The following is a 54,333-nucleotide window of genomic DNA, read 5'->3' as shown; positions in this document are numbered from 1 at the left end:
GGGCTCGTCGTCGCGATCGAGCCGTGGTTCCTGCACACGACCGACAAGCTGAAGACCGACGAGGACGACGGCTGGACGCTGCGCAGCGCGGACGGATCCCGCGGCGCGCACAGCGAGCACACGATCGCCATCACCCCCGACGGGCCCCTGATCCTGACGGACCGCTCGGAACTCTGAGTCTTCTCACGGGGGCCGCGCGCGGCCTGTGAGGGTTTCGTTCGTCCGGGGAAACCCCCCGGGCGCCCGGGCCGAAACACCCGCTCCCTAGCGTGAACGCACGACGTGTTCACCCGAGGAGCCCCCATGAGGAACGAGATTCAGCCCGGTCACCGCATCGTCGTGGTGGGCGCCGGCATGGTCGCCCACCGTTTCGTCGAGAGCCTGCTCGCGCGGTCGTCCGACGCGCGGATCACCGTCATCGGCGAGGAGGGGCGCGCCCCGTACGACCGCGTCGGCCTGACGTCCTTCTTCGCGGGGGCGACCGAGGCGGACCTCGCCCTGGACGACGCGGCGCTGTCGGATCCGCGGGTCCGCTTCGTCGCGGGCGACCCCGTCGCGAGCATCGATCGGACCGCCCGCACCGTCCGCACCGCGTCGCGGGACGTCGTGCCGTACGACACGCTCGTGCTCGCGACGGGGTCGTTCGCCGCGCGGCCTGCCGTGGACGGCGCCGAGCTGCCGGGGTGCTTCGTCTATCGCACGATCGACGACCTGGTCGCGCTGCGCGAGTTCGTCGCCGCGCGTCGCGCGGACCTGGGCCGCCCCCTCGCCGGACGCGTCGTCGGCGGCGGGCTCCTCGGCCTCGAGGCCGCGGGCGCCCTCGACGGACTCGGGGTCGAGAGCACCGTCATCCACTCGGGCACGCACCTCATGTCCGCGCAGCTCGATCGCTCGGGCGGCGAGGTCCTGGGCCGCCTCATCGCGGACAAGGGGATCCGGGTGCGCACCGAGTCCCGCACAACCCGGCTCGACCCGGACCGATCCGGCAACGTGGCCGGGCTCGAGTTCGCGGACGGGTCGTACGAGCCGGCCGACGTCGTCGTGTTCACCGTGGGCGTGCGCCCGCGCGACGTGCTGGCGCGCGAGGCGCAGCTCGCCTGCGATCCGCGCGGGGGCGTCGTGATCGACGAGGCGTGCGCGACGTCGGATCCGGCCATCCTCGCCGTCGGGGAGGTCGCGAGCTTCGGCGGGCGGTGCGTCGGGCTCGTCGCGCCGGGATACGCCATGGCCGAGGTCGCGGTGGATCGCCTGGTCGGCGGCGACGCGACCTTCGACGGCTTCGACGATTCCACCAAGCTCAAGCTCTCCGGGGTCGACGTCGCCACCTTCGGCGACGCGTTCGCCCAGACTCCGGGCGCGCTCGACGTCGTGTACACGGACCCCGTCGGCGGCGTCTACAAGAAGCTCGTGCTGAGCGACGACGCGTCGACGCTTCTCGGCGGGATCCTCGTCGGCGACGCCTCCGCCTACGGCGCGCTCCGGCCGCTCGTCGGACGCGCGCTTGGGGCGGATCCGGCCGCGTATGTCTTGCCCGCCGGCGGCGCGGAGATGCCCGACACGCAACTCCCGGACGACGCGATCGTGTGCTCCTGCTCCTCCGTGACGGCGGGGCGGATCCGCCGGGCCGTCCACGAGGAGGGGTGCGCGGACGCGGGCGCCGTCAAGGCGTGCACGAAGGCGGGCGCCACCTGCGGCTCGTGCGTCGTGGCGGTGGGGAAAATCGTGTCGACGGAGCTGACGTCGCTCGGCCGCACCGTGAGCACGGCGATGTGCGAGCACTTCGACTTCTCGCGCCGGCAGCTGTGGGACGCGGTCGCCGTGTCGGGGCTCACCACGTTCTCGGCGATCCTCGAGCGGTTCGGCCGGGGGCGCGGGTGCGACGTGTGCAAGCCGACCGTGGCGAGCATCCTCGCGAGCTTCGTCAGCCGCCACGTCCTGGACGGCGAGAACGCGACGCTGCAGGACACGAACGATCACGTCATGGCGAACATGCAGAAGGACGGCTCCTACTCGGTCGTCCCGCGGATGCCCGGCGGCGAGGTGACCCCGGAGGGGCTCATCGTCATCGGGGAGGTCGCGCGAGAGTTCGGGCTCTACACCAAGCTGACGGGCGGTCAGCGCATCGACATGTTCGGCGCGCGGCTCGAGCAGCTCCCGCTCATCTGGGGCCGCCTCGTCGACGCCGGATTCGAGTCCGGGCAGGCCTACGGGAAGTCGCTGCGCACGGTGAAGTCGTGCGTCGGATCCACCTGGTGCCGGTACGGGGTGCAGGACGCCGTCGGGATGGCCGTCCGCCTCGAGCTGCGCTACCGCGGCCTGCGTTCGCCCCACAAGCTCAAGCTCGGGGTGTCCGGCTGCGCCCGCGAGTGCGCCGAGGCGCGGGGCAAGGACGTCGGGGTCATCGCCACCGAGAACGGGTGGAACATGTACGTCGGCGGCAACGGCGGCTTCACGCCGCGGCACGCCGAGCTGCTCGCCGAGGGGCTCGACGACGACGGGCTGATCCGCGCGATCGACCGGTTCTTCATGTACTACATCCGCACCGCCGACCGCCTGCAGCGCACGGCGCCGTGGTTCGCGGATCTGGACGGCGGGATCGCGGGCCTACGCGAGGTGATCTTCGACGACGCGCTGGGGATATGCGACGATCTCGACCGGGCCATGGCGCGCCACGTCGAGGACTACGAGGACGAGTGGGCCGCCACGCTGAAGGACCCGGACAAGCTGCGACGCTTCCACTCCTTCGTCAACGCCCCGGACACCCCGGATCCGTCCCTCGCCTACGTCTCGGAGCGGGGCCAGGCGCGACCCGCCTCGCGCGCCGAGCGCGACGCCGGATCCGTCCTCATCGCCGGCACGACCCTGGAGGTGCGGCGATGACCGCCACATCGACGGCGCGCTGGGTGCGCGTGTGCCGCCTCGCCGACCTCGACGTCGAGCGCGGGCGGGCCGCGCTCCTCGGCGGCGTCCAGGTGGCGCTGTTCCGACTCGCCGACGGCACGGTGCGGGCTGTGTCGAACTATGACCCCTACGGCGACGCGCACGTGCTGTCGCGGGGTATCGTCGGCTCCAAGCTGCTCGTCGACGGCAGCGAGGCGCCCACGATCGCATCGCCCCTGCACAAACAGGCCTGGGATCTGCGCACGGGAGCCGTCGTCGAGGCGCAGGGCAAGGACGATCGGCCGATCCCCGCCTACCCCGTCGCGGTCGACGACGGCGAGGTCATGATCCGCTGGAAGGACGACTGACATGACGACGATGCTCGGGATTTCCCTCGAGGGCCGCCCGGTCGTGCTCGTCGGGGGCGGATCCGTGACCGCCCGGCGTCTGCGCCGCCTTCACGCCGACGGCGCCGTCGTGCGCGTCGTCGCGCCCGCCCTCGCGCCCGAGACGGCGCAGCTCGTGGCCGACCACGGGCTCGAGTGGCGCGCGCGGCCGGTCCGCCCCTCCGACCTCGAGGCCGCCTGGCTCGTGCATACCGCGACGGGCGACGACCGGGTCGACCGCGAGGTGTCCGCGTGGTGCGAGGCCCGCCGCATCCTCTGCGTCAACGCCTCCGACGGCGCGCACGGGTCCGCGCGCATGACCGCCGAGGTGCGAGCCGGGGACGTCGTCGTCGGCGTCACGAGCGACGCGGGCGTCGACCCGCGGCGTACGGCCCGGGTCGCGGCCGCCATCCGCGGGCTCCTGGACGAGGGAGCCGCGCCGCTGCGCCGCGTGCGCGAGACGGCCGCGGGCCAGGTCGCCCTCGTCGGCGGCGGCCCCGGGCCCGTCGACCTGCTGACGCTGCGCGGGCGACGGCTGCTCGCCGAGGCGGACGTCGTCGTCGCCGACCGGCTGGGCGCGACGGCGGTGCTCGACGAGCTCGATCCCGACGTCGAGATCGTGCACGTCGGCAAGGCGCCGGGACATCATCCCGTCCCGCAGGATGAGATCAACGCGATCCTCGTCCGGCACGCCCGCGCGGGCCGACGCGTCGTGCGGCTCAAGGGTGGCGACCCCTTCGTGTACGGGCGCGGGGGCGAGGAGGTCACGGCGTGCCTCGCCGCCGGCGTCCCCGTCGAGGTCGTGCCGGGCGTCACGAGCGCCGTCGCGGTTCCGCAGGCCGCCGGGATCCCCGTCACGCACCGCGGCGTCGCCGGGAGCGTGCACCTCGTCAACGGCCCCGCCGGCGCGACCGCCACGACGCTCGCCGCGCTCGCGGATACGTCCGTGACGACCGTCATCCTCATGGGCGTGGCGGCGTTCGGCGAGTTCGCGGAGGCCGCCCTCGCGGCGGGCATCCGCGAGGACCTCCCCGTCGCCTTCGTCGAGAGCGGCCACACGCCCGCCCAGCGCACGACACGCGCCACCCTCGCGACGGCGCGGCGGGCCGCCGCCGAGGCCGACGTGCATAACCCCGCGGTCATCGTCGTCGGGGAGGTCGCGCGCGAGGGCCTCCTCCTCCCCGCGCCCGCCGTGGGCGCGGCCACCGGGCGCGAGGCCGAATGAGCGGCGACCGCCCCCCGCTGTCCGCCGCGCTGGACGGGTGCACGATCGTCATCGCCGTCGATCGGCGCGCGGCCGAGCTCCGCGCCGCGCTCGAACGCCACGGCGCGACCGTGCGCCAGGCTCCCGCGCTGACGATCGTTCCGCACGTGGACGACGAGGCGCTCCTCTCGGTAACCCGCGACCTTATCGCCCACCCACCCGACATCGTCGTCGCGACGACGGGCGTCGGCTTCCGCGGCTGGATCGAGGCCGCGCACGAGGCCGGCATCGCCGACGAGCTCGAGGAGGCCTTTCGCGGGGCGCAGATCGTCGCGCGCGGCCCCAAGGCCCGCGGCGCGATTCAGCAGGCAGGCTTCGAGGCGGACTGGGTCGCCGACTCCGAGACCGCGCGCGAGCTCGGCGAGTACCTCGTCGCCGAGGGGCTCGCCGGTCGCCGCGTCGCGGTGCAACACCACGGATCCGGCGCGGACGGGCTCGACGACATGTTCCGGGCCCACGGGGCGGACGTCGCGAGCGTGACGGTGTACCGCTGGGGCCCGCCCGCGGATCCGGCCGTCGTGCGCCAGTCTGTCCTCCAGACCGCGGCGGGCGAGGTCGACGCCGTCCTGTTCACCTCGGCGCCCGGCGCGAGCGAGTGGCTGCGCGACGCCGAGCGCGCCGGCGTCCTCGATGACCTGCGCACGCTGGCCGACCGAGGACGCGTCGTCATGGCGGCCGTCGGCCCCGTGACCGTGCAGCCCCTGGTGGCGCGCGGGATCCCCGCGATCGTCGCCGATCGCGGGCGCCTCGGCTCGCTCGTGCGCGGGGTCGTGACCCACTTCGGCGGCGGCAGCGCGCCCGGCCACGACACGCCGCGCGGGCGCCTTGAGATGCGCAGCGCGGGCGCGGTCCTCGCGGGGCGGTTCCTCCCCCTGTCCCCCACGAGCGTGGCGGTCCTCGGCGCGCTCTTCGACGCGGGCGGCGCCGTGGTCTCGCGGGAGCAGCTCCTCGCGCATTTGCCGCGATCCAGCCGCAGCACGCACGCCGTCGAGATGGCCATCGCGCGTCTCCGGGAGGGACTGGAGTTCGCCGACCTCGTCCGCACGGTGGTCAAGCGCGGATACCGCCTCGAGGTCGAGGATCTCGCATGAGCGCCCCCGCCCTGATCTGCTGCTCGCACGGCACGGACTCCCCCGAGGGCCGGAGCACGATCTCGCGCCTCGTCGCCGCCGCCGCGCGCGCGATCGGGGACGTCCCGGTGCGCGAGACCTACGTGGACGTGCAGCACCCGCAGGTCGACGAGGTGGTCGCGGCGACGCCGGGCGACGCCGTCGTCGTGCCACTGCTCCTCTCGCCCGGCTTCCACACCTCCGTCGACATCGGCCGGGCCGCGCGCTCCCGGCCCGGCGTCGTCGCGACCGACACGCTCGGCCCCCACCCGCTGCTCGCCGACATCCTCGCCGAGCGCGTCGCGGCGCTCCGCCCCGCGCCGGGCGACGCGGTCGTCCTCGCGGCGTCCGGCTCGTCGCGGCCCGAGGCCGCCGAGAGCGTCGAGCGCGTGCGCGACGCGCTGACCGAACGCCTCGGGCGGCCCGTCGGGGTCGGCTACGCCTACGGCGCGACCCCGAAGGTCGCCGAGGCCGTCGCCGACGCGCGCCGCGCGGGCGCGGGCCGCGTTATCGTCGCGAGCTACGTCCTCGCGCCCGGCCACTTCGCGCGCCTCGTGGCGGGCGCGGGCGCCGACGCCACCACCGCCCCGCTGGGCGACGACCCGCGCGTCGCGGAGATCGTCGCGGAGCGCTACCGCGCGGGCTGCCTCCTGCTCTGACGCCCGCTCAGCCGCCGATCGCGTTCATGCCCCGGCCCGGCTGCAGGAAGCCCGGGTCGTTGATCGCGTGCCCGGGCAGCTTCTTCCAGATGCACGCGCGCAGGACGCGCTCGATGTCGGCGTCGCTGCCGCCGCCGCGCAGCACCGGTACGAGGTCGAACTCGCGGTGCGAGAAGAGGCAGTTGCGCAGCTGCCCGTCGGCCGTGAGCCGGAGGCGATCGCAGTCCCCGCAGAACGGCGCGGTCACGGAGGCGATCACGCCGACCGTGCGACCGGATCCGTCGAGCCGCCAGGATTCCGCGGGAGCCCCGCCGCGCCCCGGTACGGGGGTCAGCGACCAGCGCTCCGAGAGCGCGGCGAGGATCTCCTCGCGCGTGACCATCTGCGAGCGATCCCAGGTGTGGCTGGCGTCGAGGGGCATCTGCTCGATGAAGCGCATCTCGGCATCGTGGTCCAGCGCGAACTGCACGAGGTCGACGAGCTCGTCGTCGTTGACCCCGCGCATCGCGACCGCGTTGAGCTTGAGGGGGCGCAGCGGCGACGCCGCCGCCGCGCGGATGCCCGCGAACACGTCGTCCAGGCGGTCGCGGCGGGTGAGGTCGCGGAAGCGGTCGGCGCGGATCGTGTCGATCGAGATGTTGAGGCGCGTAAGCCCCGCGTCGACGAGCGCGGGCAGGACGCGGTCCAGCCCGATGCCGTTCGTCGTCATCGCCACTCGCACGGGGCCCTCCGGCCCCTCGATGCGCGCGATCTCCTCGACGACGGCGACGATGTCGCGGCGCAGCAGCGGCTCGCCGCCGGTCAACCGGAACGTCGTGATGCCGTGGTCGGCGGCGATGCGCGCGATCCGCACGATCTCGTCCCGATCGAGGATGCTCTGCTTCGCGAGCCACTCGTTCCCCTGCTCCGGCATGCAGTACGTGCACCGAAGGGAGCAGCGGTCGGTGAGCGACACCCGCAGGTCGCGGTGCACGCGTCCGAACCGGTCGACGAGGGGGCCCGACGTCGGGGCCTCTCCGGTCTCCCGGGGCGGCGCGCCCGCGAGGCGCACGGGGACGGCGCTCATGAGGTTCGCCTCGCGACCGGCACGAGCCGCACGTGTTCCGACGGGACCGACACCCGCACCGGATCCCCGGGAGCAAGGCGCATGGCCGCGACGAGCGCGGACGACACGTCGATCGTCATCTCGGGCTCCGCGACGTGCACGCGGGCGCCGCCGGGCGCCGGGTCCAGGCGCCGAACGCGGGCGAGCCACGGCCCGCCAGGATCCGGAAGGCCGCGCGCGACGCGGAGCGCGCCCGTCCACGTCTCCTCCGGGGCCGGGGCCACCTGCGCGTCCGCCGGCCGGAACACGGCGTCGATCTCGTCCCCGTCGGCGAGCGCCGCGCCGCGGGCGTCGCCGGCGATCCGGAGGGGTTCGCCGAAGGCCGTGCCCTCCCAGGCGCCCGCGCGCGCGGTGCCCCGCAAGCGGTTCAGCCCGGCCGCCGCCGCCACGAAGCGCGTCGCGGGGCTCGCGAGCACCTCGCGCACCGCGCCGCGCTGGGTCACCTCGCCGTTCTCGATAACGATCAGCCGGTCCGCGAGCGCGGCGGCGTCGAACGCGTCGTGCGTGACGAGGAGCGTCGTCGTGAGCGTGGCGGCGAGCTGCTCGCGCAGGAGCGCGCGGATGTCGCTCGCGGTCTCGGGATCGAGCGAGGTGAGCGGCTCGTCGAGGAGGAGCAGGCGCGGCGAGGTCGCGAGGGCGCGGGCGAGGGCCACGCGCTGCTGCTGGCCGCCCGACAGCTCGCGCGGTCGGTGATCCCCGGATCCGGAGAGCCCGACGCGCCAGAGCCACTCGTCGGCCTCGGCCAGCGCGCGGGTGCGCGGCGCGCCGTGCGCCCTGAGGCCGAACGCGACGTTCTCCCGCACGGACAGGTGCGGGAAGAGCAGCGGATTCTGTCGGAGCAGCACCACGCCGCCCCGGCGGGGATCCGCCGCGCGGCGGCGGGTGATGCGGTGCGCGCCGATCGTCACCTGACCGTCCGTCAGGCGCTGGTCGCCCGACAGGGCCGCGAGCAGCGTCGACTTGCCGGCCCCGCTGGGGCCCATCACGGCGACGACCTCGCCGCTCGGCACCTCGAGCGATACGTCGAGCCGGAACCCGCGGCCCCGGTCGACGACCACCCGCCCGGACAGCGCCGTCGCGCCCGATCTCCGCGTCATCGCGCACCCCCGGGGCGCCAGGCCCGTACGAGGAGGAGGACGACGAGGACGGTCGCGAGCAGCACAAGCGCGAGGGCGACCGCCGGGCCCTGGCCCACGCCGGATCCGTTGAAGGCCGTGTAGATCGCGAGCGGCATCGTCTGTGTCACGCCCGGTGCGTTGCCGGCGAACAGCGCGGTCGCACCGAACTCGCCGATCGCTCGGGCGAAGCAGAGGATCGTTCCCGCGACGATCCCGTCCGCGGCCAGAGGGAGGGTCACCCGGCGCAGCGTCGTGAATCGCCCGGCGCCGAGCGCCGCCGCCGTGCGCTCGAAATCGGTGCCGGCGGTGCGCAGGGCCCCCTCGACGGAGAGCACGAGGAACGGCAGGGCGACGAAGATCTGGGCGAGGACGACGGCCACGGTGGTGAACGGAAGACCGAGCCCGCGGGCGTCGAGCCAGGCGCCCACGGGGCTCGACGCGCCGAACAGAAACAGGAGGGCGACGCCGCCGACCATGGGCGGCAACACGAGGGGAACCGTCACCACGACGCGCAGCACCGCGGCGAGCGCGCGGGGCGCGCGGGCGATGCCGAGGGCGAGCGGCACGCCCACGATCACGCAGATCCCCGTCGCGACGACCGCCGTGCCGAGCGAGAGGGCGAGCGCGTCGACGGCGGCCGGCGTGGTCACGTCGGGCACGAACGTCGCCCAGTTCGCCCGCGCGACGAGAGCGACCAGCGGCAGAACGAGGAACACGAGGGCGACCGCCGCGGGGACGTAGACGAACCGCGGCACAAACGCCCGCGCGGGCGCGGGGCGGGCGGCGTGCGCGGGGGCCGGGAACGTCACTGGGGCACCCCGAATCCCGCCTCGGTGAGGATCGCGCGCCCCTCGTCCGACGTGACGAAGTCGACGAACGCGGCGGCCGCGTCCGGGGCGTCCGTGGCGCGCGTCACCGCGAGCGGATACGAGTTCACGACGGCGTCGAGGCGCGCGTCGCTGACGGCGTCGAGGCCGGCGATCGCCGCCGCATCGGTGCGATAGACGAGGCCCGCGTCGGCGGCGCCCTCCGCCACCTTCGTGGCGACGGCCGTGACGTTCTGCTCGAGGCTCGCGGCGTCGACGACGAGCCCGGCGCCGTCGAGCGCCGTGCGCGCCGCCGCGCCGCACGGCACCTCGGGCGCGCAGAGCACGACGTCCAGACCCGGATCCGTGAGGTCCTCGAGCGTCTCGACCACCCCCTCGCCCTCCGGGACCGCGATCACCAGCGAGTTGGTCGCGAAGATCTCGGGGGCCTCCGTCTGATCCGCGATGCGTGCCATCGTCGCCTCGTCGGCGAAGGCTGCGACGTCGACGGGCGCGCCCTCCGCGATCTGCGTCGCCAGGGTCGACGACCCGTCGTACGTGATCGGCGCGAGCTCGATCTCGGGGTGGGCCGCGCGGAACGCCGTGGCGATCTCCTCGAACGCGCCCTGCAGCGAGGCCGCCGCCGCGACGCGCAGCTGCGGCGCGGAGGCCTCGGCGCCGGCGGAGCACGCCGGCGCGCCGAACGCCGCGGCGAGCAGGAGAACGGCGGCGAGTCGGCGCATACCCCCTATCTCAACACACCGGCGCCTGGCGGGCTCCCGCTCGGTACGCTTTCGGGCATGCCCCTCCCCCCGCGCGTCGCCCCCGTGTCCTCCCTCTCCGCGGAGGAGGAGCGCCGCACCGCCCGGCATCTCGCGCTGGCGGACCTCGGCGCCGTGGGACAGCGGCGCTTCGCCGCCGCCCACGTGGCCGTCGTCGGCGCGGGCGGGCTCGGCTCGCCCGTCGTCCAGGCGCTCGCCGCGGCCGGGATCGGCCGGCTCAGCGTCATCGACGACGACGACGTCGAGCTGACCAACCTGCAGCGCCAGGGGCTGCACCGCATCGCCGACATCGGCCACGCGAAGGTCGACAGCGCCGTGCGGGTCGCGGCCGACATCGCGCCCGAATGCCGCGTCGACGCCGTCCGCGAGCGGCTGGACGCGGACAACGCGGCCCGCCTCCTCGCGGGGACGGACATCGTCGTCGACGGCACCGACACGATGGCGACCCGCCAGATCGTCGGATCCTGGTGCGCCGCGAGCGGCGTCCCGCTCGTGTGGGGCGTCGTGCAGGAGACGGCGGGACAGGTCACGGTGTTCTGGTCGGATCCTCCGGCCGGGCACGCCCCGACGCGGCTCACGGACCTGTTCCCGGGCGAGCCCGCGGGCGGCGTCCCCACCTGCGCCGAGGTCGGCGTGCTCACGCCCGTCGTCCACCAGGTCGGCGCGATCATGGCGACACAGGTCCTCCTGCTCGTGGCGGGGATCGGGGAGCCGCTCCTCGGCCGCGTCGCGGTCGTCGACGCGCTCCGTTCCACGACGCGCGAGGTGCCCCTCGCCCCGGCGACGCTGTCGGGCAGCCCGTTGCCGGAGCGGACGGGCGAGGCGGATCCGCTCGCCGGCGCCGGCCTCGTGATCGACGTGCGCGAGCCCGAGGAGCACCGGACCGGCGTCATCCCCGGCGCCCTCCTGCTCCCGCTCGGACGGCTCCTCGCCGACCCCGCGGCGGTCGCGCGCGCGGCGGACGGGCGCGATGTGGCCGTCGTGTGCCAGGCCGGTCCGCGCGCCGAGCGCGCCGCGGCCGCGCTCGGTCGGGTGGGCGTGCGTGCCCGGTCCGTCGCGGGGGGCATGGCCGGATGGACGGGCGCGATCGAGCGACCGGGCGGGCGCGCGTGAGCGGCGTGATCTCCGTCGAGGAGCACGCCGCCGACATCATGGCCCGGGTCCGGCCGCAGGAGCCGGAGGAGATCCGCACCGTCGACGCCTCGGGGCGCACGCTGGCCGCGTCGGCGCGCGCGGGCCTCGACGTCCCGGCCTTCGACAACTCCGCCATGGACGGGTTCGCGGTCCGCGCGGGGGACGTCGCGGGCGCCCGCGCCGACGCGCCGCGGGTACTCCCGGTCGCCGCCGACATTCCCGCGGGCCCAGGCTCTCCCGACCCGCTGCCGCCCGGCGCCGCGGCCCGCATCATGACGGGCGCGCCTCTGCCCGTCGGCGCCGACGCGATCGTGCCGTTCGAGGCGACGCGCGCCGGGCTGGCGGATTCGCTCGAGCGCGCGATCGTCGAGCGCCCGTCGGCGATCGGGGCGCACGTGCGGCGCCGCGCGGAGGACGTCGGTGTCGGGGACGAGGTGCTCCCCGCCGGGACCGCGCTCGGCCCGCTCCAGGTCGCGGCGCTCGTCGCGGCGGGCGTCGCGCGGGTCCGCGTCGCGCCCCGGCCGCGCGTCGTCGTCGTCTCGACGGGCGCCGAGCTCGTCGCGCCGGGCGCCGCTCCGCGGCCCGGCGAGATTCCCGACTCGAACTCGACCCTCCTCGCGCTGCTGGCCCGCGAGTGCGGCGCCGAGGTGACCGCGTTCCGCGTCGGCGACGACCCGGAGGAGCTCGCGCGCCTCGTCGAAGCCCACGCGGGCGCCGACGCGATCGTCACCTCGGGCGGGGTGAGCCAGGGCGCCTACGAGCCGGTGCGCCTCGCGCTGGCGGATCGGGTCGACTTCCGCCGCGTGGCGATGCAGCCCGGCAAGCCGCAGGCGTTCGGCGCGCTGGACGGCGGCGCGCTGTTCTTCGGCCTCCCCGGCAACCCCGTCAGCGTCGCGGTGTCCTTCGAGCTGTTCGTGCGGCCCGCGCTATTCGCGCTGCAGGGGCGGGCGGCGACGGAGCGGCCGCGCCTGCGCCTCGCGGCCGCGACCGGATGGCGCACGCCCCCCGCGCGCCGGCAGTACCTGCCCGTGCGGGTCCTCCGCGAGGCCTGGCCCTGGCGCGTCGTCCCGGCGACGGGCGGCGGATCCGGCTCCCACCTCGCGGGCGGCCTCGGCCGCGCCGAGGGATACGCGATCGTCCCCGAGGACGTCGCCGCGGTCGCGCCGGGCGACGTCCTCGATGTCATGCTGGTGTCATGACCTCCCCCGTTTTCACGCACCTCGACGACGCGGGCCACGCCCGCATGGTCGACGTCACCGACAAGCAGCCGACCGTCCGCTCGGCGACCGCGCGGGCGTTCGTGCGCGCGGCGCCCGCCACTGTCGCCGCCCTCCGCGACGGCTCCGTGCCGAAGGGGGACGTCCTCGCGGTCGCGCGGATCGCCGGAATCGGCGCCGCCAAGCGCACCCCGGAGCTCCTCCCGCTCGCGCACGCGATCGGCGTGCACGGCGCGCGCGTCGACCTCGAGGTGACGGGCGACGGCGTCGCGATCGAGGCGACCGTGCGCACGGCCGACCGGACCGGGGTCGAGATGGAGGCCATCACGGCCGCGACGGTGGCGGCGCTCAGCGTGCTCGACATGGTGAAGGGCATTGACCGTTCCGCGCTCATCGAGAACGCGCGCGTCGTCGCGAAGACGGGCGGGCGCAGCGGATCCTGGACGCGCGAGGGCGAGGGCATCGCGTGAGCGCGCACCTGCCGCCCGAGGCGCTCGAGGCCTGGACGCGCGCGGCCTGCGATCGGCTCGGCCTCGACCCCGCCGAGGTGGACGTCTCCGCGGTTCTGGATCTCGCCCGCGACGTCGCGCACGGCGTCGCCCGGCCCGCCGCGCCCCTCACGGCCTTCCTCGCAGGGCTCGCCGCGGGCCGCAACGCCGATCCGGGGGCCGCCGAGCGCGCGATCGCGGCGGCGTCCGAGCTCGCCACGAACTGGCGCGCGTGATGGTCCGTGTCCGGTTCTTCGCCGCCGCCGAGGACGCGGCGGGCACGCCCGAGGAGGGGCGGCACGAGACGAGCCTCGCCGCGCTCCGCGCGGCCCTGGTCGCCGATCACCCCGCGCTCGCCGGCGTCATCGACCGCTGCTCGATCCTCGTGGACGGGTCCCGTCACGACGGCGACGCGGACCTCGCGGGCGCCCGCACGGTCGACATCCTGCCGCCCTTCGCGGGCGGCTAAGCCCCGAGCGGGCTCAGCCGCCGAGGCCCTTCCAGGCCGTCCGGCCGTCGTCCTCGATCTGGCGCTTCCACACGGGAAGCTCCCGCTTGATGTCCTCGATGATCGCCCGGCACGCCTCGAACGCCTCGGCCCGGTGCGGCGCGCTCACGGCGATCGCCACCGCAACGTCGCCGACCGCGAGGCGCCCCACCCGGTGGCTCACCGCGACGAGCGCGCCCGTGCGCGCCGCGTGGCGCTCGGCCAGTTCGCCGAGGATCCGCTCGGCATCGGGGTGCGCAGAGTACTCGAGCGCGGCGACGACGCCCGCGGCGTCCGGGTCGTGGTCGCGCACGCGGCCGACAAAGCTCGTCTCGGCGCCCATGCGCGGGTCGTCCACCACCGCGGAGTGCTCCGAGACCGAGATCGGATCCGCCGAGATCGCCGCGATCCGCACCTCACCCATGGTCGGCCCCGCCGAGCTGGCCGAGGGCGTGACCGGCGACCGCGAGCACGACGGGCATGCCGCTGGCGACCGCCTTCGGGCTCCCGGGCAGGTTGACCACGAGCGCGTCGCCCGCCACGCCCGCGATGCCGCGCGAGAGGAGCCCGCCCGGGGCCTCCGCCGCGCCGCGCCGGCGCAGCTCCTCGCCGATCCCGGGCACCTCCCGATCGATCACCCGCGCCGTGCCCTCCGGGGTCCGATCGCGCGGCGCGATCCCCGTGCCTCCGGTCGTAACGACGAGGCGAGCCCCCGCGGCGAGCGCGGCGCGAAGGGCGCCCTCGACGCTCTCCGCACCGTCGGGGACGACGATGGCATCGGCGGCGGCGTAGCCCGCCTCGCGCAGGGCGGACACGGCCGCGGGGCCCGCGAGGTCGCCGCGCGTTCCCGCGGCGGAGCGATCGCTCACGGTGATGACGACGGCCCTCACCGCTCGTCCTCCGCGAGCAGGTCGGGGCGGCGCTGCCGCGTGCGTTCGAGCGCCTGCTCGCGCCGCCACTCGGCGACGCGGCCGTGGTGGCCGCTGAGGAGCACCTCCGGGACGGCGAGCCCGCGCCACTCGGCGGGCTTGGTGTAGATCGGGTACTCCAGCATGCCGAGCTCGTGCGATTCCTCGACGAGGCTCTCGGGGTTGCCCACGACGCCGGGGACGAGCCGCCCGATCGCCTCGATCATCGCCATCGCCGCGACCTCGCCGCCGTTCAGGACGTAGTCGCCGATGCTCACGAGCCGGACCCGCCCACGCGCCGCGTAGTGGTCGAGGACGCGCTGGTCGATGCCCTCGTACCGCCCGCACGCGAACACGAGGCGCTCCTCGCCGGCGAGCTCGCGCGCCGTCTTCTGCGTGAAGACCTCGCCCGACGGCGTCGGCACGACGAGCACGGCGTCGTCCTCGAGCAGCGGGTCGAGGCTCTCGCCCCACGGTTCGGGCTTCATGACCATGCCGGCGCCCCCACCGTAGGGGGTGTCGTCGACCGTGCGGTGGCGGTCGTGCGCGCCGTCGCGGAGGTCGTGCACGCGCAGGTCCAGGATCCCGGATCCGCGCGCCTTCCCGATCAGCGAGACGTCGAGCACATCGAAGAACCCGGGGAAGATCGTCACGATGTCGATGCGCATCCTGCGATTCTACGGTCGCGGGCCCTGTTTCCGGCGCGTTACGCCGCGCTCCCGGCGCGAGGGGTCCGCCCGTGATCGAAAGGTGACGCACGCGTCACGTGGCCGCCACGGGGCGGGAAACACGCCGCGCCTAGCCTCGGGGGCGAACCGTCGACGCACCCCTCGGAGGACACATGAGCGCTCCTATCGGCACGACACGCACGCGGCCCGCACACGCTCCGTCGGCGAGCGGGCTCGCCACGCGCCCCGGGCGCTGGATCGACGGATGGAATCCCGAGGGTCCGGAGCAGTGGGCCGGTGAGGGTCGGCGGATCGCGCGGCGGAACCTGGGCTGGTCGGTCTTCGCGGAGTTCCTCGGCTTCGTCGTGTGGCAGCTGTGGAGCATCGTCGTCGTGATGCTCCCGGCGGCCGGATTCGCGCTGACGTCGGGGCAGCAGTTCTGGCTCATCTCCGTCGCGAGCCTCGTCGGCGCGACGCTGCGCTTCCCCTACACGTTCATGGTCGCCCGCTTCGGCGGACGCAATTGGACGATCGTGTCCGCGGGGCTCCTGCTCGTCCCCGCGGTCCTCCTGGGTGTCGTCGTGCAGCACCCGGAGACGCCCTATCCCGTGCTGCTGCTCGTGGCCGCGCTCGGGGGCGTCGGCGGCGGCAACTTCGCCAGCTCGATGGCGAACATCACCTTCTTCTTCCCGCAGCGCGAGAAGGGCTGGGCGCTCGGGCTGAACGCGGCCGGCGGCAACATCGGGGCGGCCGTGGCGCAGCTGCTCGTCCCGATCGCCGTCACCCTCGGCGCCGCCGGGACCCTCAACCTCTCGCTCGCGGGGTTCATGTGGGTCCCGCTCATCCTCGTCGCGATGTGGGGCGCGTGGCGCTTCATGGACAACCTCTCGGCCGCCCGCAGCGACGTCGCCGGCGCCGCCGCCGCCCTGCGCGAGCCGCATCTGTGGATCATGGCGCTGCTGTACATCGGCACCTTCGGCTCGTTCATCGGCTTCGCCGGGGTATTCCCGAAGCTCATCGCGGACCAGTTCCCGGCGTTTTCCACCTTCTCCGTCGGCGCGGCCTCGCTCTCGCTCGCCTTCCTGGGCGCCCTCGTCGGCTCGCTCGCCCGGCCCTACGGCGGCCGCCTCGCGGACCGGCTCGGCGGCGCCCGCATGACGATCGTCGCGCTGGGCGTCATGATCGCGGCCACCCTGGCCCTCATCGCCACCCTCCCGCTCGGGAGCTTCTGGCTGTTCCTCGGGTGCTTCCTCGTGTTGTTCTGCGCGACGGGCGTCGGCAACGGCGCGACCTACCGCATGATCCCGTCGATCTTCGCGGCGCGCGGCGCCGCGACGGCCGGCGAGGAACACGCGGTGTCGACGCAGCGCCAGGGCGCCGCTGCGCTCGGCCTCATCTCCGCGCTCGGCGCCTACGGCGGCTTCCTGATTCCGCAGGTGCTCAACGCGTCCCAGGCCGCGAGCGGCTCCTACGTCCCCGCGTTCTGGGGCTTCGTGGCCTTCTACCTCGCGCTCGGCATCGTGACGGCGACCGTGTATCTCGTGCCCCGCGCGTCGCTGGCGGGACGCATCGTATGACGGATCCGCTGCGCGTCGTCCTCGTCGGCTTCGGGCCGGTCGGGGTGCGGTTCGCCGAGGACCTGCTGCCCGCCGTGCGCGACGGCCGCGTCGACCTCACGGTTCTCGGGGCCGAGGAGGGCGCCCCGTACAACCGGATCCTCCTGGCCGAGCACGCCGCCGGCGACCTGCCCGCCTCCCAGCTCGCGATCGCGGACCCGCAGGAGCTCACCGACGCGGGCGCGAGCGTGCGCACCGGTCAGGTCGCGGTCGCGATCGACCGCGCCCGCGGCGAGGTCGAGCTCGAGGGCGGCGGCCGGGTCCCCTTCGACCGCCTCGTCCTCGCGACGGGAGCACGCGCCCGCGTTCCCGCGCTCGACGGGCTGGACGTCGCGGGCACCGACGGATCCGGGCTCGACGACGTCCTTACCGACGGCGTCTGCGGGCTACGGACACTCGGCGACGCGGAGCGCGTGCGCCGCGTCTCCGAGGCCGGCGGGCGCATCGTCGTGCTGGGCGCCGGCGTGCTCGGGCTCGAGCTGGCGCTCCTCCTGGCCGCCGCGGGCGCACGGCCCGCCCTCGCGCATTTCGGGCCGGCGCCGATGCCGCGCCAGCTCGACCGCGGCGCCGCCCGGGTCGTCACGGATCAGCTCGCGGCCGCGGGCGTCCGAGTCGTGCCGCACACGCGCGCCGAGGCGATCGTGACGGACGAGGTCGCCGGGCGGCGCGCGTTTCGCGCCCTCGTCTCGGGCGACGGCAAGGTCATCCGGGGCGACCTGCTCGTCCTCTCGTGCGGGGTGACCCCGCGCGACGAGCTAGCCTCCAGCGCCGGGCTGCGCACGGCGCGCGGCGTCCTCGTCGACGAGCGCCTCCGCTCCTGGACGGATCCGCGAATCCACGCGATCGGCGACGTCGCGCACGTGGCGGGCCCGGAGGAATTCGCGCACGTCCGGGACGTGCCGGGCGGCCCCAGCGGGCTGGTCGGGCCCGGTTGGCGCCAGGCCGAGTGGCTCGCGGCGGACATCCTGGCCACCCTCAAGGGGCGGCCCCACGCACCGTTCATCGAGGAGGCGCCCGGCGTGGTCCTCCTCAAGGCGAGCCAGCTCGACCTCGTCGCCGCGGGATCCGCGCCCGCCGACCCGTTCGCCCCGGTTCCCTCCGGGGAACAGGCCCCCGAGGTCGCGCTCTGGGCGGATCCCGCGCACGGCACCTACCTGTCCATGCAGACGACGGGCGGCGTGCTCGCGGGGTTCGTCGCGGTGGGAATGCCGCGCGCCGCGGCCGAGCTGGCCCTGCTCTACCAGCGCGGAGCGGAGCTGCCGAGCGACCGGTCGCTCCTGCTCCGGCGCGACGCGGCCGACGAGGCCCCGCCCGCCTCCGGCGCGGACCGCACCGTGTGCATGTGCAACGCGGTCACGGCGGGGCGCATCGAGCAGGCGCTCGCGGAGGACGGGTGCCGAAGCGTCGAGGACGTCGGTCGCGCGACGCGCGCCGGCACCGGCTGCGGGGGCTGCCGCGCGCGGATCAACGAGATGCTCGCGGCATGGGAGCCGGCCGCATGAGCGACACTCACTGCCCGTACTGCGCACTGCAGTGCGCCATGACCCTCGCCCCCGGGGCGCCGGGCGGTCCCGCGATCGAGGTCCGCGGCCGGGACTTCCCGACCAATCGCGGCGGGTTGTGCCGCAAGGGGTGGACCTCCGCTGAGCTCCTCGGCCGCGGCGATCGGCTCACCTCCCCGCTCATCCGTCAACGGGGCGCGCTGCGCGAGGCGACGTGGGACGAGGCGCTCGAGACGATCGCCGCCCGGCTTAGCGAGATTCGCCGCGCGTCGGGCGCGGACGCGATCGGCGTCTTCGGCGGCGGGGGCCTCACGAACGAGAAGGCGTACCTCCTCGGCAAGTTCGCGCGCGTCGCGCTCGGCACGAGCCGCATCGACTACAACGGGCGATTCTGCATGTCGTCCGCCGCCGCGGCGGCGAATCGCGCCTTCGGGCTCGACCGCGGCCTGCCCTTCCCCGTGTCGGACCTCGATACGGCCGACGTCGTCCTCCTGCTCGGCAGCAACGTCGGGGACACGATGCCGCCGTTCGTCCAGCACCTGCAGGGCGCCCGCGCGCGCGGCGGCCTGCTCGTCGTGGATCCGCGGCGCTCTTCGACCGCCCGACTCGCGGCCGACGGGGCGGGCCTGCACGTGCAGCCAGCGCCCGCCACCGATCTCGCCCTGCTGGCCGGGATCACGCACGTCGTCCTGCGCGACGGCCTCGCGGACGAGGCGTACGTGGCGCGCCGCACGACGGGAATCGACGCGCTGCGCCGGAGCGTGTCGGCCTGGTGGCCCGAGCGCACGGAGGCCGTGACGGGCGTGCCCGCACAGACGGTGCGGGAGATCGCGCACCGTCTGGCCCGCGCCGAGAGCGCCTACGTGCTCACGGGCCGCGGCGTCGAGCAGCACGCGGACGGCACGGACACCGCGACCGCGGCGATCAACCTCGCGCTCGTCCTGGGCCTCGTCGGGCGCCCCGGATCCGGATACGGCACGCTCACGGGGCAGGGCAACGGCCAGGGCGGCCGGGAGCACGGCCAGAAGTCCGACCAGCTGCCGGGGTATCGGAAGATCACCGACCCGGCGGCGCGCGCCCACGTGGCCGGCGTGTGGGGGATCTCGCCCGATGCGCTCCCCGGCCCGGGGATCCCCGCCGTCGAGCTGCTGGACTCGTGCGGCCGCCCGGGCGGCGTGCGCGCGCTGCTCGTGCACGGATCCAACGTCGTCGTCTCGGCGCCCGACGCGGGCCGCGTACGCGAGGCGCTCGGCCGCCTGGACCTCCTCGTCGTCAGCGACTTCTTCCTCTCCGAGACGGCGGAGCGCGCCGACGTCGTCCTCCCCGTGCTGCAGTGGGCCGAGGAGGAGGGCACCATGACGAACCTCGAGGGGCGCGTGATCCGGCGGCGGCGAGCGCTTCCGGCGCCCGGACAGGCGCGCAGCGAGCTGTGGATCCTCGCCCAGCTTGCCGAGCGCCTCGGCGCGCCGAGCGCGTGGCCGACGGACCCCGCGGCCGTGTTCGACGAGCTCGCCCGGGCGAGCGCCGGCGGGGCCGCCGACTACTCGGGCCTCTCGCACGCGCTCCTCGACACGGGCGTCGCGGCGCACTGGCCGTTCCCCGCGGGCAGCCGGTCCGGCACGCCGCACCTCTTCCGCGATCGCTTCTGGCACGACGACGGGCGCGCCCGGCTCGTCCCGGTGCGCCCGCGCACCCCGGAGTCGCCTGCGGGGCGCGAGCTCAGCCTGATCACCGGGCGCCTGATGGGCCACTACCAGTCCGGGGCGCAGACCCGGCGCGTGCCGGAGCTCGCGGACGCCGCCCCGAGCCTCGTCGCCGAAATCCACCCGGTCACGGCGCGCGATCGCGGAATCGCGGAGGGCGAGCCGGTGCGCGTCGCGGGCGCCCGGGGCGTCGTGACCGCCCGCGCGCGCCTCAGCGCCGACATCCGCCCGGACACTGTCTTCCTCCCGTTCCACTACCCGGGCGCGGAGAGCGCGAACCTGCTCACGAGCGCCCGGACGGATCCGATCAGCGCGATGCCCGAGTTTAAGAACACCGTCGTGACGCTCGCGCCCGCCTCGGGTGTGTCCCCCTAGACGCCCGTGTAGGCGACGATGCCGCGGCGCACCGCCTCGAGCGCCCGGCGGGCGGTGCGGGCGAGCTCGCCGTCGGCGACGAGGGAGATCTGGTCGAGCAGGTCGATCGTCTGCTTCGCCCAGCGCACGAAGTCGCCCGCCGCCATGTCGGCCGCGCCGAGGACGCGGTCCAGCAACTGCCCGCGCGCCCACATGTGCATCGCCTGCGCGAGCCCGGGCGCGACGGGCTGGGTGCCGGGCAGGCGGTGGTCCTCCTCGAGGTCGTCGAGCTCGGCCCAGAGCCGCTCCGTCGCGTCGAGCGCCTCGCGGAACGGGCCGCGCGGGAGCGGCGCCTCGCCCCCGGCCTCTCCCCGCCGCGGCTCGTAGACGAGCGTGCAGGCGAGCGCCGCGAGCGCCGGGGCGTCCAGTCGCGTCCAGAGCTCGCGCCGGAGCGCCTCGGCCACCAGCAGGTCGCGGTCGCCGTAGATCCGCTTCATCCGGCGACCGGCGTCCGTCAGGGTCGCCGCGGATCCGTCGATCGCGACGTAATCGAGCGCGACGAGCACGTCGACGATCCGGTCGAACTGGCGCGCCACGGTCCCCGTGCGCTGCTCGATCTGGCGGCGCAGCTTGTCCGTCCGCCGCCGCAGCTGGTAGTACCGCTCGCCCCAGCGCGCGTGCTGCTCGCGGTCCTCGCACCGGTGACAGGGGTGGCGCTGCATACCGCGGCGCAGGCTCGCCATCTTCTGGCGACGCTGCTCCTGGCGCGCCTTCGACGCCGACACGTCCTGGCGCGCCTTCTTCTCGAGGTCGCTGAGCTCGCGGCGGATCCCCGCGTACTCCGCGAAGTCGCCGCGGTGGCACCGCATGGCCGCGAGATACCCCTCGAGCGATTCGTCGGCCTGCCGCACCTCGCGGGCGAGCCCGACCACGGCCCGGTCCGCCTGGAACTGCGCGAACGACGACTCCAGGATCTCGCGCGCGACGCGGCGCCCAAACTGGTCGATGAGGTTGACGGCCATGTTGTACGTCGGCCGGAAGGAGGAGTTCAGCGGATAGGTGCGCCGCGACGCGAGGGACGCGACCTGCCGGGCGTCCAGCCCGTCGGTCCAGTGCACGACGGCGTGGCCCTCGACGTCGATGCCGCGCCGGCCCGCGCGCCCCGTGAGCTGCGTGTACTCCCCCGAGGTGATGGGCACGCGCGCCTCGCCGTTGAACTTCTCGAGCTTCTCCAGGACGACGGTGCGCGCGGGCATGTTGATGCCCAGCGCGAGCGTCTCGGTCGCGAAGACGACCTTGACGAGCTTGCGCTGAAAGAGCTCCTCGACGACCTCCTTGAACGCGGGCAGCATCCCCGCGTGGTGGGCCGCGATGCCGCGCTCGAGGTCCTCGGCCCACTCGAAGTAGCCGAGCACGCCGAGGTCCTCGTCGGCGAGCGCGGCGGTGCGCTCGCGCACGATGTCGCGGATCCGCGCTCGCTCCTCCGGGGTTGTCAGCCGCACGCCGGCCCGGCGCGCCTGCACGACGGCCTGGTCGCAGCCGACCCGGCTGAAGATGAAGAAGATCGCGGGGAGGAGGTTGCGGTGCGCGAGCAGGTCGATCGCGGCGGCGCGGTCGAGGCGCCCGGCGCCCCGAGGCGGGCGCGGGGCGTGCCGCCGCCCGCGGCCGCGCCCCGATCCCCCGGGGAGCGCGCGCCCGAGCCGGAGGAGGTCGCCGTTGACCTCGGATCCCCCGGCATGCTCGTCGAACAGCGGGAGGAGCTCGCCGCGCGCCAGGACGTGCTGCTCGAGCGGGACGGGGCGGGTCTCCGAGACGATCACTTCCGTGCCGCCCCGCACGGTCGCGAGCCAATCGCCGAACTCCTCGGCATTGGAGACGGTCGCCGACAGCGCGACGAGCCGGACGCTCTCGGGGAGGTGGATGATGACCTCCTCCCACACGGCGCCGCGGAACCGGTCGGCGAGGTAATGCACCTCGTCCATCACGACGTACCGCAGCCCGTCGAGCGCGGAGGAGCCCGCGTAGATCATGTTGCGCAGCACCTCGGTCGTCATGACGACGACACGGGCGTGCGCGTTGATGTTCGTGTCGCCCGTGAGGAGCCCGACCTCGCCCTCCCCGTAGACGTCCTGCAGCTCGCGGAACTTCTGGTTCGACAGGGCCTTCATCGGGGTCGTGTAGAACGCCTTGTCGCCGGGGGTCGACATCGCGAGGTGAATCGCGAACTCGCCGACGATCGTCTTGCCCGCGCCCGTGGGCGCCGCGACGAGCACGCTGGATCCGCGCTCGAGCGCGCGGCACCCCTCCACCTGGAACGGATCCAGCTCGAACCGCTGGCGGCCGGCGAACGCGGCCGTCTCCGGGTGCGCGCGCTCCGCGCGCGCGGCGGCGTAGCGTTCTGCGGGGCTCGCGGAGGTCATGGTTCCCATCCCATCATCCCGCCAGGGCCCGCGGGCCGCGGCGCGCTACGCGTACTCGACGAACAGGTCCGGGTGGCGGCGCTTCTTCGACCAGTCGAACACCCAGCACACGCCGGCCGCGAGCGCGTACAGGACGAACATGATGGCGCTCACGAGGAAGAAGGTCACCATGTCTGCGGGCGGGGAGGCGAACATGCCGAAGACCAGGCAGAGGAGCAGCACCCAGCGCCACGCCTTCGCGATCTGCTTCGCCCGGACGACGTCGGCGAGGTTCAGCGCCACGAGGAACACCGGGGTCACGAACCCCACGCCGATGATCGTGAGGGTGCGGAAGACGAAGTTGTAGTACTCCGTCGCCGTGAAGATCTGGCCCACTTGTTGAACGTCGTCCGGGAAGAACGAGGCCATGATCGTGATGATGTTCGGGAGCAGGAACATCGCGAGCACGACGCCGCCGAGGAACAGCGGGATCGCCGCGGCCATGAACCCGAAGGCGTACCAGAACTCGCGCCGGGTCAGCCCCGGCGTCACGAATCGCCACAGCTGCCACAGCCACACGGGAGAGGACAGGACGAGGCCGGCGACGAACGAGATCCGCAGCCGCATGTCGAACGGCCCCGTCACGGTCGTGAACGTCAGGCGCGTGAAGCTCTCGTCGCCGATCTCGGAGGCGACCGCCTCGATCGGGTAGGTCAGCCAGCCGATGATCCAGTCCGTGAGGAACGCGGCGACGATCATGCCCGCCGCGAGGCCGATGACGGCGAAGACGAGCCGGCGCCGCAGCTCCCGCAAGTGGCCGCCGAGGGTCATGCGGCGCTCGCGCGGCAGATCGGGCTCGCCCGCGGATCCCTCGTCGATATGAGGGCGCGTCACGGGCGGTTACGGCTTGACGTCGGGCGACGAGTCCGAGGGGCGTGGGGCCTCCGACGGCGCGGAACCCGATGTGTCGGCCGCGTCCGCGGGGCGCTGATCCTGCTGGCCCTCGTCCTTCATCTGCTTCATCTCGCCCTTGAACGCGCGGGCCGACTGGCCCAGGCTCTTGGCGAGCGCCGGCAGACGGGACGCGCCGAAGATGAGCAGCACGATCACGAGGATCAGCAGAATCTGCCAGATGCCGGCGTTCCCGAAAGGCATAGGTACTCCCTGGTTGGGCGGACGGACGCAGTCAGTGTAACGCCGCGAGGTGAAGATTCTCGCCCGCCTCGGCCCAGGTTCGCGCGGCCTCGCGCGCGGCGGCCGGATCCAGCACCTCGATGCGCCCGCCCCCGCGCGCCGCGAGACGGCTGACCACGCCGACGTCGGCGATCGGGAACCGGGCGACCGTGTCGGATCCGTCGGCGACCGTCTCGGCGTGCTCGAGGAAGTCGGCCACGAGCGGCACGAGCGACGTCGGCAGGCGCACGGTCGCCAGGAGGTCCTCGCCGCCCGGCGCGAAGAGCTCGGGCGTCACGGGCGCGCGGTGCGACGCCTCCTCGGACGTCACCTCGAGGTCGGTCATGCGCGCGACGAGGAAGGTGCGCTCCGCGCGCCGCAGGTGGCACCACCCCTTGAGGTACCACTCGCCGCCGGAGAGGACGAGCCCGAACGGGTCGACCGTGCGCTCGGTGCTCTCGCCCCCGGGGCGTCGATAGCGAAAGCGCACCGCCCGCCCCTCGCGCACGGCCGTCGCCAGCTCGGCGCGCTGGTGGGAGGTCGGCGGATCCACGAGCACGATGTCGGTGACCGCGCCGGGCGCGCCCCGAGAAAGCTTGGCGCGCAGCTCCGCCAGGGCCGCCGCGTCGGCGGCCCCGGGCAGCGCGGCGACGAGCTGCAGGCCCGCGACGAGCGCCGCGACCTCGCGCGCCGTGAACCGCGGGGCGCGCTCGATCGCCACGGTGTGCGTCAGCGACACGACGTCGCGCTCGTCGAACAGCGCCCAGTCGAGGTCGAACATCTCGCCCGTGTACATCCCGCCGACCGGTTCGCCGACGAGCGTCAGGGTCGACAACAGCCGCCGGACCTCCGCGGGCGCAAGCTCGAATTCCTCCGCGATCGCCGTGACCGGCACCTCGCCGCGCTCCAGGAGCCACGGCACGAGCGTCAGCACCGTCCGCACGCGGTCCGCCGTGAACGTCGCGGCGCGCGAGCGCGCCGGGCGCGCATCCGCGAGGGGCGGGGCCGGGCGCGCGGGCCCCTCGTGGGTCGCGCGCGTCGCGCGCAGCCGCTCGAGGACGAGGTCGCGCAGTTCCGGCGGATCCACGACCCGCGCCTCGGGGCCGTACGAGGCCAGCTCGTCGGCCAGGACGTACGCGTCGGTCATGGGGACGCGGAGCGCGCCGCCCGCCTCCCGCGCGGCGCGCTGCCCCAGCCGGAGCGCGGCTTCGGAGCCCGCCGTCACCTCGACGACGGCCCTCTGGGTGTCGGCAAGCGCGCGGAGCGCGGCGAGGGTCCGCTCGGCGGCCCCCTCACGCAGCTCGGGCGGGAAGGGCGTGCCGGCGATCGTCACGGCCGAGACGATGCGGCTGAGCAGGAAGGTCCGCGGTTCCCCGAGCGAGAGGTCCTCGCCGTGGAGGTGCCAGCGGTCCTCGAATTGCACGAGCGCGAGCGGCCGCACGCGGCGCTCGCGCACGCGCGCGGATCCCGGGCGCAGGTAGGCAAAGCGCACCTCGACCGCCCGGTCGATCGCGTCCCGGAGCGCGGGGAAGGCCGCGTCGGTCGCTCGCACGCGCGGCGAGAACCCGAGGATCGGCTCGTCGACGTCGAGCCCGAGCGCGCGAATCTTCCGCAGGCCCGCGCGCGCCTCGCGCGACGTCGAGGCCTCCCCCCACGCCTGCGCGGCGAGGGCGAGCAGCGCGACCTCGGCGGGGGTGAAGGCGAGGTCCTCCGGGAGCGTGTTCGCCTCGCGCGGGATCCGGTAGCGCGCGTCGCGCAGATCCTCGGGGTTCGACGCGTCGCCGATGACCTCGATGCGCGTCCCCAGCCCCGTCAGGGTGTCCTTGTCGCGCTCGAACATGCGCCCGAGGGTGTCCTCGCCGACGCCGTCGCGCGTGCGCTCCGCGTACCCCGTCACGGTGCGAAAGATCTGCGCCCGGGTCAGCCCCACCTCGGTGCCGAGCAGGGCGACCGTGAGGTTCAACAGCCGCTCTTCGGCAGGGATCCGCGCTACCACGCGGCCATCCTAGGGCTGGTCGACCGCGCCGAGCACGTCGATGACCGAGACCGTGGCCCCGCCGTCGCCGTCCGGCACGACGACCATGACCTGCGAGCCGACCGTCGCGCCCGCGAGCGCGTCCGCGAAGCCCTCGGGCAGCTGGTCGAGCGTCGCCGTCGCCGGCGCGCCGCTCTCCCAGGTGGAGGTCGTCACCGTGCGGGTGCCCCAGCTCACCGACGTGTACTGCAGCGTGACGGCCTCGTCGCCGGAAAGCTCGGGCCCATCGCCCTGCAAAAGCGTCAGCGCCGCCTGCTCGGTGGGCGCGTCGCCGTCGGGGATGATGATGCCCGGGACCCCGTCGGGGGTGCGCACGACGCTCGGGAGCCCGTGGCCCTCGTTGTAGACCGGGGATCCGTCCGCCGACGCGGGGAGCACGCGCGCGATGTCGATGACCGCGACCATGCTCGAGGTGTCGATGTCGAGCCCGTACTGCGCGCCGAACTGCACGATCTGGCTCGCGAACGACTCGGAGATGCCGTCCTCGCCGAGGGCGGCGACGACGCGCGATCCCTCGCTGGCGCAGAGGAAGGCGTCCTCCATGCCCGGCAGCTGCGCGACCACGTTCGTGAGCCCGAGCACCTGCGTCTCGTCGCCGGAGTACGCCGTCATGGGGATCGGCGTCCCGGTCGCGCCGTCGTAGAGGGTCGCGTCGAAGACCACGCCCTGAGCGGTGCTCTCGATGACGGGACCGTCACCCGTGACGAGATCGAGGTGATCCGCCTCGATGGCGACGAACGGCAGGGGAAAGTCGACGGTGGGCGACTGCCCCAGCGCGCCCTGCACGTCGACGGCGCTGAGAAGCGCCTCGTTCGTCGCGGCGTCGCGCCCGCACGCCTCGGGGGTCTCCGGGGCGGAGCTACACCCGGCGAGGGCGAGGGTCATCAGGCCGATGAGGGTCGCTACGGCAGTCGTCTTGCGCACCGGGTCAGTCTAACGACGGTTCGGAGGCGTCCGCGTCGCGCAGCGAGGCGGCGTGCCGCGCGCCGCCGGCGGCCTTCTCCGCCTCGCGGATGCGCTTGCGCAGGTTCTTGTCGGTGATCTCCCGGTCGCCGACGGCGCCCGGGGTCCAGATCTCCTGGTCCTCATCGCCGTAGCTGCGCTTGGAGGCGCGGCGCTTGACCTCGGGCGGGATGGACCCGGGCGCGAGCCGGCGCGCGGTGATGAGGAAGCCCGTGTGCGCCACCATGCGGTGATCCGGGCGCACGGCCAGCCCGTCGACGTGCCACCCGCGCACCATCGTCTCGGATGCCTCCGGCTCGGTGAAGTCCCCCATCTCGCGCAGGAACTCGGCGACGCGACTCAGCTGCGTGGCCGTGGCCACGTAGCAGAGCACGACGCCGCCCGGGGCGAGCGCGTCGGCGACCGCGGGCAGAACTTCCCAGGGCGCGAGCATGTCGAGCACCACGCGGTCCACGGACCCGGGTTCCGCGTCGCGCGGGAGCGCATCGGCGAGGTCGCCAAAGTGGATCGACCACTGCTCGGGCAGCCCGCCGAAGAAGGTCTCGACGTTCGCCCGCGCGACCTCCGCGAACTCCTCGCGGCGCTCGAAGGACATCAGGCGGCCCGACGCCCCGACCGCGCGCAGCAACGACATCGACAGCGCGCCGGAGCCGACGCCCGCCTCGACGACGACCGCGCCCGGGAAGATGTCGGCCTGCTGGACGATCTGGGCCGCGTCCTTCGGGTAGACGATGGCCGCGCCGCGCGGCATCGACATCACGAAGTCCTTCAAGAGCGGCCGGAGCGCCAGAAACTCGTGGCCGCCGGAGTTGGCGATGACGGATCCGTCGGGCTGCCCCTCGATCTGGGCGTGCGCGATCATGCCGAGGTGTGAGTGCAGCTCGCCGCCCTCGCGCAGCGTGATCGTCTGCAGCTTGCCCTTCGGGCCCGTGAGCTGGACGCGGTCGCCGTACCGGAACGGCCCGCGCGGCGCCGTCATCGCGCCTCCCCCGCGCCGGCGCGGTGCGCGCGCCAGACGTGTGCGAGGTCGCTCGCGCCCCGCCCCTCGAGCGTCGGCCACATGTCCGCCGCGCCCGGGTTCGACAGCGGAACGAAGTGCGGAACGCCGATCGCCGCGGCGCCGGAGTCGACGGCGGCGGTCAGGCCGGTGGGCGAGTCCTCCAGCGCGACGCAGTCGGCGATGTCCACCCCGAGCGCCGCCGCGCCCGCGAGGTACGGATCCGGGAACGGCTTGGGGCGCGCGACGTCGTCTCCGCCCAGGATCGCGTCGAACGCGTCGAAGGGAATGAGGCCCGCGATCTTCTCCGCCATGCGGTGGCGGGACATCGTCACGATCGCCGTGCGCACGCCCGCCGCGCGCAGCTCGCGCAGAAGCTCCTGCGCCCCGGGGCGGAAGGGAACGCCCTCCTCGGCCATCTGCCGCAGCACCTCGTCCGTGAGGTGCTCGACGATGTCCTGAGCCGGCATGTCGACGCCCGCCTCCTGCAGGATCCGCGCTGATCCCTCGAGCGAGTTCCCGACGAGCCGCAGCGCGTCCTCGTGCGTCCAGGTGCCGCCGAAGCGCTCGACGAGCGGGGTCTCCGCCGCCATCCAGTACGGCTCGGTGTCCACGAGCGTGCCGTCCATGTCCCAGAGCACGGCCTTCGGCCACGCGGTGTCGGTGAGAGTCACCGCACCAGCCTAGGCGGTGGGCAAGGGGGCTAGCCTGGACGGACACCGACCAGGAGGGAGCCCGGTGGAGGAGAGCAGGCAGCAGGCGCTGGGGCCGCGGATCGCGGTCGCGGCCTTCGACGGCTGGAACGACGCGGGCGAGGCGGCGTCGGCCGCCGTCCAGGCCCTGCGCGACGCGTACCCGAGCACGCCGGTCGCCGCCGTCGATCCGGAGCTGTACTTCGATTACCAGTACACGCGGCCGTCCGTGCGCACCGACGGCGAGGGCCGCCGGGTGATCGACTGGCCGGAGGCGACGCTGCACCGCCCCGCGGATCCACGCGGGTTCTGGACCCTGAGCGGCGTCGAGCCCGCGCGCGCGTGGAAGGGGTTCGTCTCCGAGTTCGTCGACGCCCTCCTCGCCGAGGACGTGACGGGCTTCGTCACGATCGGGGCGATGATGAGCGACGTCCCGCACACCCGCCCGATCGCGGTGCACACGACGAGCGACGACGAACTGCTGCGCAACCAGCTCGAGGTGGATCGGAGCCGGTACGAGGGGCCCACGGGGATCCTCGGGGTGCTCACCCAGGCGGCGGAGGACGCGGGGATCCCGACCCTGTCGATGTGGGCGAGCGTGCCGCACTACGTCGCGGGAGCGACGCCGTCGCCCAAGGCCACGCTGGCGCTACTCGAGAAGCTCAGCGACATCGCCGTGCGCGAGATCGACCTCGGCTCGCTCCCCACCGAGGCCGCGACGTGGGAGGCCACGGTGGACGCGGCAGCCGCCGACGACGACGAGATGCGGGACTACATTCGCCAGCTCGAGGAGACGCGCGACACCTGGGATTCCCCCGAGGCGTCCGGCGACGCCATCGCCCAGGCGTTCGAGCGCTACCTGCGCGGCGACGGCCCCGGCAAGGGCCGGCCGCCGCGCTGAGCCGCGGGGCGCCTCAGGCGGTCCCGAGCGGCGTGAGCACGCCCGCGGCCAGCAGCGCCATGATCACAGCGCCGAGCACGACGCGGTAGATCACGAACGGCAGGAAGCTGCCGGTCTTGAGGTACCGCATGAGGTACGCGATCACGACCCAGCCGACGAGGAAGGCGACGATCGTGGCGACGATCGTGCCACTCCAGCCGTACGGGCCGGCGTCCCCCTCCTCGAGCCCGTGCATGAGCTCGTAGAGCCCGGATCCGAAGACGGCGGGAACCGCCATGAGGAACGCGAACTCGGCCGCCGCGGTGCGCTGGTATCCCAGGAGGCGAGCGGCCGTCGTCGTCGCGCCGGAGCGCGACACGCCGGGCACGAGGGCGAGCGCCTGGGCCACGCCGATCGTGATGCCGTGCGGGTACGTCACGTCGTCCATCTCGCGCCGCCTGGCGCCCCAGCGGTCGGCGGCGCCGAGGACGAGCCCGAACACGATGAGCACGGCGGCGACCAGCCACAGGTTTCGGAACACGTCGCGGATGTAGTCCTGCAGGGCGAATCCGAGCACGCCGATGGGGATCGAGGCGACGATCACGAGCCACCCCATGCGCGCGTCCGGGTCGTTCCGCGGCACCCGCCCGACGAGCGAGCCCGCCCAGCGGCGGATGATCCGCACGATCTTGCCCCAGAAGTACACGAGCACGGCGAGCTCCGTGCCGATCTGCGTGATCGCGGTGAAGGTCGCGCCGGGATCCGCCGCCGACGGGAGGAACTCGCCGACGACGCGGATGTGCGCGCTGGAGGAGATCGGCAGGAACTCGGTCAGGCCCTGGACGAGCCCGAGGATGATGGCCTCGATGATGTGCATGCGGTGGCGGGGTTCTCTCTCGCGGGCGGAGGGGTCAGTACGTACGGATCAGGTCGGCGATCACGCGCTGGCCGAAGACGAGCGCGTCGAGCGGGACGCGCTCGTCGACGCCGTGGAACATGCCCGTGAAGTCGAGCTCGCGCGGCAGCTTCAGCGGCGCGAAGCCATAGCCCGTGATCCCGATGGTCGCGAGCGACTTGTTGTCCGTCCCGGCGCCGAGGAGGTAGGGCAGGACCGGAACGCCCGGGTCGTGGGATCCGAGCGCGCCCACCATCGCGTCCACGAGCGCCCCCGCGAACGGGACCTCGAGCCCGATGTCGCGGTGAAACATCTCGATCTCGACGTCGTCGCCGACGATGCGCTGGATCTCCGCAAGGACCCGCTCCTCCTGGCCCGGCAGCACGCGCACGTCGACCGTGGCCGAGGCAGCGTCGGGAATGACGTTGTGCTTATAGCCCGAGGTAAGCCCCGTCGGGTTCGCGGTCGTGCGCCACGTGGAGGCGAGAAAGGCCTCCGCCGGGCCAGCCGCGCGCGCGATGTCGTCGGGCGAGCCGCCCGCGTCGCCGCAGATGCCGCGCATCCCGGCGAGCAACTGCCGGGTCGTGTCGGTGAGCTCGACCGGCCACGCCGTCGCACCGAGGCGCGCGACGGCGTCCGCGAGCCGCGTGACCGCGTTGTCGGGGTGGACGCGGCTGCCGTGGCCCGCGCGCCCCCTCGCCCGCAGCGTCAGCCACATGAGCGCCTTCTCCCCCACCTGCAGGAGGTACGCGGATCCGTCGCCGACGGGGATCGAATAGCCCCCGACCTCGCTGATCGCCTCCGTCGCGCCCGCGAACCACTCGGGGCGGTCCGCGACGACGCGCGCCGATCCCTCGACGCCGCCGTTTTCCTCGTCGCTAAAGAACGCGAGCACGAGGTCGCGCTCGGGGCGCTCGCCGGCGCGCAGGAGGTCGCCGACGGCCGCGAGGATCATGGCGTTCATATTCTTCATGTCCACGGCGCCGCGACCCCAGAGCATGCCGTCGCGGATCTCGCCCGCAAACGGATCCACGGACCAGTCCTCCGCGATCGCGGGGACGACGTCGAGGTGACCGTGGAGGACGAGCGCCGGCTTGTCCGGGTTGTTGCCCGCAACCCGTGCCGCGACGTTCGTGCGCCGCGGCACCGGCTCGTAGAACTGCGGCTCGAGGCCGAGCGAGGAGAGGTGCGCGCCGACGTACTCCGCGGCCTCGCGTTCGCCCTTCGCGTTGCCGCCCCCGAAGTTCGTCGTGTCGAAGCGGATCAGATCGCGCGCGAGGCGCACGACCTCGGGGAGGGAGTCGGTGGGCATGGGCTCCACGCTACCCGCGCCGCGGCGGAACGCCCGCCCGCGCCGCGTGGCGCGGGGGCCAGCCCCCGCGCACCCTACGCGGGGCCCGGCTCGAAGATCTGCCCGACCGGCTCGCGCTTTTCGGCCTGGAACGTGTCCTCCGCGCGGCCGAAGGCCCAGTACGCCGAGAGCGACAGGCGGTCGCGCGGCACGCCCCAGGCGCCCGTGAACAGCGGTCGCAGCCGCTTCATGGCCTCGCGCTCTCCGTGCGCGAACACGTCGAACGTGCCGGTCGGCACCTCGAGGTTCTCCACGACGGCGGCCAGAAGCGCGCCGTACGCGGCCGTTCCGCGGTGGATCCACGTCACCGCGACGCCCGCGGGCTTCGCGAGCGCCACCTCCTCCTCGGGGCCCGCCACCTCGAGGAGGACGAGGCCGCGCGCGTCGGCGGGCAGCGACTCGAGCGCCGCCGCGATGGCCGGCAGCGCCGACTCGTCGCCGAGGAGGACGTGGGCATCGACGTCGTCCGCGGGCGCATAGCCGCCGCCGGGGCCCGACAGCGCGACGCGATCGCCCGGACCCGCGGCGGCCGCCCACGGGCCCGCGATCCCCTCGTCGCCGTGCACCACGAAGTCGATCGCGATCGTGCCGGACGCAGCATCGATCGATCGCACCGTGTACGTCCGGCGCGACGGCATGTCCTCGGGCGCGAGCCGCTCCCGCAGCGCGTCCATGTCGAAGGGCGGCTCGAGGCCGAGGCCCGGCCGGGCGAAGAGGAGCTTGACGTACTTATCGGTTGCGGCCGCCTGGGCCTCGCCGATCCCGTCCGCGAACGCCGCGAACGCGGGGCCGCCCAGGTGGAGGCGCACGAGGTGCGGCGAGACCTGCTCGCGGCGGACGACATCGAACACGTGCTGCACACCGCGGCGTCGGCCGCGCGAATCCTGAGGGCTCATCGCGACCATCCTGGCACGGCAGAGACGCGACAAAGGCCGGACCCTGAAGGATCCGGCCTTTGCGTTTCTGTGCGCGAGGGGGGACTTGAACCCCCACGCCCTAATACGGGCACTAGCACCTCAAGCTAGCGCGTCTACCTATTCCGCCACCCGCGCATAGGGTGTCGATTCAGTTTCGAGTTCTTGCGAACCGCTTTCCGAACCGAGAGACAACGTTACCACCGCCCCACCCCGCACGCGAATCGGTCACGGATCCCGGGCGCGTCACGCCACGGAGACCCCGAACGCGAGCCCCAGCACGTAGGTCACCGCCGCGGCCCCGAACCCGATCGCAAGCTGGCGCAGCGCGCGCGGAAGCGGCGAGGCGCCGGACAGGAGCCCGACGGTGCCCCCCGTGACGAGGAGGGCGACGCCGACGAGCGCCAGGGCCACGGCGACTGCCGCCACGCCTGACAGGCCGAAGATCCACGGCAGCACGGGAATGATCGCCCCGGTCGCGAAGAAGCAGAAGCTCGAGATCGCGGCGCGCCACGCTCCCCCGACAACCTCGTGCGTGTCGATCGGTCCCGTCGCGGCGCTCGCGCCGCCCGCGTGCGCGCCGCGGAGGACGGCCCGAGCCTTCTCCTGGGCGGCCTCCTCCCCCAGCCCGCGCGTGCGATACACGAGCGCGAGCTCGTTCTGGTCGAGGTCCAGGTCCGGCAGGTGCGCGTCGGCGTAGCCGCCCGGGTGCGTGGCGTCGAGCAGCTCGCGCTGCGACTTCACGGACACGTACTCGCCCGCGCCCATCGACAGCGCGCCCGCCAACAGGCCCGCGATGCCGCTGAAGAGCACGAAGGAGCCGGAAACCCCGGTCGCGCCGATGCCCATCACGAGGGCGAGGTTGCTCACGAGTCCGTCGTTCGCGCCGAACACCGCCGCGCGGAACGTGCCCGAGAGCCGGCGCCTGCTGCGGGCGGCGAGCCCGCGCACGACCTCGTGGTGGATCCTCTCGTCGGCGCGCATCGCGGGCGTCGCGTAGGGGTCGTCGTCGTACGGCGAGCGCGCCTCGGCGAGCTGCGCGAGGGCCAGGGTGAAGATCGTCCCGAACCGCGCGGCGAGGAACGTCAGAATCCGCATGCGCCACCGCGCGCGCGGCATGCGATCGGGCTCGCCGCCGAGGAGGTCGAGCCAGTGGCGCTCGTGCCGACGCTCCGCGGCCTCCAGCTGCTCGAGGATCTCCCGCTCGCCGCCCGTGCGGGTGCGCGCGAGGCGGTGATAGACGGCGGCCTCGGCGCGCTCGTCCGCAAGGTATTGGGCCCACATGCGGCGGGCGCGGGCGGGCGCCTCGCGGGGGTCCAGGGGTGCGGGGGCGGTCATGCGTCTCCTCGGTGCGGCGTCGACCGCGCGATCGGTCGCGGCCTCATCGAGGCTAGGGCGCGGCGCGCGCGAAACCCGGCTCCAGAGCGGGATTCGGAGCCTTTCGGAGCCCCGAACCCGCCCGTCCTACCGGTGCACGCGGCGGCGCAGGACGTCGATGCGCGACTGCAGCTGGGCGACCGTGGCCTGCGCGACCGCGGGCCCGCCGCACGTGCGCCGCAGCCAGGCGTGCACCTGGCCGTGCGGATCCCCCGTTTGCTTCGCGTACACGCCGACCAGGCTGTTGAGCAGCTGGCGCTGCTCCTTGAGGGTCCGGTGCAGCGGCTCGGGGAGGCCAGGATCCTGGCCCGCGCTCTCCTCCCGCGCCTCGCGCGCCTGACGGTGACGCGACTGCCGCGCCTGGCGCTGCATCAGCAGGTCGTGGACGTGCTCGGGCTCAAGCAGGCCGGGGATCCCGATGAACTCGAGCTCCTCCTCCGTCCCCGGGACGGCCAGCTGGCCGAACTGCTGGCCGTCGAAGACGACCGAGTCGAAGTGCGCGGTCGACCCGAGCGACTGGAACGAGAACTCCTCGTCCTGGAGGAGGTCCTCGCTCGCCTTGTCCTCGCGCTCGGCCTGGGCGAGGAGCGAGTCGTCGAGCCCGTCGGCGTCCTTCTCGCCGCGGCCGAGCACGTGGTCGCGCTGCCTCTCCATCTCGTGCGCCAGGGCCATGAGGACGGGCACCTGCGGCAGAAAAACGCTGGCCGCCTCGCCCTTGCGGCGGGCGCGGACGAACCGCCCGATGGCCTGCGCGAAGAACAGCGGCGTCGACGAGCTCGTCGCGTAGACGCCCACCGCGAGTCGCGGGACGTCGACCCCCTCCGACACCATCCGCACCGCCACCATCCACCGCGAGGTGTTCTCGGCGAACTGCTCGATGCGGCTCGATGCCTCGGCCTCGTCGCTCAACACGACGGTCGGGCGCTGCCCCGTGAGCTGGCGCAGGAGCTCGGCGTACGCGCGCGCGTTCGTCTGGTCGGTCGCGATCACCAGGCCACCCGCGTCCGGCACGTGATGCCGGATCTCGGTGAGGCGCTGATCCGCGCTCTTCAGCACGGCGGGCATCCAGTCGCCCTCCGGGTCTAGCGCTGTCCGCCAGGCCTGACTCGTGACGTCCTTGGTGTTGTCCTGACCGAGGTGCGCCTCGAGCTCGTCGCCCATCTTCGTGCGCCACTTCATGTGCCCCGAGTAGACGTGAAACAGCACGGGCCGCACGACGCCGTCGGCGAGCGCACGGCCGTATCCGTAGGCGTAGTCGGTCACGGAAGTGCGCAGGCCCTGCTCGTCGGGGGCATAGTCCACGAACGGGATCGGAGCATCGTCGCTCCGAAAGGGCGTCCCGCTGAGGAGGAGCCGCCGGGCCGCGGGCTGGTACGCGTCGCGGATCGCGTCCCCCCAGCTCAGGGCGTCGCCGCCGTGGTGCACTTCGTCCAGGATGACGAGGGTGCGCCCCTCGGTGACGAGCGCGCGGTGCACGCTCGACTTCACCGCCACCTGCGCGTAGGTGACAACGGCCCCGTGATAGTGCCGAGCGAGGAACGGGTGCTGGTTGCTGAAGTCGGGATCGAGCCGAATGCTCGTGCGCGCCGCCGCATCGGCCCACTGCGTCTTGAGGTGTTCCGTCGGGCACACCACGACGATCCGATCGATCTCGCCGCGCTGGCGGAGCTCGCGCGCCACCGTGAGCGCGAAGGTGGTCTTGCCGGCGCCCGGAGTCGCGGCGACGAGGAAGTCGCGCTTGTCCTCGGCGAAGAACTGGTCGAGCGCCTCCTGCTGCCAGGCCCGGAGCCGGCCCGCGGTCCCCCTCGGCGCGCGCTGCGGATAGGACGGGCTGAGCATTCCTCCCACGATAGCGGGGGGCGCCGACACCGTCGCCGTGGATCCTCTCAGCCGATGGCGCTGCCCGGGGCGACGGACTATATTCGCCGGGGCGCATATGTGAGGAGCTAGAGAGATGTCCACCGACCACCGCACCCCGTTCGTCGGAAACGCCGAACCCCACCCCTGGCGGCGATTCGTCGCGGTCGGCGACTCGTTCACGGAGGGCATCGGCGACCCGGAGCCCGGCGCGCCCGGGGGCCACCGCGGCTGGGCCGATCGCGTCGCCGAGGTGCTCTCGCGGCAGGTCGACGACTTCGCGTACGCGAACCTCGCCGTGCGCGGCAAGCTCATCCGCCAGATTCGCGACGACCAGATCGACGCGGCGCTCGCGCTCCAGCCCGATCTCGTGACGATCTGCGCGGGAGGAAACGACGTCCTCCGGCCCGGCACGGATCCCGACGAGATCGCCGCGATCCTCGAGACGCTCGTGCGGCGCCTCGGCGCCGCGGGCGCGGCGGTCGTCGTCTTCCCGGGCTTCGACGTCGGCTGGAACCCCGTCTTCCGCGCGTTCCGGGGCAAGATCGCGATCTATAACGAGAACATCCGCCGGATCGCCGAGGAGAACGACGCGCTGGTCGCCGACCTCTGGGCGCTGCGCGAGATCCAGGATCCCCGGTTCTGGTCGGACGATCGCCTGCACCTCAACCCCCTGGGGCACCACGAGGTCGCGCGCATGGTGCTGCGCAGCCTCAACGCCGAGAGCGACCTGCAGCCGCTCCGCCCGGATCCGCTCCCGCCGCGCACCTGGCGCGCGGCGCGCCGCGAGGACCTCGTGTGGGCGCGCGCACACCTCGTGCCGTGGGTGCTGCGCCGGCTCCGCCATCAGTCCTCGGGGGACGGCCTGGCGCCCAAGCGCCCCGACGCCGCACCGTACGCCGGGCCGGACGGCGGCGCCTGACTCAGGCCGGCGGGTGCGCCAGCGCCCACAGCGCGACGGCGCTCGCGGCCGCGACGTTGAGGGAGTCCACCCCGCCGGCCATGGGGATCGTCACGATTGAGTCGGCCGCGGCGAGCGCGTCGCGGCCGAGGCCCGGCCCCTCGGATCCCATGACGAACGCCACCCGCTCGGGGCGTGTGGCGTCGAAGCTCTCGAGCGAGACGGCGTCGTCGGAGAGCGCGAGCGCAGCGACGTGGAAACCGCTGGCGCGCAGGACATCCCCGGCGCTGCCGTCGCCGCGCCAGGCCGGGAGCCGCGTCCACGGCACCTGAAAAACGGTGCCCATCGAGACGCGCACGCTGCGGCGGTAGAGCGGATCCGCGCACGTCGGGCCCGTGAGGACCGCGTCCGCGCCGAGGCCCGCCGCGCCGCGGAACGCCGCCCCGACGTTCGGAGGTGTCGCAGTTCGTTCTAGCGAATCCGAGCTTCCGGGGGGCGTCTGCAGAGGGAGCGCGATGACATCGCATGACTAGAGTTTATCCCTGTTCAGACTACGTATTGGACCTTCGTCGAGGCTTGATCTTCGCAAGGTCGTGTTCAATAAACCTATGAGAACTGCGGGTGTCCAAATCTCATCCATCCCGTCGGCAACGTGCTCGGTGGGACTGACTCCGAGCCATACGCGATGACGCTCATCGGTCTGGTAAGGGTCACCCGGGACCCCCTCCACGTACAAGAACAGCACGATGCAGTGGGCCCGATGTGCGCCCGAGTGTTCGAGGAGGAGTCGTCTCGCCGACGCCTGGTCGGCAGCCGCCCAACACTCCTCGCCGTAGTGGAGCAGCTTGGCACCGACGACCGACTTGTGGTGAGGAAGGTCAGGGACCTGGCGCGGAGCATGGTCGACGGCTGGGAACTACTGATCGAGCTACTCGAGCATGGCATCGCGGTTCGAGTTCTTGAAGGCTCCGATGCGGGTGACTACAACGAGCTGTCGGACATTCGAGAGGCGGCTCGTGAGATCACCGACATGCGACGCTCGACTCTGCGCGACAGGATCAAAGACGGACTGCAAGCAGCGCGCGAGCGCGGGGCTCCCGGGGGTCGTCCGCGAGTAGTTGATTACACCATGCGAGCCGCGATCTTCAAGCAGCGCGATCGGGGAGAAACGCTGCGTGCCATCGCGCAGTTACTCGGCGATTCAATCGGCACGGTGCACAATGTGCTAAGAGCCGAGAAACCGACAGATGCATCATCGTGACCCAGCGGAGGTGAGGTGCCATCGGTATCAATGTGCTCCTCAGCCACTCGACCATCACCATCGATGACGCGGTGTTCACGACGCTCCTTGACAACTCTGTGGCGGGCACATACAAGGTCTACGAACGCGCTCTGCAGACCGGGAGCATCAGGTTCTCCGACCTGGTAGACCTCGCACGTAAGGGCGACATTCCATACTCGCTGTTCTTCGCGCCGATCGCGCTGGTACGGGAGCAGGTGGAGAAGAAGACGGCCAAGCTCCTCGCGGGCGTCAGCAGGGATACGTTCTCAATCGGTTCGCGCGCCAAGGTGGAGCTCCGCGATGTGGAGCTCATCGTCAAGGACCTGATCCGAAAGCAGCAACTCGTCCGAAAGCACGACTCGACACTGGAGTCGAACACGATCATCGGCCTGCTCCGCTCCGAGAGCGCTTCCATCGACGCCGATGCCGCCGCCCTCATGTCGGCGCTCGGTCTCTCGCACGATCGCCTGCGCGCGTGCCGAACCAAAGAGAAGGCGCTTGACCTCATGATCGAGTGCCTCGAGGCCAACCAGGTGCTCGTCGCGCGCAGCGTCCGAAACTACATGCCACAGCGCCTGACCCATGTGAAGTTCAGCGGGATGACAGTCCGAGACAACAAAGTTCCTTACATCTTTCTCGCTGGTGGCGACCACGGGGACGACCAGGAGCCGGTGGGCCGCACCATCTTCACCCTGGCTCTCATGACGGTGCTCGTGGCACGACGCATCTTCGCCCCGATGACGTGGGACGGAGGTAGCACCGAGACGGACCCCGGTCGCGAGTACGACATCGCCGGCACGATGCTCATGCCCACCGAACGGATGAGAGCGCTGGCACTAACCTCGCTCGATGCCATCAAGGCTGCCTCAGCAGAATTCAAAGTGACGGCGAGTGCCGTCACGGTGCGAGCGATGCGGCTGGGCATGATCGCCCCAGAAGCGGCCGGCAACCATCTGGAGCAGCTGCGCGGCGAGTTCAGGAGCCGTCCGAATAGTGGACCGCGGAGCCCGATCCATCCCGAGAACGCCGTACGCAAGTACAACGGCCGGGAGCTCACCGTTCGGATGCTGCACGCGCTCGACAACGGGAGCATCTCCGCAGGCGAATTCTGCCGATCGATCTGCTTGAACCACCTCAAGCCATCGCGGATCGAAGATCTTCGGCGGGCCGTCCAATGAAGGACTTCGGGCAGCGGTTCGTCATCGACACCAATGCTCTCAGCCAGCTCGGCAGACGGCGTCGCGAGAGCGAGTTCTTCCTGCAGAACGCGGTCATCCCCGAAGAGGTCATGCACGAGGCATCCGGGTTTCCTGACGTCGCGACGATGCGTGACAACGTGCATCCGACCACACCGCGAGTGCTCCATTGGCTCTCGCAGATCATGGCGACCGTGCCGTCCGGAGATACCAGCCTCGTAGACCTATATGCCAACAGAGGCAACGCCGACCCGCTGGTCGTGGCGTGCGCGCTCGAAGGGCAAGAGCACGATAACCAACTACTGCTAAGCCCCGAGTGGGTCGTCGTCACGGCCGACGAGGCTGTTTGGAACAAGGCCCAGGAGTTCGGGCTGACGGTGCTCAGCAACTCCGAGTTCGCTGCGCTCATTGATAGCAAGGACCCTGGCGGCTGAGTCCCGCGCCTGATGTCGGTCCACCTCTCACTGCTCGACCGGCAGGTCTGCAAATCTGCGGGCCTCGTCGCGCATCTTTTCGAGCACGGCGAAGTAGCTCAGAACAGTCTCTTGTTCGTAGGCCGCGGTCGGTCTCAGTTGCCGCATCCGAGCGAGAAGATCCTGATCCGACAAGCTCTCCAGCCATGCCGAGAGCTGCTCGGCGCTCGGGGCATCATCCATCTGGGCGATGGTCTCGACCATGTCGAGCCGCGCGCTCGCAGCACCGAGACGGTCACTGTGCAGTTGTGCTGCGGATGTCGCCGACCCATGCGACAACGCGCGGCGTTCATCTTCGTGGCCGACCGAGATCTCATACCGAGCAGGCAACACTGGTACCGGCGGCTCGATCCCGGTGATCAGCCGTGGCACCGCCTGAGTCCGCACCCACGTGGCGAGCTCGTCGAGCTCCTTCATCAACACCGGCCAGCGCTCGGTACCGGGCCGATTGATACCGATGGTCGGGAAGAGCGCGACGGGGATGTGCTGGCCCCTCGGGGTCTCCGCGATCACCTCTCCGACCTGCAGAGGCACCTCCGGGCGACGCTCGATGTCTGCCAGGGACGGGGGTGTACGGCCCTCGCGATGGATCGCTGCAAGGCGGACAGCAGTCACCGCCGGCGCTCGATGCTTCGAATGGTTCGTGTGCAGAGCCAGCAGAGCCATTGGGTGTTCCTGCGGGTTCACGTTCCGGTGAAACGGCTGGAGCCCCTCGATACGTTTGAGCAGCTCACTGCCCCGTTGCAGAGATGGCGAGCCGTTCCTCGCACGAACCTTCACCCATGCCTCGAATGCTTCGTAGGTCTGCGCCGCCGGCATCTCGACGGTCTTGGCCGCCTTCTCGTCGAGCGAGCCATCTTGGTGCTCGATCTCGGCGAACAAGGTGTGCTCGATCGCGTTGCGCAGGACGACCAGTGCATCAGCCACCAGTAGCGGAATTTTGCACGGAATCGGGGACATGCCTGTCACGACGGTCTGACTGTGCGTGACCATCGGCACCTCTCGCAGCCGGATGATCCCCTCCGGCTGGGTCTGATAGTCGAAGAGGAGGCTGGCGACTTCTCCGATGAGTTCGTCGGCGTGCGCGAGCGTCGCTGCCACGGCGACGTGGTGGTCGGGTAACCATGCGTAGCTCGAACTCATCCTCTGTCCCTTGTTCCGCGTCGTACGTCGACTAAGTACTCCCCCAGACCGCACGGACACCACCGCGAGCTGAAGGAATCGGTCCGATCTCGTGGTGTGGATCCGAGCGGGTCGGCGACGACCTCGAGGGCCGCATGCTGATATCCGAGAAGCACTTCCGATTGCGCGAATTCAGACAAGACCGGGCGTTCGTCGGTCTCCGACCAGTCAGGACGAAGGCTCATCACGAACCGCGAGAGGAGCCGCGATCTGCCCACGTGACAGCGGAGCCGACCGAGGTGGCAGCATGCACTCCACGTAGCGATGCACATCGCTCGGATAGTAGACGGAGCCGCGCTCTCCGATCGCGTAGGTCTTCATGAGCATGTGCTCGCGGAAGTCGGCCATGCGGTCGCCGAGGATGCCGGCCAGCTGTTGCTCGGAGTAGCCGAGCTCGCTGTCTGGCTCCGGAAGTAGTCGGCTGTCCATCGCTGCATTCTCCCGCTCGATCAGTGTCCGCGCACCTGCAGCCCAGCATCCTGAACCTAGATCACGGCCACCAAGAGTCTCGCGAGACGCTGTTCGAAGTAGCCGACTCAACATCGCGCTAATCGTCACCTACGAGGGTCGCCAGTCAATCTCACTGCGTACCGCTTCGCCAACGACCTCGACGACGGCGTTGTACCTGTCCCCGAACTCACGCAACCTCGCAGTAGCGTGGCGCTCCAGGTCCTCGCCGATGAGACCCTGCAGATCGGCAGGAAGCGTCGAAAGCTGAGCCGAGAGGTCGGTGAGGCCTTTGACTGCGGCACGTACCTGAGGATCGAGGAGCCGAGATGTCAGCCGGCTTACCTCGACGTCAGCAGCAAGCATCTCTGCGCTGAGACCGTCTGGGAGTTGGGTGTACTTTCCTTTACGCGCCTGCATGTGATCGAAGTGCATCGCTTTGCCTGTCAGGCGCGCCATCTTCTGCAACGCATCCTGCAAGGACAGGAGCGTCTCCCGTTGGAAGGCGTGGCTCTCGTCTTCGAGCTGGGCAGCACGTTCGAAACGCCGCGACTCGCCCTCACGGCGCTGAATTCTCTCGTCGCGCCGTCGCTCGTTCAGGCCAGCAAGCAGGTACCCACCAAGCGACGCGAGAAGCGTCGCCACGGCGAAAACGATCTGAGTGAGCAATGTCAGATCCATGGCCCCCATCCGTTCTCACCTCGTGTCAGCTCGTCGACCGCATTGCGTAAGACAGCGCACCCGAGCTCGCTGCGATGCCTGTCGAATCGACACTGTCAGCCTTCGGAACTATGTCTCACCGACCGAGCCCCATGCACCTTCGGTTCGAGCTCGAGTCCTTCGGTCCCGAATTCCAGCAAGAGGTCGATTCCTTGACTATCGATTTATCCTAAGAGCGCAGCTCTGTCGACAGCTTGACGCACTTCGGCGGCCATGCCGAACAGATCGGGATACATCGTTGCTGGGTTGTACCCGTAGTCCCGTTCGATGCGGCGACGAATCTCCGCCTTCGCTTCTGCCGCGATTCGAATCGTCAGAGTGGGCTCGACACTTTGCTGCAGAGCTTTTCCGGAGCGATCAACCATCTTGGTGGGGACTGAGGTGGCTCGCCGCACCTCGCCAATCCGCCAGAACTCTCCTGCTGTCCCAGGAGCCTTCCGATACTGAGCGTTTCCACCGGCGTAAACCTTCGGCACACCGGCCAACAAGAAGCCCGACTGCTGAGCGGGGATGCGCTCGTTGTAGGACGGTGGCCTCCACAGCAGTGGCAGATCTCTACACCACGGGGTATTGGTAGCCGATTCACGCCAGGGAATGTCGTATGTACTCCATTTCTCACCCAATTGCACGCGGCGATTTGTGACGTCGAACGCGAAGACTCGTCCGTCCACACCGTCAAGCTCGCCATGCTGCTCCTCGACGGCGAACCAGAGAGCAACCAGCGGACTGAGCGAGACATCGAGCATCCGTGTCGGACCTCTGAAGTGTTGCAGGTTCGCCAGCAGCTCCAGATAAGGCATTTGGTCGAAACGCCAACTCCCCCGCACGAAGTGAGCGATCTTCTCTTCGGCCCGAAGAAGATCGTCTTCCTCTGGTGCCGGCTGCGACTCAGATCGAGCGTCGAGCAGTCTCCTGTACAACCCGCTATGGAGGCTCCACCGAGCATCGACCTGCCCGCGCCAACCAATCGCGCGCCGCGCCCCGGTCCGCTTAAGCACGGACTCGATCTCGCTCAGGGCTGTCTCCCAAGACGTGATCGGACTGCCCTCCCACGGACCGAAGAAGTCTGCCCCTCCCATACGTCGGGCTCCTCTCGCTTCACCTGACATTTCAACCGGGCCTACCTTGTTGCATAGAACGCCACAGCCGAGCTCGCCGCAACGTTCAGCGAATCGACACCACCCATCATCGGGATCGTGACGCGTCGATCGAGCAGCCGCTGAGTGGTTGGCGCGAGACCGGGCCCCTCGCTGCCGAACACGAGCGCGAGATTCTGGTGATCCTCGGCGACCAGTTGGTCGAGCGTGATCGCTCCCTCCCCCAGCGTCATCCCCGCCACGACGTAGCCGGCATCCTTGAGGCCCTGCACGCTCGCCGGCCAGTTCTCGATCCGCGTCCACGGCACCTGGAAGACCGTTCCCATCGAGACCCGGACACTGCGCCGATAGAGTGGATCTGCGCATGTCGGCGTCACCAGGACAGCGTCGACGCCCATTGCGGCAGCGCTGCGAAAACATGCGCCAACGTTCGTGTGATCGACCAAGCCGTCCAGGATCGCGATTCGTGACGACTTGCTCGTATTTGAGGTGATACCGCGGTTTTCTCCACACCCCACGTTCGTGTGGTCCACGAGCCCGTCGAGCACGAACACGGTACGGGCATCGCGAAGGACGACGGCGGGGTCGGGGAGCTCCGGCCGGTGCATCGCCGCGAGCATGCCGCGGTGCACCGTGTATCCCGTGACGGACTCGGCGACCGCGTCCGGCACGACGTAGACCGGCACGTCGAGCTCGGCAACGAGGCCCTCGACGTCGGGCAGCCACTTCTCGGCCGTCATGACCGAACGCGGGAGGTGCCCCGCGGCGAGGGCACGGCCGAGCACCTTCGCGGATTCGGCCATGTACAGCCCGCCCTCGGGCTCAAGCACCCGCCGGAGCGCGACGTCGGTCAGGTCGCGGTAGTCGGCGAGCCGCGGATCCGCGGGGTCAGAGAGGGGCACGAGACGCATTCCCCCATCCTCGCGCACGCCCGCGCTCAGATCGGGCCGTAGGATCGAGCCCGTGACGATCGCGCACCCCTCCGACGACGCCCTCGAGGCCGACGTGGACCGCGCCGTTCGGGCCCTGGCGGGGAGGCGGCTGGCCGTCCTCACGGGAGCGGGCGTGTCCACGGACTCCGGGATCCCCGACTACCGCGGCCAGGGGGCGCCGCGGCGCACGCCCATGACGGCCCAGACGTTCCTCGCCGACGAGGCGGCCCGGCGGCGGTATTGGGTCGGATCCCATCTCGGCTGGCAGGCGTTCTCGGCTGCGGAGCCGAACGACGGCCACCGCGCCCTCGCGCGCCTCGAACGCGCGGGCGTGTCCACGGGCGTCGTCACCCAGAACGTGGACGGCCTGCACCTGCGGGCGGGCTCCTCGCGGGTCGTCGAGCTGCATGGCACGATGCGGCGCGTCCTGTGCACCGCCTGCGGCCAGGTCTTCGACCGGCGCGACATCGGCGCGCGCCTCGAGCGCGAGAACCCGTGGCTCGCTGTTCCGGACGAGGTTCCCCTCGGCCCGGACGGCGACGTCGAGCCCGACGCGGCCGCCCCGCTCGCGATCCCCGACTGCACCGTCTGCGGGGGCATGCTGAAGCCCGACGTCGTGTTCTTCGGCGAGTTCATCCCGGCCGAGCGATTTCGCGAGGCGGAGCAGATCGTGGCCTCCGCCGAGGCGCTCCTCATCGCGGGGTCGTCGCTCGTCGTGAACAGCGGGATCCGGCTCGTCGAACGGGCGCGCCGCCGACGCCTTCCCGTCGTGATCGTCAATCGGGGCGCCACCAAGGGTGACGCGCGCGCGACCGTGAAGATCGACGGGGGCACGAGCGAGGCGCTCGCCCACCTCGCGGAGCGCCTGGCGTAGATCCCCGCGCTAGGGTCGACGGGTGACGATTATCGCCCTCGTACGGCACGGACAGACCGATTGGAACCGCGACGGGCGGATCCAGGGACGCAGCGACATCCCCCTCAACGACACGGGTCGCGCGCAGGCCCGCGCGGCCGCGGCGGCGCTCCGCGGCGGCGACTACGGCCGGCTCGTCGCGAGCCCTCTCTCGCGCGCGGCCGAGACCGCGGACATCATCGGCTCGTCGCTCGGGCTCGGCGCCCCGACCGTCGACGCCCGGCTCCGCGAGCGCGCGTACGGCGAGGCGGAGGGCATGCAGCAGGCCGAGTACCTCGAGCGCTTCCCGGGAGGGCTCGCGATCCCTGGCGCGGAGACCGACGACGAGGTCGTCCAGCGCGCGCTCGACGTCGTCGCCGACCTCGCGGCCGAAAGCGAGGATCCGCTCATCGCCGTCGCCCACGGGGGGCTCATCTCGCGGCTGCTCCGGCACGTCTCGGACGGCCGCTACCCGCGCGCGGGCGAGCGGATCGGCAACGGGTCGCAGCAGGTGATCGAGGTCACGGGATCCGGCATCCGGGTCGTGTCCTACATCGGATCCTGACCCGCGCGCCATCCCCTTTACCGGGCCCGCGGTCGGGATTTCCACCCCCTCGGCACGACGCGCAGTGCCCCCCGTAACAATTGAGCATATTGACCACACGTCGCGATCGACGCTGGTAACCTCGGGCACTATGGCATCCCTGGACCACGTCGACCTCGAGCTGATCGCGGCGCTCTCCGCCGATCCGCGCGCGACCGTCGTCGCGCTCGCAGAGAAGCTGGGCATGTCGCGGAACACCGTGCAGGCGCGCATGAGCCGGCTCGAGAAGTCGGGCGTGTTTCAGTCGTTCGAGCGATCGATCTCGCCGGCAGCGCTCGGCTTTCCGCTCCAGGCGTTCGTCTCCATCGGCGTGAGCCAGGCCTCGCTGCCGACGATCACGGACGAGTTGCGACGGGTGCCCGAGGTCATCCAGGTGCACGGCGTCTCCGGGCAGGTCGACCTGCTCGCGCTCGTCGCCTGCCGCGATGCCCGCCACCTGTTCGACGTTGACGCCCGGATTCTCGCGATCGGCGGGGTCGTCCGCACGGAGACGCAGCTCGTCATGAGCGACTCGATCCCCTACCGGGTGTCGGGGTTGCTCGAGCTCGCCCGCCGCGAACCGCGCCGCTGAGAACGCGTCACACGTCGAGGAAGTCCCGGATCGCGTCCGCGGCCTCGGCGGGCTTTTCGTAATGGATGAGGTGCCCGACCCCGTCGATCTCCACGAGCCGCGCGTCGGGGAACAGGGTCGCGAGCCGGCGCTCGGCCGCGATCGGCGTGATGTCGTCCTGCACCGCGGCGATCAGGAGCGTCGGCTGCGCGATGCGCGGCGCCGACGCGCGGACGTCGTTCGCGACGCTCGTGACGAACGCCTGCCGGAGCGTGTCGCGGTCGCTGAAGAGCGAGAAGTATCGGTCGTGCTGGTCGTGGATGAACCGGCGCAGGGTGCGGTCGCGCGTGTACGCCATCACGATGCTCATCACGCGCACGATGGCGCGCGAACGCAGGAGCCAGGACCCCAGGCGGCGCGGGAGCCACGCGCTCGCGGCGTAGTACGCCACGGCGAGCCGCGTCAGGACGCCGCGTGGCCCCTCCAGCGCGGGGGCCCCGATGGGGTTCACGAGGATGAGGCGGGGCGTGTCGAGCCCGTCGGCGACGGCGCCCGCCGCGACGATCGAACCGAACGAGTGCCCGAGCACGACGGCGCCGGGGGCGACGGCGGCAGCGAACTCCCGCAGCCACGCCGCGTACGCCGCGAGGTCGTGCACGCCGGAGGCGAGGGCGGGGGTCTCGCCGAAACCGGGCAGGTCCGGCATGATCCAGCGCACCCCCGGCAGGTGCGCGACGACGGGCTCGAGGCCGTGGTGATCCCCTCGGAAGCCGTGCACCGCGAGAATCGTCACCGGCGCCGCGGCGTCGCCATACTCCCAGTACGCCGTGCGCGCCTGGGCGCCGTCGTGCGCCCGTCGCGCCACGGGGATCCGGGCGAGCAGCGCGTCGTAGGGCGAGGAGGCGGGCACCATCCGAGTGTATGTGGCGTGGCACCCGGGGCCGCGCCGCGACGACCCTTACCGTCGGGTCTATGAAGACGTCGTGGCCGGATCCGCCGCCGCTGTTCGGGCTCGCGGAGCTCGAACAGCCGGGCGAGCGCCCGAGCTGGGTCCCCCGAGTGACCCGACGACGCTCCCCCGCCGCCGGCCCGCGGCCTCGCCCCGCCTTCGCCGACGCCACGCCCCTCCCCCTGGACCTCGAGGACGCCCGCATGACCTTCTCCGACATCGCCGCCGGCTTCGCGCCGGACCCGGGCCGCCTTCTGACGCGTGTCGGGGTCTTCGACCTCGAGACGACGGGGGTCGACGTCGGTCAGGATCGCATCGTGACCGCCTGCGTCGCGGTGCTCGACGTCGCCGGCGAGGTGCTCTTCTCCCGCGCGTGGGTCGCGGATCCCGGGATCGAGATTCCCGCCGGCGCGGCAGCGGTCCACGGTTTCACCACGGCGCGCGCCCGCGCGGAGGGCCGCCCGGCCCGCGAGGTGGTCGCGGAGATCGCCCACGCGCTCGGCACGCTGCTCTCCGCCGGAATCCCCGTCGTCGCGTACAACGCGGCCTTCGACTTCTCCGTCCTGCGCCACGAACTCGCCAGGCACGAGCTCGCGCCGCTGGACGGCCCCTCGCCCGTGATCGACCCGCTCGTGATCGACAAGCAGCACGACCGGTTCCGGCGCGGAAAGCGCACGCTCGATGCCGTGGCCGCACACTACGGGGTCCCGCTCACCGACGCCCACGAGGCATCGGCCGACGCGATCGCCGCGGGCCGCGTCGCGCTCGCGCAAGCCGAGCGCTTCCGTTCGGAGCTGCCCGCGGACGTGGCCGCGCTCCACGCCGCCCAGGTCGGCTGGTCGGCCGATCAGGCCGCGAGCCTCGAGGAGTACTTCCTGCGGATCGGCCGGCTGCAGCCCGGCGAGACGATCGACGGCGCCTGGCCCGTGCGCTGACACGAAAAAGCCCCCGCCGTGGCGGGGGCTTTCTTCGCGAACGGGCTTACTTGCCGAAGTTCTTGAACCGCTGGTTGAACTTCTCGACGCGACCGGCCGAGTCCATGATGCGCTGCTTGCCCGTGTAGAACGGGTGCGACGCGGACGAGATCTCGACGTCGATGACGGGGTACGTGACGCCGTCGAGCTCGATCGTCTTGTCGCTCGTCGCGGTCGAGCGCGTGAGGAACGTCTCGCCCGAGCCGAGGTCGCGGAAAACGATCGCCTGGTACGTGGGGTGGATGTCAGTCTTCATGGGATGTCCTTGCGGGAAGATCGTGTGAGGAGGGAAGCGCGCGGATCGGATCCGCGCCGGCGCACCTCGAGCGCCAGCGGACTAGTCTACCAGACCGCGTCACGCGGGTGTCGGGGACTCCGCGCGCGCCACCCAGCGACCGCCGAATTCCGCCACGGCGATCGGGATCCCAAACGTCGCGCGGAGATTCTCTCGCGTGAGCGTCGCCGCCAGCGGCCCTTGCGCGACCGCGCGCCCGTCGCGGACGAGCAGGACGTGCGTGAATCCGACGGGGATCTCCTCGACGTGGTGCGTGACCATCACCATGGCGGGCGTCGCCGCCGACTGCGCGAACCCGCCGAGGAGCTGCAGGAGGACCTCGCGGGAGCCGAGGTCGAGGCTCGCCGTGGGCTCGTCGAGCAAGAGGAGCTCCGGATCCGTCATGACGGCGCGGGCGATCTCGACGCGCTTGCGCTCGCCGTCGCTCAGCGTGCCGAAGGTGCGATCCGCGAGGTGCGCGAGCTGCCACTGCTCGAGCACCCGCAGGGCGCGGCGCTCGTCGATGCTCTCGTACTCCTCGTTCCAGCGTCCCGTGACCGCGTAGGCGGCGGTCATGACCACGTTGCGCACCGTCTCGTCGGCGGGAATCCGCCGCCCGAGCGCCGTCGACGCAAAGCCGATCAGGGGGCGCAGCCCGAAGACGTCGGTCTTCCCGAGGCGCTCACCCAGGATGTCGACCGTGCCCGACGTCGGGTGCAGCAGGGTGTCGGCCATCTGGAGGAGCGTCGTCTTGCCGGCTCCGTTCGGGCCGAGCACCACCCACCGCTCGTCCGCGCCCACCTTCCACGTGACGCCATCGACGATGTTGCGGCCGTTTCGACGCACGACGACGTCGGTCATCTCGAGCACGGTGGTCATGGGTATGAGCCTACCGAGCGGAGTCAGTAGGGTCGGTGAACGTGACTGCGCGTTTTCTCGTCGTGCTCGACGCCGACTCCACCCTCATCCGCAACGAGGTCATCGAGCTGATCGCCGATGAGGCCGGCCGCGGCGCCGAGGTCGCCCGGGCGACCGAGGCGGCCATGCGCGGCGAGGTCGACTTCGCCGCGAGCCTGCGCTCGCGTGTCGAGGCGCTGGCCGGCGTGCCGGTCGCGGCGTTCGCGCGGGTGCGCGCGCGGATCGAGCCGACCCCCGGCGTCACGGCGCTCCTCGACGCCGTGCACGACCGCGGCGGCGAGGTCGGCGTCGTGTCGGGCGGGTTCCACGAAATCCTCGACGACCTCGCGCCGTCGCTCGGCGTCGACGTGTGGCGCGCGAACCGGCTCGAGGTCGAAGGCGGCGCGCTGACCGGGCGGGTGTCCGGACCCATCGTCGACGCCGAGGCCAAGGCCGCCCAACTTGCCGCGTGGGCGACCGAGCGGGGCGTGCCGATGTCGCGCACCCTCGCGATCGGCGACGGCGCGAACGACCTGCGCATGATCGCGGCGGCCGGCCTGGGCGTGGCGTTCAACGCGAAGCCCCGCGTGCGCGCCGAGGCGCCCGTCGCCGTCGGCCCCGTCGACCTCGCGCAGCTCATCCCCCTGCTCCCCTGACCCCCTAAGTCCACATTTCTCCGGTAAGTCTCACCGCTCCGCGGTGAGACTTACCGGAGAAATGTGGACTTGCGGTCAGTGGATGTGGGGTCAGTGGCCCATGCCGAGGCCGCCGTCGACGGGGATCACGGCGCCCGAGATGTAGGCCGCCTCGTCGCTCGCGAGCCAGGAGACGACGGCCGCGATCTCTTCCGGGGAGCCGTAGCGGCCCGCCGGGATCTGCTTCTTGTACGTGGCCTGGGTCGCGTCGTCGAGCTCCGCGGTCATGTCGCTCTCGATGAACCCGGGCGCCACGACGTTGGCCGTGATGCCGCGCCCGCCGAGCTCGCGCGTGATCGCGCGCGCGAAACCCACGAGGCCGGCCTTGGACGCCGAGTAGTTCGCCTGGCCCGCCACGCCGAACAGGCCCGAGACGCTCGACACGAGGATGATGCGGCCGCGCCGGGCCTTGATCATCGACTTAACGGCGCGCTTGACGGTGCGGAAGGCGCCGCCGAGGTTCGTGTCGACGACGGCGGAGAAGTCGTCGTCGCTCATGCGCATGAGGAGCGTGTCCTTCGTGATCCCGGCGTTCGCGACCACGGTCGTGACGGGTCCGAGCTCCGCCTCGACGGTGCGCACGGCCTCGTCGAGCGACGCCCCGTCCGTGACGTCGGCCGTGACGGTCAGGGTGTTCGCGGGGCCGGATCCTGATCGCGCCGTCACCGCGACGCGATAACCGTCGGCGACAAGCCGCTCCGCGATCGCGCGGCCGATGCCGCGGTTGCCTCCCGTCACGAGGGCGACGCGGTCTGCTGCGGCTGTGCTCATGGGATCTCCTGTGTCGACGAAACGGCCGCCCGCCAGCCTATCGCGGCGGATCCGCGGCGTAGAATGGGACGATCGTGAAGACCCGCCGCACCCGCTCGCAGACCGCGACCTCGATCCCCGCCTCTCCCGAGGCCGACGAGACCGCGCGGATGCGGCAGTACGTCATCACGATGGCGATCCGCACCGTCTGCGTCGTGCTGATGTTCGCGATCCAGCCGTGGGGATGGCATACGGCGATCCTCGGCGTCGGTGCGATCTTCCTGCCGTATTTCGCGGTCGTCATCGCGAACCAGGCGCAGTCCGTGCTCTCCCCCGCCGCCGAGCGCCCCGAGATCGCCATCGAGGCCCCGCGACCCGCCGAGCCCACGACGAGCGACGAGGATCCGGGCGTCTTCCGCATGGACGAGAGCGGCCGCGCCGAGGAGCGCCCGTGATCCTCGGGATGGATCCGGGCACGCCGCAGTGCTCGCGCGCGGGCTGCCGCGAGGGCGCGAGCCTGAGCGTGGTGTGGCGCAACCCGCGGATCCACACCGCCGAGCGCCGCAAGGTCTGGCTCGCCTGCGCGGAGCACGCCCCGTACCTGCACGATTTCCTCGCGTCCCGCGGATTCCCCGTGGCGATCCGCGCGGGGCTGACGGACGGCACCGACGTCGACCTGCCCGAGGCCGCCGCGTGAAGCGCTGGCCGCGCGCCGGGCGGTGGTCGGCGTACGTCCTCGTCGCGATCGCGTTCGCGGTCGTGTGCGGGTTCCTCTCCCACTGGCAGTTCGAGCGGAACGAACAGCGCGAGGCCGCCAACCAGCTCATCGCGGACAACTACGACGCCGCCCCCGTTCCGCTCGCGGACCTCATCGCGGGCACGGACGACTTCGACGCGGGCGACGAGTGGCGCCCCGTGATCCTCGAAGGCACGTACCTGACGGGCGACCAGCTCCTCGCGCGCAACCGCGCCCAGGGCGGCACGAGCGCCTACGAGGTGATCGTGCCCTTCCAGCTGACCGACGGGCGGATCCTCGCGGTCGACCGCGGCTGGGTGCCCCCCGCGTACGACGGCGGCGCGGAGGCCGTGCCCGAGGCGCCGACGGGCACCGTGACGGTCGTCGCCCGGCTCCGGCCGAGCGAGCCGCTCCCCACGTCGGGGCGCAGCGCGCCCGAGGGGCAGCTGCCGACGATCCACGCGCCGAGCGTCGCCGAGGTCGCGGGCGAGGGCACGATCACGACGGCCTACGCCCTCATGGTGAGCGAGGATCCCGCGCCCGCCGAGGCGCCCGCGGCGCTCGCGGCGCCCGAGGAGGATCCCGGCCCCCACCTGTCGTATGCGATCCAGTGGATCCTATTCGCGGTGATGGGCTTCGTGTTCATCGGGTACATGATCCGGACGGAGATCCGCGCGCGGAGCGAGGACGAGCGGCCGGACGAGGACGAGGACGACGAGCCGGCTCCCCCGCGCCCGCGGCGCCGCCGTCGCGACGCCGATGCGGACGCGGAGGACGCTCTGCTCGACGCGCGCGCCTGAGCCTTCTCAGGCGAGGGTGATGAGGTCGATGTAGCTCTTGTTCCAGATGTCCTCGACGCCGTCCGGGAGCAGGAGCACCCGCTCGGGGTTCAGCGCCTGGACCGCGCCCTCGTCGTGCGAGACGAGAACGACGGCGCCCTCGTAGTGCGCGAGCGCGCCGAGGATCTCGTCGCGGCTGGCGGGATCGAGGTTGTTGGTCGGCTCGTCCAGGAGCAGCACGTTCGCGCTGGAGACGACGAGCGTCGCGAGCGAGAGCCGCGTCTTCTCGCCGCCCGAGAGCACGCCGGCCGGCTTGTGCACGTCGTCGCCCGTGAAGAGGAAGGATCCGAGCACCTTGCGCGCCTCGGTCTCGTTCAGGTTGGGCGCCGACGACATCATGTTCTGGAGCACGCTGCGATCGACGTCGAGGTTCTCGTGCTCCTGGGCGTAGTAGCCGATCTTGAGCCCGTGGCCCGGCTCGATCTGGCCCGTGTCGGAGGCGTCGACGCCCGCGAGGATCCGCAACAGCGTGGTCTTGCCGGCGCCGTTCAGCCCCAGCACGACGACCTTCGAGCCGCGGTCGATGGCGAGGTCGACGCCCGCGAAGATCTCGAGCGCGCCGTAGGACTTCGAGAGGCTGGAAGCCATGAGCGGCGTCTTGCCGCAGGCGGCCGGCTTCGGGAACCGGATGCTCGCGACCTTGTCCTCCTGCCGCACCTCGTCCAGGCCGGCGAGCAGCTTCTCCGCGCGCGCCTGCATCTGGTGGGCGGCCGCGGCCTTGGTCGCCTTCGCGCCGAACTTCGCGGCCTGCTGCTGGAGCGCGCTGGCCTTCTTTTCGGCGTTCGCGCGCTCCTTCTTGCGTCGCTCCTCGTCCGCCACGCGCTGGCGGAGGTAGTGCTTCCAGCCCATGTTGTAGGTGTCGATGACCTGGCGGTTGGCGTCGAGGTAGAACACCCGGTTGACCGTCTCGCCGACGAGATCGACGTCGTGGCTGATGACGATGAGCCCGCCGCGATAGGTCTTCAGGAACTCGCGCAGCCAGACGACGCTGTCGGCGTCGAGGTGGTTGGTCGGCTCGTCGAGAATCATCGTGTCGGCGTCGCTGAAGAGGATCCGCGCGAGCTCGATGCGGCGGCGCTGGCCGCCCGACAGCGTCTTGAGGGGCTGGTCCAGGATCCGGTCCGGCAGCGAGAGGTTGTGCGCGATGGTCGCGGCCTCCGCCTCGGCCGCGTATCCGCCGATCGCCTCGAAGCGCTCCGTGAGGCGCCCGAAGCGCCTCATGGCCTTCTCGGCGACGGCGGGATCCGCGGATCCCATCTCCTCGGTCGCCTGCGCGATGCCCGCCTGCAGGTCGCCGAGGTCGCGCGCGTTGAGGATCCGCGTGCGCGCGAGCTCCTCCGGATCCCCGGATCGCGGATCCTGGGGCAGATACCCGAGCTCGCCGGAGAGCGTCACCGTGCCGTCGGCCGGCGGGAGATCCCCCGAGAGCACCTTGGTGAGCGTGGTCTTCCCGGCGCCGTTGCGCCCGACGAGACCCACCTTGTCGCCGTCGCCCACGCGGAAGCTGACGCCGCTCATGAGGAGGCGTGCGCCCACGCGGATCTCGAGGTCACTGACGGCAAGCACGAATCGGGATCCCTCTCTCACGGCTGTCGGCGCGGGGCGCGCCAACCCCCCATCCTATCGCCGCGCGGCTGGGGCGATCCCGCGAGCGGTGAGGGCGTCGCCGACCTCGTCGGCGTACCGCAGCGCGAGCACGAGGAGCGTGACCACGGCGCGCGGCCCGAGCCGGACCCCGCGCGCCCGCCGCGCCTCCGCGACGCGGTGCCACAGCGAACCGACGACGGGGACGACGGCGATGGTCAGCTGCACGACGAACGCCACGCGCCACGGATCCACGCCGACGCGGGCAAGCGGCGCGAGCGCGCGCTCGAGGGCGTCGATCATCTCGCTGGTCGGCGTCGTCATCGTGACGACGGCGGCGAGCAGGAGCACCGTGACCACCCGCGCGGTGCCGGCGGCCGCCTCCGCGGGGCCGAGGAAGATCCACTGGGATCCGGCGACGAGGACCACGAGCCACCGCATCGCCCAGACCTGCGCGGCCCACGCGGCGACGCCGAGCGCCCCGGCGGCGAAGGCGACGAGGGTCGCCGCGAGGGCCGCGGCCCCGGCGAGGGGCGTGCGGACGAGGAGGGTCGCGGCGACCGCGAGGACCGCGAGCGCCGCGACCTTCGCGCCGGCGGGCGCGCGGTGCAGCGCGCTCGTTCCCGGGCGGTAGAGCCCG

General features: G+C 72.4%; 57 protein-coding genes, 1 tRNA gene and 1 pseudogene (2 of these 59 cut by a window edge). 27 read left to right on the top strand and 32 right to left on the bottom strand.

Translation table 11 applies throughout. The annotated features are described in order from the left end of the window. From map to G8E01_RS06410, 6 genes are all read left to right on the top strand, one after another. On the top strand, positions 1–177 hold the 3' portion of the coding sequence (gene map, locus G8E01_RS06435) for a type I methionyl aminopeptidase (protein WP_166317418.1). It extends 600 nt beyond the left edge of the window; only the last 177 of its 777 coding nucleotides appear in the window; its start codon lies beyond the left edge, outside the window; its stop codon occupies positions 175–177. 126 nt (positions 178–303) lie between these two features. After that, on the top strand, positions 304–2,880 hold the full coding sequence (gene nirB / locus G8E01_RS06430; protein ID WP_166317415.1) for a nitrite reductase large subunit NirB: 2,577 nt from the start codon (positions 304–306) through the stop codon (positions 2,878–2,880). Continuing rightward, positions 2,877–3,248, top strand: coding sequence for a nitrite reductase small subunit NirD (nirD, locus tag G8E01_RS06425; RefSeq protein ID WP_166317411.1), 372 nt, complete (start codon positions 2,877–2,879; stop codon positions 3,246–3,248). The genes nirB and nirD overlap by 4 nt, the downstream gene beginning before the upstream one ends. Before the next feature lies 1 nt (position 3,249). Continuing rightward, on the top strand, positions 3,250–4,491 hold the full coding sequence (gene cobA / locus G8E01_RS06420) for a uroporphyrinogen-III C-methyltransferase (protein WP_166317408.1): 1,242 nt from the start codon (positions 3,250–3,252) through the stop codon (positions 4,489–4,491). Beyond that, positions 4,488–5,621 (top strand): uroporphyrinogen-III synthase, encoded by a 1,134-nt coding sequence (locus tag G8E01_RS06415; RefSeq protein WP_166317405.1) that lies wholly within the window; start codon positions 4,488–4,490, stop codon positions 5,619–5,621. Before cobA ends, G8E01_RS06415 begins: the two co-directional genes overlap by 4 nt. Further along, positions 5,618–6,298 (top strand): sirohydrochlorin chelatase, encoded by a 681-nt coding sequence (locus tag G8E01_RS06410; RefSeq protein ID WP_166317402.1) that lies wholly within the window; start codon positions 5,618–5,620, stop codon positions 6,296–6,298. Before G8E01_RS06415 ends, G8E01_RS06410 begins: the two co-directional genes overlap by 4 nt. Before the next feature lie 7 nt (positions 6,299–6,305). Here G8E01_RS06410 and moaA read toward each other — a convergent pair whose 3' ends face one another. From moaA to modA, 4 genes are read right to left on the bottom strand one after another with little or no spacing between them, the layout of a single operon-like run. Then, positions 6,306–7,364 (bottom strand): GTP 3',8-cyclase MoaA, encoded by a 1,059-nt coding sequence (gene moaA / locus G8E01_RS06405; protein ID WP_166317399.1) that lies wholly within the window; start codon positions 7,362–7,364, stop codon positions 6,306–6,308. Continuing rightward, on the bottom strand, positions 7,361–8,500 hold the full coding sequence (locus G8E01_RS06400; protein ID WP_205827237.1) for an ABC transporter ATP-binding protein: 1,140 nt from the start codon (positions 8,498–8,500) through the stop codon (positions 7,361–7,363). The genes moaA and G8E01_RS06400 overlap by 4 nt, the downstream gene beginning before the upstream one ends. Continuing rightward, on the bottom strand, positions 8,497–9,330 hold the full coding sequence (locus tag G8E01_RS06395; protein ID WP_166317396.1) for an ABC transporter permease: 834 nt from the start codon (positions 9,328–9,330) through the stop codon (positions 8,497–8,499). Before G8E01_RS06395 ends, G8E01_RS06400 begins: the two co-directional genes overlap by 4 nt. Next, positions 9,327–10,070: a molybdate ABC transporter substrate-binding protein gene (gene modA, locus G8E01_RS06390; RefSeq protein ID WP_166317393.1), complete on the bottom strand. Its 744-nt coding sequence runs from the start codon at positions 10,068–10,070 to the stop codon at positions 9,327–9,329. Before modA ends, G8E01_RS06395 begins: the two co-directional genes overlap by 4 nt. A 57-nt stretch (positions 10,071–10,127) precedes the next feature. On the opposite strand from modA, the gene G8E01_RS06385 reads away from it, so the two are divergent. Genes G8E01_RS06385 through G8E01_RS06365 form a run of 5 tightly spaced genes read left to right on the top strand, consistent with a single transcriptional unit; the run spans position 10,128 to position 13,417 of the window. Further along, positions 10,128–11,222 (top strand): HesA/MoeB/ThiF family protein, encoded by a 1,095-nt coding sequence (locus G8E01_RS06385; RefSeq protein WP_166317390.1) that lies wholly within the window; start codon positions 10,128–10,130, stop codon positions 11,220–11,222. Then, the gene (locus G8E01_RS06380; RefSeq protein ID WP_338100761.1) at positions 11,219–12,442 is read left to right on the top strand and encodes a molybdopterin molybdotransferase MoeA; all 1,224 of its coding nucleotides are present in this window, start codon (positions 11,219–11,221) and stop codon (positions 12,440–12,442) included. Before G8E01_RS06385 ends, G8E01_RS06380 begins: the two co-directional genes overlap by 4 nt. After that, a complete protein-coding gene (moaC, locus tag G8E01_RS06375) occupies positions 12,439–12,930 on the top strand; it encodes a cyclic pyranopterin monophosphate synthase MoaC (RefSeq protein ID WP_155048321.1) in 492 nt (163 codons plus the stop codon). Before G8E01_RS06380 ends, moaC begins: the two co-directional genes overlap by 4 nt. Next, complete coding sequence (locus G8E01_RS06370; RefSeq protein ID WP_166317384.1) at positions 12,927–13,184, top strand: DUF6457 domain-containing protein; 258 nt, start codon at positions 12,927–12,929, stop codon at positions 13,182–13,184. The genes moaC and G8E01_RS06370 overlap by 4 nt, the downstream gene beginning before the upstream one ends. Further along, complete coding sequence (locus G8E01_RS06365; protein ID WP_166319770.1) at positions 13,184–13,417, top strand: MoaD/ThiS family protein; 234 nt, start codon at positions 13,184–13,186, stop codon at positions 13,415–13,417. The genes G8E01_RS06370 and G8E01_RS06365 overlap by 1 nt, the downstream gene beginning before the upstream one ends. A 13-nt stretch (positions 13,418–13,430) precedes the next feature. Here the strand turns inward: G8E01_RS06365 and G8E01_RS06360 are convergent, their stop codons facing one another. Genes G8E01_RS06360 through trmD form a run of 3 tightly spaced genes read right to left on the bottom strand, consistent with a single transcriptional unit; the run spans position 13,431 to position 15,011 of the window. Beyond that, entirely contained in the window at positions 13,431–13,859 is a 429-nt protein-coding gene (locus G8E01_RS06360; RefSeq protein WP_166317381.1) for a molybdenum cofactor biosynthesis protein MoaE, read from the bottom strand. Then, positions 13,852–14,325 (bottom strand): molybdenum cofactor synthesis domain-containing protein, encoded by a 474-nt coding sequence (locus G8E01_RS06355; RefSeq protein WP_166317378.1) that lies wholly within the window; start codon positions 14,323–14,325, stop codon positions 13,852–13,854. Before G8E01_RS06355 ends, G8E01_RS06360 begins: the two co-directional genes overlap by 8 nt. Continuing rightward, positions 14,322–15,011, bottom strand: a complete 690-nt coding sequence (trmD, locus tag G8E01_RS06350; RefSeq protein ID WP_166317375.1) for a tRNA (guanosine(37)-N1)-methyltransferase TrmD — start codon at positions 15,009–15,011, stop codon at positions 14,322–14,324. Before trmD ends, G8E01_RS06355 begins: the two co-directional genes overlap by 4 nt. 173 nt (positions 15,012–15,184) lie before the next feature. Between trmD and G8E01_RS06345 the strand changes: the two genes are divergently transcribed. Genes G8E01_RS06345 through G8E01_RS06335 form a run of 3 tightly spaced genes read left to right on the top strand, consistent with a single transcriptional unit; the run spans position 15,185 to position 20,207 of the window. Then, positions 15,185–16,588 carry an MFS transporter gene (locus G8E01_RS06345; RefSeq protein ID WP_166317372.1) on the top strand — a complete coding sequence of 468 codons (1,404 nt, stop codon included), beginning with the start codon at positions 15,185–15,187 and terminating at the stop codon, positions 16,586–16,588. After that, on the top strand, positions 16,585–18,129 hold the full coding sequence (locus G8E01_RS06340; protein WP_166317369.1) for an FAD-dependent oxidoreductase: 1,545 nt from the start codon (positions 16,585–16,587) through the stop codon (positions 18,127–18,129). Before G8E01_RS06345 ends, G8E01_RS06340 begins: the two co-directional genes overlap by 4 nt. After that, the gene (locus tag G8E01_RS06335) at positions 18,126–20,207 is read left to right on the top strand and encodes a molybdopterin oxidoreductase family protein (RefSeq protein WP_420826043.1); all 2,082 of its coding nucleotides are present in this window, start codon (positions 18,126–18,128) and stop codon (positions 20,205–20,207) included. The genes G8E01_RS06340 and G8E01_RS06335 overlap by 4 nt, the downstream gene beginning before the upstream one ends. Here the strand turns inward: G8E01_RS06335 and G8E01_RS06330 are convergent. Genes G8E01_RS06330 through G8E01_RS06300 form a run of 7 tightly spaced genes read right to left on the bottom strand, consistent with a single transcriptional unit; the run spans position 20,204 to position 28,427 of the window. Further along, on the bottom strand, positions 20,204–22,606 hold the full coding sequence (locus tag G8E01_RS06330) for a DEAD/DEAH box helicase (protein ID WP_205827236.1): 2,403 nt from the start codon (positions 22,604–22,606) through the stop codon (positions 20,204–20,206). The genes G8E01_RS06335 and G8E01_RS06330 overlap by 4 nt on opposite strands. Positions 22,607–22,651: 45 nt before the next feature. Next, entirely contained in the window at positions 22,652–23,479 is an 828-nt protein-coding gene (gene tatC, locus G8E01_RS06325) for a twin-arginine translocase subunit TatC (RefSeq protein WP_166317360.1), read from the bottom strand. A gap of 6 nt (positions 23,480–23,485) precedes the next feature. Beyond that, on the bottom strand, positions 23,486–23,740 hold the full coding sequence (gene tatA, locus G8E01_RS06320; RefSeq protein ID WP_155048313.1) for a twin-arginine translocase TatA/TatE family subunit: 255 nt from the start codon (positions 23,738–23,740) through the stop codon (positions 23,486–23,488). Positions 23,741–23,771: 31 nt separating this feature from the next. Beyond that, positions 23,772–25,754, bottom strand: a complete 1,983-nt coding sequence (locus G8E01_RS06315) for a WYL domain-containing protein (protein WP_166317357.1) — start codon at positions 25,752–25,754, stop codon at positions 23,772–23,774. 9 nt (positions 25,755–25,763) lie between these two features. Then, positions 25,764–26,717: an FKBP-type peptidyl-prolyl cis-trans isomerase gene (locus G8E01_RS06310; protein ID WP_166317355.1), complete on the bottom strand. Its 954-nt coding sequence runs from the start codon at positions 26,715–26,717 to the stop codon at positions 25,764–25,766. A 4-nt stretch (positions 26,718–26,721) separates the two neighbouring features. Then, entirely contained in the window at positions 26,722–27,735 is a 1,014-nt protein-coding gene (locus G8E01_RS06305; RefSeq protein WP_166317352.1) for a tRNA (adenine-N1)-methyltransferase, read from the bottom strand. Beyond that, entirely contained in the window at positions 27,732–28,427 is a 696-nt protein-coding gene (locus G8E01_RS06300; RefSeq protein WP_338100760.1) for an HAD family hydrolase, read from the bottom strand. The genes G8E01_RS06305 and G8E01_RS06300 overlap by 4 nt, the downstream gene beginning before the upstream one ends. Before the next feature lie 64 nt (positions 28,428–28,491). Here G8E01_RS06300 and G8E01_RS06295 point away from each other — a divergent pair, with 64 nt between their 5' ends. Further along, complete coding sequence (locus tag G8E01_RS06295) at positions 28,492–29,346, top strand: PAC2 family protein (RefSeq protein WP_338100759.1); 855 nt, start codon at positions 28,492–28,494, stop codon at positions 29,344–29,346. Positions 29,347–29,359: 13 nt separating this feature from the next. Here G8E01_RS06295 and G8E01_RS06290 read toward each other — a convergent pair whose 3' ends face one another. The 6 genes from G8E01_RS06290 to G8E01_RS06265 all read right to left on the bottom strand — a co-directional run bounded on the left by G8E01_RS06290 (position 29,360) and on the right by G8E01_RS06265 (position 35,701). Continuing rightward, positions 29,360–30,202 (bottom strand): undecaprenyl-diphosphate phosphatase, encoded by an 843-nt coding sequence (locus tag G8E01_RS06290; protein ID WP_166317349.1) that lies wholly within the window; start codon positions 30,200–30,202, stop codon positions 29,360–29,362. 34 nt (positions 30,203–30,236) lie between these two features. Beyond that, complete coding sequence (locus G8E01_RS06285; protein WP_166317346.1) at positions 30,237–31,532, bottom strand: M20/M25/M40 family metallo-hydrolase; 1,296 nt, start codon at positions 31,530–31,532, stop codon at positions 30,237–30,239. A gap of 74 nt (positions 31,533–31,606) precedes the next feature. Next, complete coding sequence (locus tag G8E01_RS06280; RefSeq protein WP_166317343.1) at positions 31,607–32,467, bottom strand: siderophore-interacting protein; 861 nt, start codon at positions 32,465–32,467, stop codon at positions 31,607–31,609. Between the two features lie 70 nt (positions 32,468–32,537). Continuing rightward, a tRNA-Leu gene (locus tag G8E01_RS06275) sits at positions 32,538–32,623 on the bottom strand. A 108-nt stretch (positions 32,624–32,731) separates the two neighbouring features. Continuing rightward, entirely contained in the window at positions 32,732–33,823 is a 1,092-nt protein-coding gene (locus G8E01_RS06270) for a VIT1/CCC1 transporter family protein (RefSeq protein WP_166317340.1), read from the bottom strand. 126 nt (positions 33,824–33,949) lie between these two features. Then, complete coding sequence (locus G8E01_RS06265) at positions 33,950–35,701, bottom strand: DEAD/DEAH box helicase (protein ID WP_166317337.1); 1,752 nt, start codon at positions 35,699–35,701, stop codon at positions 33,950–33,952. A 115-nt stretch (positions 35,702–35,816) separates the two neighbouring features. Here G8E01_RS06265 and G8E01_RS06260 point away from each other — a divergent pair, with 115 nt between their 5' ends. After that, entirely contained in the window at positions 35,817–36,641 is an 825-nt protein-coding gene (locus G8E01_RS06260; protein ID WP_166317335.1) for an SGNH/GDSL hydrolase family protein, read from the top strand. 1 nt (position 36,642) lies between these two features. On the opposite strand, the pseudogene G8E01_RS06255 reads toward G8E01_RS06260, so the two are convergent. Further along, positions 36,643–37,095 (bottom strand): annotated as a pseudogene (locus tag G8E01_RS06255) (TrmH family RNA methyltransferase); the annotation flags it as partial. Between the two features lie 210 nt (positions 37,096–37,305). Here G8E01_RS06255 and G8E01_RS06250 point away from each other — a divergent pair. Genes G8E01_RS06250 through G8E01_RS06240 form a run of 3 tightly spaced genes read left to right on the top strand, consistent with a single transcriptional unit; the run spans position 37,306 to position 39,532 of the window. After that, positions 37,306–37,881, top strand: coding sequence for a recombinase family protein (locus G8E01_RS06250; protein WP_166317332.1), 576 nt, complete (start codon positions 37,306–37,308; stop codon positions 37,879–37,881). A 32-nt stretch (positions 37,882–37,913) separates the two neighbouring features. Continuing rightward, a complete protein-coding gene (locus G8E01_RS06245) occupies positions 37,914–39,080 on the top strand; it encodes a hypothetical protein (protein WP_166317329.1) in 1,167 nt (388 codons plus the stop codon). After that, positions 39,077–39,532 carry a hypothetical protein gene (locus G8E01_RS06240; RefSeq protein WP_166317326.1) on the top strand — a complete coding sequence of 152 codons (456 nt, stop codon included), beginning with the start codon at positions 39,077–39,079 and terminating at the stop codon, positions 39,530–39,532. The genes G8E01_RS06245 and G8E01_RS06240 overlap by 4 nt, the downstream gene beginning before the upstream one ends. 27 nt (positions 39,533–39,559) lie before the next feature. Here the strand turns inward: G8E01_RS06240 and G8E01_RS06235 are convergent, their stop codons facing one another. The 5 genes from G8E01_RS06235 to G8E01_RS06215 all read right to left on the bottom strand — a co-directional run bounded on the left by G8E01_RS06235 (position 39,560) and on the right by G8E01_RS06215 (position 43,928). Further along, positions 39,560–40,714: a hypothetical protein gene (locus G8E01_RS06235; protein ID WP_166317324.1), complete on the bottom strand. Its 1,155-nt coding sequence runs from the start codon at positions 40,712–40,714 to the stop codon at positions 39,560–39,562. A 207-nt stretch (positions 40,715–40,921) separates the two neighbouring features. Further along, positions 40,922–41,182: a hypothetical protein gene (locus G8E01_RS06230; protein ID WP_166317321.1), complete on the bottom strand. Its 261-nt coding sequence runs from the start codon at positions 41,180–41,182 to the stop codon at positions 40,922–40,924. A 129-nt stretch (positions 41,183–41,311) separates the two neighbouring features. Beyond that, on the bottom strand, positions 41,312–41,881 hold the full coding sequence (locus G8E01_RS06225) for a hypothetical protein (protein WP_166317318.1): 570 nt from the start codon (positions 41,879–41,881) through the stop codon (positions 41,312–41,314). Positions 41,882–42,084: 203 nt separating this feature from the next. Further along, positions 42,085–42,999 (bottom strand): FRG domain-containing protein, encoded by a 915-nt coding sequence (locus G8E01_RS06220; protein WP_166317315.1) that lies wholly within the window; start codon positions 42,997–42,999, stop codon positions 42,085–42,087. Between the two features lie 41 nt (positions 43,000–43,040). Then, positions 43,041–43,928 carry a TrmH family RNA methyltransferase gene (locus G8E01_RS06215; RefSeq protein WP_166317312.1) on the bottom strand — a complete coding sequence of 296 codons (888 nt, stop codon included), beginning with the start codon at positions 43,926–43,928 and terminating at the stop codon, positions 43,041–43,043. Between the two features lie 52 nt (positions 43,929–43,980). Between G8E01_RS06215 and G8E01_RS06210 the strand changes: the two genes are divergently transcribed. From G8E01_RS06210 to G8E01_RS06200, 3 genes are all read left to right on the top strand, one after another. Then, a complete protein-coding gene (locus G8E01_RS06210) occupies positions 43,981–44,823 on the top strand; it encodes a Sir2 family NAD-dependent protein deacetylase (protein ID WP_338100758.1) in 843 nt (280 codons plus the stop codon). A gap of 22 nt (positions 44,824–44,845) precedes the next feature. Continuing rightward, positions 44,846–45,406, top strand: coding sequence for a histidine phosphatase family protein (locus G8E01_RS06205; protein WP_166317309.1), 561 nt, complete (start codon positions 44,846–44,848; stop codon positions 45,404–45,406). A 130-nt stretch (positions 45,407–45,536) separates the two neighbouring features. Beyond that, positions 45,537–46,016 carry an Lrp/AsnC family transcriptional regulator gene (locus G8E01_RS06200; RefSeq protein ID WP_166317306.1) on the top strand — a complete coding sequence of 160 codons (480 nt, stop codon included), beginning with the start codon at positions 45,537–45,539 and terminating at the stop codon, positions 46,014–46,016. A 7-nt stretch (positions 46,017–46,023) separates the two neighbouring features. Here the strand turns inward: G8E01_RS06200 and G8E01_RS06195 are convergent, their stop codons facing one another. Further along, the gene (locus tag G8E01_RS06195) at positions 46,024–46,905 is read right to left on the bottom strand and encodes an alpha/beta fold hydrolase (protein WP_166317303.1); all 882 of its coding nucleotides are present in this window, start codon (positions 46,903–46,905) and stop codon (positions 46,024–46,026) included. Between the two features lie 62 nt (positions 46,906–46,967). Here G8E01_RS06195 and G8E01_RS06190 point away from each other — a divergent pair, with 62 nt between their 5' ends. Then, positions 46,968–47,879, top strand: a complete 912-nt coding sequence (locus tag G8E01_RS06190) for an exonuclease domain-containing protein (protein ID WP_166317300.1) — start codon at positions 46,968–46,970, stop codon at positions 47,877–47,879. A gap of 46 nt (positions 47,880–47,925) precedes the next feature. Here the strand turns inward: G8E01_RS06190 and G8E01_RS06185 are convergent, their stop codons facing one another. Next, positions 47,926–48,174, bottom strand: coding sequence for a type B 50S ribosomal protein L31 (locus G8E01_RS06185; protein ID WP_155048299.1), 249 nt, complete (start codon positions 48,172–48,174; stop codon positions 47,926–47,928). Between the two features lie 99 nt (positions 48,175–48,273). After that, positions 48,274–49,071 (bottom strand): ABC transporter ATP-binding protein, encoded by a 798-nt coding sequence (locus tag G8E01_RS06180; protein ID WP_166317297.1) that lies wholly within the window; start codon positions 49,069–49,071, stop codon positions 48,274–48,276. Positions 49,072–49,106: 35 nt separating this feature from the next. Between G8E01_RS06180 and serB the strand changes: the two genes are divergently transcribed. Next, positions 49,107–49,745 carry a phosphoserine phosphatase SerB gene (gene serB / locus G8E01_RS06175; RefSeq protein ID WP_338100757.1) on the top strand — a complete coding sequence of 213 codons (639 nt, stop codon included), beginning with the start codon at positions 49,107–49,109 and terminating at the stop codon, positions 49,743–49,745. 90 nt (positions 49,746–49,835) lie between these two features. Here serB and fabG read toward each other — a convergent pair whose 3' ends face one another. Next, positions 49,836–50,555: a 3-oxoacyl-ACP reductase FabG gene (gene fabG, locus G8E01_RS06170; RefSeq protein ID WP_166317291.1), complete on the bottom strand. Its 720-nt coding sequence runs from the start codon at positions 50,553–50,555 to the stop codon at positions 49,836–49,838. A gap of 74 nt (positions 50,556–50,629) precedes the next feature. Between fabG and G8E01_RS06165 the strand changes: the two genes are divergently transcribed. From G8E01_RS06165 to G8E01_RS06155, 3 genes are read left to right on the top strand one after another with little or no spacing between them, the layout of a single operon-like run. Further along, the gene (locus G8E01_RS06165; RefSeq protein ID WP_166317288.1) at positions 50,630–50,989 is read left to right on the top strand and encodes a DUF3099 domain-containing protein; all 360 of its coding nucleotides are present in this window, start codon (positions 50,630–50,632) and stop codon (positions 50,987–50,989) included. Continuing rightward, positions 50,986–51,231 (top strand): hypothetical protein, encoded by a 246-nt coding sequence (locus tag G8E01_RS06160; RefSeq protein ID WP_205827569.1) that lies wholly within the window; start codon positions 50,986–50,988, stop codon positions 51,229–51,231. The genes G8E01_RS06165 and G8E01_RS06160 overlap by 4 nt, the downstream gene beginning before the upstream one ends. Then, positions 51,228–52,070, top strand: a complete 843-nt coding sequence (locus tag G8E01_RS06155) for an SURF1 family cytochrome oxidase biogenesis protein (protein WP_166317285.1) — start codon at positions 51,228–51,230, stop codon at positions 52,068–52,070. Before G8E01_RS06160 ends, G8E01_RS06155 begins: the two co-directional genes overlap by 4 nt. 6 nt (positions 52,071–52,076) lie before the next feature. Here G8E01_RS06155 and abc-f read toward each other — a convergent pair whose 3' ends face one another. Next, positions 52,077–53,675: a ribosomal protection-like ABC-F family protein gene (abc-f, locus tag G8E01_RS06150; RefSeq protein ID WP_338100756.1), complete on the bottom strand. Its 1,599-nt coding sequence runs from the start codon at positions 53,673–53,675 to the stop codon at positions 52,077–52,079. 54 nt (positions 53,676–53,729) lie between these two features. Beyond that, positions 53,730–54,333, bottom strand: partial view of a CbiQ family ECF transporter T component gene (locus G8E01_RS06145; protein WP_166317282.1) — the 3' portion only. Its footprint extends 5 nt past the window's final position; the window shows 604 of its 609 coding nt (coding positions 6–609); its start codon lies off the right edge, out of view; its stop codon occupies positions 53,730–53,732.

The sequence above is a fragment of the Microbacterium excoecariae genome (genome assembly GCF_011326725.1).
GTDB classification, from domain to species: Bacteria; Actinomycetota; Actinomycetes; order Actinomycetales; family Microbacteriaceae; genus Microbacterium; species Microbacterium excoecariae.
This window is presented reverse-complemented; position numbering and strand designations above follow the sequence as displayed.

Bases quoted from the DNA above. Each gene is read 5' to 3' on its own strand.
- G8E01_RS06400 (WP_205827237.1), bottom strand. From the start codon at position 8,500: ATGACGCGGAGATCGGGCGCGACGGCGCTGTCCGGGCGGGTGGTCGTC.
- fabG (WP_166317291.1), bottom strand. From the start codon at position 50,555: ATGAGCACAGCCGCAGCAGACCGCGTCGCCCTCGTGACGGGAGGCAAC.
- G8E01_RS06250 (WP_166317332.1), top strand. From the start codon at position 37,306: ATGACGCTCATCGGTCTGGTAAGGGTCACCCGGGACCCCCTCCACGTA.
- G8E01_RS06180 (WP_166317297.1), bottom strand. From the start codon at position 49,071: ATGACCACCGTGCTCGAGATGACCGACGTCGTCGTGCGTCGAAACGGC.
- trmD (WP_166317375.1), bottom strand. From the start codon at position 15,011: ATGCGCATCGACATCGTGACGATCTTCCCCGGGTTCTTCGATGTGCTC.
- G8E01_RS06415 (WP_166317405.1), top strand. From the start codon at position 4,488: ATGAGCGGCGACCGCCCCCCGCTGTCCGCCGCGCTGGACGGGTGCACG.
- nirD (WP_166317411.1), top strand. From the start codon at position 2,877: ATGACCGCCACATCGACGGCGCGCTGGGTGCGCGTGTGCCGCCTCGCC.
- G8E01_RS06285 (WP_166317346.1), bottom strand. From the start codon at position 31,532: ATGCCCACCGACTCCCTCCCCGAGGTCGTGCGCCTCGCGCGCGATCTG.
- G8E01_RS06265 (WP_166317337.1), bottom strand. From the start codon at position 35,701: ATGCTCAGCCCGTCCTATCCGCAGCGCGCGCCGAGGGGGACCGCGGGC.
- G8E01_RS06230 (WP_166317321.1), bottom strand. From the start codon at position 41,182: ATGGACAGCCGACTACTTCCGGAGCCAGACAGCGAGCTCGGCTACTCC.
- G8E01_RS06260 (WP_166317335.1), top strand. From the start codon at position 35,817: ATGTCCACCGACCACCGCACCCCGTTCGTCGGAAACGCCGAACCCCAC.
- G8E01_RS06280 (WP_166317343.1), bottom strand. From the start codon at position 32,467: ATGAGCCCTCAGGATTCGCGCGGCCGACGCCGCGGTGTGCAGCACGTG.
- G8E01_RS06240 (WP_166317326.1), top strand. From the start codon at position 39,077: ATGAAGGACTTCGGGCAGCGGTTCGTCATCGACACCAATGCTCTCAGC.
- moaC (WP_155048321.1), top strand. From the start codon at position 12,439: ATGACCTCCCCCGTTTTCACGCACCTCGACGACGCGGGCCACGCCCGC.
- G8E01_RS06225 (WP_166317318.1), bottom strand. From the start codon at position 41,881: ATGGATCTGACATTGCTCACTCAGATCGTTTTCGCCGTGGCGACGCTT.
- G8E01_RS06340 (WP_166317369.1), top strand. From the start codon at position 16,585: ATGACGGATCCGCTGCGCGTCGTCCTCGTCGGCTTCGGGCCGGTCGGG.
- G8E01_RS06360 (WP_166317381.1), bottom strand. From the start codon at position 13,859: ATGGGTGAGGTGCGGATCGCGGCGATCTCGGCGGATCCGATCTCGGTC.
- G8E01_RS06235 (WP_166317324.1), bottom strand. From the start codon at position 40,714: ATGAGTTCGAGCTACGCATGGTTACCCGACCACCACGTCGCCGTGGCA.
- G8E01_RS06410 (WP_166317402.1), top strand. From the start codon at position 5,618: ATGAGCGCCCCCGCCCTGATCTGCTGCTCGCACGGCACGGACTCCCCC.
- G8E01_RS06215 (WP_166317312.1), bottom strand. From the start codon at position 43,928: ATGCGTCTCGTGCCCCTCTCTGACCCCGCGGATCCGCGGCTCGCCGAC.
- G8E01_RS06330 (WP_205827236.1), bottom strand. From the start codon at position 22,606: ATGACCTCCGCGAGCCCCGCAGAACGCTACGCCGCCGCGCGCGCGGAG.
- G8E01_RS06385 (WP_166317390.1), top strand. From the start codon at position 10,128: ATGCCCCTCCCCCCGCGCGTCGCCCCCGTGTCCTCCCTCTCCGCGGAG.
- G8E01_RS06220 (WP_166317315.1), bottom strand. From the start codon at position 42,999: ATGGGAGGGGCAGACTTCTTCGGTCCGTGGGAGGGCAGTCCGATCACG.
- G8E01_RS06345 (WP_166317372.1), top strand. From the start codon at position 15,185: ATGAGCGCTCCTATCGGCACGACACGCACGCGGCCCGCACACGCTCCG.
- tatA (WP_155048313.1), bottom strand. From the start codon at position 23,740: ATGCCTTTCGGGAACGCCGGCATCTGGCAGATTCTGCTGATCCTCGTG.
- G8E01_RS06290 (WP_166317349.1), bottom strand. From the start codon at position 30,202: ATGCACATCATCGAGGCCATCATCCTCGGGCTCGTCCAGGGCCTGACC.
- G8E01_RS06270 (WP_166317340.1), bottom strand. From the start codon at position 33,823: ATGACCGCCCCCGCACCCCTGGACCCCCGCGAGGCGCCCGCCCGCGCC.
- G8E01_RS06200 (WP_166317306.1), top strand. From the start codon at position 45,537: ATGGCATCCCTGGACCACGTCGACCTCGAGCTGATCGCGGCGCTCTCC.
- nirB (WP_166317415.1), top strand. From the start codon at position 304: ATGAGGAACGAGATTCAGCCCGGTCACCGCATCGTCGTGGTGGGCGCC.
- cobA (WP_166317408.1), top strand. From the start codon at position 3,250: ATGACGACGATGCTCGGGATTTCCCTCGAGGGCCGCCCGGTCGTGCTC.
- G8E01_RS06190 (WP_166317300.1), top strand. From the start codon at position 46,968: ATGAAGACGTCGTGGCCGGATCCGCCGCCGCTGTTCGGGCTCGCGGAG.
- G8E01_RS06185 (WP_155048299.1), bottom strand. From the start codon at position 48,174: ATGAAGACTGACATCCACCCCACGTACCAGGCGATCGTTTTCCGCGAC.
- G8E01_RS06305 (WP_166317352.1), bottom strand. From the start codon at position 27,735: ATGACGGCGCCGCGCGGGCCGTTCCGGTACGGCGACCGCGTCCAGCTC.
- moaA (WP_166317399.1), bottom strand. From the start codon at position 7,364: ATGAGCGCCGTCCCCGTGCGCCTCGCGGGCGCGCCGCCCCGGGAGACC.
- modA (WP_166317393.1), bottom strand. From the start codon at position 10,070: ATGCGCCGACTCGCCGCCGTTCTCCTGCTCGCCGCGGCGTTCGGCGCG.
- G8E01_RS06335 (WP_420826043.1), top strand. From the start codon at position 18,126: ATGAGCGACACTCACTGCCCGTACTGCGCACTGCAGTGCGCCATGACC.
- G8E01_RS06365 (WP_166319770.1), top strand. From the start codon at position 13,184: ATGGTCCGTGTCCGGTTCTTCGCCGCCGCCGAGGACGCGGCGGGCACG.